Here is a 57,671-nt window from a genome sequence, read left to right as displayed (position 1 = left end):
ACGCCGGGCAGGAAAAGGAAGTGTCCAGCGACCAGTTTCGCACCAGCTCCGGACAGCTTTTGCCGGTTGGATACAAGTGCATTCCTTTAACGCTCAACAACCACCGGACGGGGCTTCTGGTCGTTTTCAGGCGTCAGGACCAGCTGAACAGGTTTGGCCAGCCTGTTATCACCAGCGAAGCTGTTCTGAAGCAAACCTCAGAGGCTGTCGTTATTACAGACCCGGATGCACGCATACTTTCCGTCAATCGTTCATTCTGTTCGCTGACGGGATATAAAGAGGAAGAGGCGCTTGGCCAAAAACCATCCTTCCTCAAATCAGGCATTCACACGTCCGGCTTTTACGAGGAGCTGTGGCAGTGCCTGGGCACCCGCGGCGACTGGGAAGGAGAAATCTGGAACCGACGCAAAACAGGAGAAATATTTCCTTTCCGCGGAAGCATCTCGGCCGTGCATGATGACAACGGTAACGTGTGCAACTATGTCGGAGTCTTTGCTGACAAATCGAAAGCCAAGCAGGCCGAAGAAAACCTCCGGCTCGCCCGAAACTATGATGCGCTGACCGGACTGCCGAACAGACAATACTGCCTTGAAAAGATCCAACAGGGGATTGTATCCGCAAATCGTGACAGCGGTGAACTGGCGGTTGCCCTGCTGGATATTGATAGTTTTAAGCTGCTTAATGATACTCAGGGTCATGAGGTTGGCGACTACTTTCTAAAAACCATGGCCAACCGACTGGCCGAGATAAAACCAAAAAACAGCCTGCTTTGCCGCTGGAGTTCCGATGAATTTTTGCTGCTCTACGCCGTCAAAAACAAGGAACTGATTGCGGAAGTGATGCAGGCTCTTTTTACCCGGCTCTCAAGGCCTTTTATGTTGCCGGACCACGAGGTCATTCCATCGGCCTGTGCGGGTATCAGCTTCTATCCAGAAGATGCCACCAACACCAAGGGGCTTATCCAGGCCGCCGAAACCGCCCTGCTGCGAGCCAAGGAGTGTGGACCCGCCAGTGTTCACTTTTTCACTCCCATTTTTGCTGATCGTATTCATCGAAAATTTGAGATCGCGAGCGAGCTCCGCAGAGCCATTCGTAAAAATGAACTCCTGCTCTATTATCAGCCGCAGGTCGATAGCCTCACTCAAGAGCTGATTGGCGTTGAAGCACTTGTGCGCTGGGATCATCCGCGAAAGGGGCTTATTCCACCCAATGATTTCATTCCCCTGGCCGAGGAGTTGAATCAGATCGAGCTGGTGGGTGACTGGGTTCTCAGCAAAGCGCTGGAGCAGATGTCACACTGGCTGAGTTGTGATCTGCAGGTTCCCCGAGTCGCCGTGAATATAGCACCACAACAATTGGTGCCCGGCCTGGTTGACCGTGTGAGTGAACTGCTCGAAAGATACCACATACCTGCCTGCGCCCTGGAGCTGGAGATCACAGAGGGCGCACTGGAGCGCTGCGATGAGATTATTGACCTGCTAAACCAATTAAGGGCTATGGGTGTTCAACTCTCAATTGATGATTTCGGCACCGGATATTCCTCGCTGGCCCACCTGAAACACCTGCCGGTCAACTGCTTCAAGATAGACAAGGCGTTTGTCGACGGTCTGCCAGAGGGTACCTTCGATGCTGCCATCCTGAAAGCTGTTCTGACACTCGGTCATAGTCTGGAGATAAAGGTCCTGGCGGAAGGTGTGGAAACGCACGCGCAATTCGAGTTTCTGAGAAATCAAGGGGTAGACGCCATCCAGGGTTATTTCTTTGGCAAACCCATGAGTGCAGAGATTTTATCGGACTGGATCAGCAGACGCTGATCAGCACAGCCAAGAATGAGGTGGATGATCATGTCATGTCCGGTGTTACAATAACTGCCAGTTAGTTACTGGTGTGATCCATGAAAACAGAAAGACTCAGCGCTCAAAACCCCGACCACCTGCAACGTGCCGGCGAACTGCTGCTGGCTGGCGAGCTGGTCGCCGTGCCGACGGAAACGGTATACGGGCTGGCTGCCGATGCCTCAAACCCTGAGGCGGTAGCAAAGATTTTTGCTGCCAAACGGCGCCCGACCAACCATCCGCTAATTACACACATTGCCTCACCCGATCAGTTGCCGCGCTGGGTCAAAACCGTGCCTGACTGGGTCGCTCCCCTTGTGGCAGCTTTCTGGCCTGGCCCACTGACACTGATTTTTGATCGCCACCCCGATGTCTCGGATGTCATTACCGGTGGCCTGCCGACAATCGGTGTGCGCATGCCCGACCACTCCGTGCTGCTGTCGCTTCTGCAACGCTTCGATATTGCGGTCGCGGCACCGTCGGCCAACCCGTACCAGAAACTCAGCCCCACCAGTGCCGAGCACGTACTGGCCAGCATGGATGGCATGATTGCCGCCGTGCTTGACGGCGGTCCCTGTGGTGTCGGCACGGAATCGACCATTTTGCGTGTGGGTGAACACAGTGCAGAAATTCTTCGCAGTGGCCCCATCTCGGCTGACATGCTCCAGCCCTATCTGCAGGTACCGGTGCGCACCCCTCGCAGCCATGAGCACGCCGTCTCCGGCAACAAGAAAATTCACTATCAGCCCAATGCTCGCGTCACCCTTTGTACGCCAGACGAGATAAAGGCCCTGGCCGCATCGGCAGCGCCTCACTCAGGCGCACTGGTGTACTCACCCGCCCTGAGGTCCCTGCCTTGCCATCATCTGAAAGTGATGCCGGCCAATCACCAAGGCTATCGGCAGGCACTGTATGCCGCTCTGTACGAAGCCGATTGTGACGGTGTAAGCCAGCTGTGGGTTGAAGCACCACCCCATGATCCCGCCTGGGCGGATATATGGGACCGCCTGAGTCGCGCCGCGGCGGATTGATACCGATAACCGGGCTACAGCGTTATCCTGCAAAGCGCCGAGAGCTCGGCACCACATCAGCCAGCTTATAGCGGTTCTTGCCGCTCAGTTTCGCGTCATACATCATTTGATCGGCCTGACGCAGCAGCTGCTCGGAATCGACATCTTCATCCTGAGGATAAAAAGTCACACCAATACTGGCCGATACCTGTACCCGATCACCCTTGATATCGATGGGGCTGGATGCCACCGACAAAAGACGCTGAATCACCGGCACACAGCTGCCGGCATCATCCAGATCCGGCAGCAGAACGACAAACTCATCACCACCAATACGCACCAAGGTATCGCTTTCGCGAAGCGTCTGCCTCATTCGCTCCGACATGATGATCAGTAACTGGTCACCTGCATCGTGGCCAAACTGATCGTTAACCGCTTTAAATCCATCCAAGTCGAGAAACGCAACCGCTAAAACTTCGCTGCGCCGGCGTGCCTGAGCCATTTCCTTATGAAGCCTGTCGGCAAGCACCAGTCGATTTGGCAGGCCGGTCAGCGCATCAAAGTGGGCAAGCTGCTCCAGCTGCCGCTCATGTTCCTTGAAGTGAGAAATATCTGACAAAAGGGCTACAAAGCTCCTCACCTGCCCATCAGAATCGCGAATTGCATTAACTTTCAGGTGCGCAGGAAAAATTTCATCATTCTTGCGCTTGTTCCAAATTTCACCACTCCAATAGCCTTTACCGAGAATGGCCCGCCACATTGCTTGATAAAAACTCTCGTCGTGGTGACCTGACCTGAGCACGCGGGCATTTTCCCCAATAACCTCTTCCGCCTGATAGCCCGTTAGTCGGCAAAAAGCATGGTTGACATCACGGATTATGCCCTGAGTATCGGTAATCATGATGCCGTCACTGACATGCTCATACACACTGGCTGCCAAGTGCAGCCTGAGCTCATTTTCCTTCTGCTCTGTGATATCCTGATGGGTACCGTACATCATCAATGGCTCCCCGTCCTCTGTACTCTTGCTCACTTTGCCGCGATCCAATACCCAGACCCAATGACCCGCCTTGTGTTTCATGCGAGCTTCGCATTGATAGTAGGGAGATTCACCTGTGAAATGGCGTTGCAGCTGCTTTTCAGACTCTTTCAGATCATCAGGATGTACGAAGCTCGCCCAGGTGTCGATGGAAGTAGGGCTGAGCTCTTCAAGCGTATAACCGATAATCTCTGCCCAGCGATCATTGAACTCCGTTGCACCGGTCTGAATGTTCCACTCCCACGTACCTACGTGGGTGCCTTCTATTACATCGTGCAGCCTTGATCGCTCCCGTTTGATCTCCGCCCTGGAGCCACGGATCATGTCCAGCATGGAATTCACAGTATCGGTCAATATCGACAACTCTCGATACTTGAAATTGGGAAGCGCATTGACCGGGATGCCATCAGCATCACGCTGTTGAAGCGCTTCGGAAAAGCGGCCAAGAGGATCAAGAATTCGACGCTTGGAGAAGACGATTAGCAGCGCCATCAGAATGAGCGCCAGCAGCAGGCTGTTACTGAGACTGTCGTAAAAAACCTCTTTCTGCTTTTCTCGGACTACCGTATCGGTCATGAAGATCGACAATTTACCGATCGTCATCCCCCCGGACTGAAGCAATTCGCTGTGCTTATGGATACGATCAGTGGATAATCGCTGGTGATGGCCAGGGTGCGAAGCATCGTACGGAAGGATATGTCCATCTGAGCTGCGAATCATTCCAGTGATGTATTCGGGCCGGCCCAGCACTTCAGCCATATTTGAGTCTTCGATCAGGATGGCAGCATAGCCCCGCTGCACCATTTCGGTTTGAACAAGGTTTTGATAATCATTGACCGCATAAGCCTGCATGTACGGCACAACGTTTTCGGACAGTCGGATCAGGCTGGATCGCGCCTGCTCGTTCATGTCGGCAATGATCTGCTCTTTCTGGATAAAAAAGGTGTACACCCCATGGGCAGGCACAACCAGCATAACGCTGACAACTGCCAACAGACCAAGTGAAACCAGAAGCGAAGGCTGGTCACGACCCTGTCTAGTCATTGAACTGCTCAATACTCAGCCCCAACACGTTTTTGTGAATGAGCGGCAAAAGCTCGTCTACATTGTCAGGTGATACTGCCAACACAGGTAACATCTGACGCGAAGGAACAGGATCCCCCTTTATATGAGCATCCAATGAGCTGACCGCCTTTTCTCCGATAAGACGTGGCTGCTGCATACCGGCGGCTACCAGCTCTTTCTGACGAATCATTTCTATGAACTCTGGCTCTGCATCAAAGCAGATCAACAGAACATCGCCTTCACGGCCTTCATCATGAATCGCATCCAGTGCAGCCTGATAACGATTAGAGCCCTGCAGCCAGATTGCACGCAGATCCGAATTATCCTTAATCAGCTCGCGGCTGAAACGATAGGTTTCTTCATAGGAGAAATCCACCTGCTGACGAATGCCGGCCATCCTGAAGCTGGATGTTTTTAGCGCATTGACAAACCCTCGTGTGCGAGCCTGACCGTTTTTACGACTCTGGGGTATCGACACTATTCCCACACCGCCCTGTGACCATCCCCTGGCCTCAAGCGCCTTCACCAGTAACAGACCCAGCTCGTATGCCCCCTGCTCATTATCGGACTGTATATAGCTGACATACTTGCCTGCTTTTGTTCCTATATCGGCAATCACAACCGGCACACCGGCCTCGGCTGCAAGCTCCAGAATGGTCACTGCCGCTGAGGAATTGGTAGGTGAAACGACCAAGCCCGCTATATCGCTTTCAAGGGCCTGAACAGTATTGAGCAGCTCCTGACGAGCATTGTTGTCGGCACTGTACACATCCAATGTAAAGCCCAACTCGGCCGCGCGCTGTTTGGCTCCGCCAGCCATAATGCTCCAGAACGGTATGCGCACATCAGAAACAAGGTAGGCCAGCCGGGGAGTCTCCGTTGCGCTGACCAAGGGGGACAGAAGCAACAGCACAATCACTGCACTGCGCACCTGAATATTGACGAAATATGACTTGAGCACTGCTGAATCTCTGTCAATTTGGCTTCATCAAGCAGTAAGCAATGCTCTCGGTACCAAGTCAAGAATATTCAACAGCAGCTCTGCGCCAGCGCAAGTGTTCTGCAGAGGCCTGCGCGAAAAACCGGGCACAGGCGTATTATATCTGTCCTTTGAACGACTCCATGCCAGCCGGCCCCCTGTAGTTGCCCTCTCTAACTGAACTCTACCGCCGGTGGTCAATAAAAGTACCTGGCCTTCGCAAACTCCACGCTGGCATGACCTGTTATTGGGTCAAACTCGACCTTTCTATACCCGTCCTCGCCCACATCCGCTTCCAGGATTCTGACTCCCGCCTCTGCCAGCATGGCAAATGCATGCGCTGCGTTGGCTTCCCCTACGGGACTGCAGTCAACATTCAAGCATCCACTCACAGGCATGACTCGCACCCCTGCCAGCATGTTTCCACCACCGTAAATACGGGCTTCATATTCATTCAGATTCGTGCCATTGCGCCTGGCTGCAAGTCGAAATAGCTCAAGGCAATCGTCACCGTATCGTGCATCTGGTGTACCGGCGGCTCCAGCAGGCCTGCGCGGCAGTACATAATGACACATGCCACTTAATCCCAACCGAGGGTGTCTGAGTGTAATGGCGACACAGGAACCCAGCAGCGTACGCAATTGCTTGCGTCCTCGCCCGAAAACCAGTTCACCGGCATGGATGACAAGGTGGTGCGCGTGGCGATCGCGTTGCATTTTATTCATCGGGGATTCAGTCATCGGGCAGCCTGAAGTATCGCGGCAGCCATACCATCGAGTGGTAGTTGCTGAGCAACGGCACCACGCAGATAGGCCTCCCTTGGCATGCCGTAAACAACACTGGTCGCTTCATCCTGCCCGAGGGTCCAGGCTCCCGCCTCCCGCATTTCCTTCAGGCCATTCGCGCCATCATCACCCATACCCGTAAGAATTGCGCCGATCGCGTTTTGACCCGCATAACGCGCGGCTGAGCGGAACAGGACATCCACAGATGGTCGATGGCGTGAGACAAGTGGGCCATCTCGTAATTCAACGTAATAACGCGCCCCGCTGCGTCGAATCAGCATATGCCGATTACCCGGGGCGATGAGGGCATGCCCACGCAAAAGCGCATCTCCATCTTCTGCCTCTTTGACTCGAATATCACAAATCTGGTCAAGTCGATTCGCAAACGAACGTGTAAAGCCCTCTGGCATGTGCTGCACAATCGCAATCGCGGGACAATCACCGGGCATCGCACCCAGCAGCTTACGCAAGGCATCTGTACCGCCTGTCGATGAACCAACAGCGATCACTTTTTCTGTCGTCTTCTGCAGAGCCAAATGTCCCGCTGCCAGAATCACATCGGCATTCAGTTTCGGTTTCACTCCCTCATTGAACAGGCTGAGCTTGGATACGCGTGCATGTGCAGCCCCTTTAATGGCATCGATAATACGGTTGCGCGAATCATGCAAAAACTGCTGTGTACCCAGCACTGGCTTGGCGATGATATCAACCGCACCATATTCAAGTGCCCTGACCTGAGTCTCGCCCGCTTCCACCAGTGATGAGCAGATCACGACGGGTATGGGGTGTTGTGACATCAATTTACGCAGAAAGGTTAGACCATCCATGCGCGGCATCTCGACATCCAGTGTCATCACATCCGGTTTCATATGACGCAACTGTTCAACTGCCCGGTAAGGATCAGCGGCTACACCGATGACCTCAATTCCGGGGTCGCTGCCGAGAATTTCGCTGAGTGCGTGACGCACAACGGCAGAATCATCCACGATCAGAACTTTGATCACGCTGGTCTCTTCCCTTATGAGATACGCCGATAGACGGTGGGATAAAGTGTCTCAAAACCGTTGCGCTGATGCCCAATGCTCTCGGAGTGACCAATAAACAGGAGTCCACCCACCCGCAGCGAGGTACGCAATCGCTCAATGATGTTCTGTCGATCATCATTGCTGAAATAGATCATCACATTGCGACAGAAAATCACGTCGTACTCGGGTGTGCGGGGGTAATCACCATCCACCAGGTTGAAACGTGAAAAGCTCACCCGCTCCCGCAGTTCGGGCACAATCCTGACCTGTTGGCGTGCAGGGTCACGACTTTTCAGCAGATACCGATGACGCAATGGTTCATCCACGGGGGCAATCCGTGCCACTGGATAGATCGCTTGCCGCGCCACCGACAGAACGGATGGCGCAATATCAGTGGCATGAATCTGAAAGTTGAACTCGGGCTTATCCCTTTTTAATTCACTCAACACCATCGCCAGCGTGTAGGGTTCTTCACCGGTTGAACAGGCCGAACTCCAGACACTCAAGGGCCTGCTGACACCGGCTTCGTGGCCACTAGAGAGAGCCTGCTGAAGATACTGACTCAGAAACCTGAAGTGTTCAGGCTCACGAAAGAACTCCGTTTTATTGGTCGTGATCGCATCCAGCAACCACTCGCGCTCGGCTTCGTTGTCGGCATCCGAGAGTGCCAGATCAAGGTAAGCCGTAAAGCTGGACTGCCCGGTTGCACGCAGTCGCTTGCGCAAGCGTGCCTCGATCAGGTTTCGCTTGTGTTCCGGCAACTGTATGCCGGCTGTACTTTGGACATATTGAGCCACCCGGAGGTGGTCTTCAGCGGTCAATGTCGTTGCAGCTGTCACACCGACACCTCCTCAGCGTCAGCGGAGGCACGACGTTCATCCACAGCCGATTCATGTAATACCGTTTCCAGCTCGTCACGACTGAATATCAGGGCAAGACGCAGCAGAATGATAAAATCATCCTCGTGCCGCGCCAGCCCGTCGATAAAGCTGCTCTTGATCCGTGCTCCCAGCCGAGGTGGCGGACTGATCAAGGCTGGATCGAGCTCGACCACTTCATTGACACGATCCGCCAGCACACCCAGAGGGGTGCGCTTGCCATCCAGCTCGACATCAATAATGACGATGCAGGTTTCCACACTGACCGGGGCGATCTGCATGCCAAAAAGTCGTCGCAGGTCGACCACCGGAATCACCCTTCCACGCAGGTTAAGCACCCCCAGCATATAATCCGGTGTACGCGGTACACGCGTCACATCGCGGTATTCAAGCACCTCTTGAATACCACTGATCTCAACACCGAAAGAGTCGCCATCCAGCATAAATGACAGAATCTGCCGCGGGGTCGTATCAACCGTTTCCGAATCCCTGTTGCGCTCCATGCCGGTCTCCTTAATAGCGGACGAAATCGTCATCAAGATCAATCTGAATGCCGTCGGCACCTGCCAGTACACCACCCCCTGTTGCAGCCTGGGGCCGCTTGATACTGTGCTTGCCAGCTACAGGTTTTGAGTGATGTGTCTGTGACGAAGCGTTGCCGCTGCTTTTCCCTGCTTGGCTGACATTGGCGGATACTTTGAAAAAGGCGGTTGTGCCATCTAGTTGCTCTGCCTGTGCAGACAACTCTTCAGTGGTTGCAGCCATCTCTTCGGCAGAGGCAGCGGACTGTTGTACCACTTGATCAAGCTGCTGCAGCGCTTTCGAAATCTCGGCGGCACCCTTGTTCTGTTCAACCGATGCCGCACTGATCTCCTGTACCAATCCAGAGGTGCGTTGAATGCTCGGCACCAGTTCAAGCAACATTTCACCGGCACGCTCTGAAAGCTCAAGACTGTTGCGAGAGCGCTCGACTATTTCTCCCGCTGCCCGCTGGCTGCGTTCCGCCAGCTTGCGCACCTCCGCGGCTACAACCGTGAAGCCCTTACCATGCTCACCGGCACGCGCCGCTTCGATCGCCGCATTGAGCGCCAGCAGATTGGTCTGACGGGCTATTTCCTCAATGATGCCGATCTTTTCGGCAATGTCCTGCATCGCTGAAACCGCCTCACGTACCGCATCGCCAGTACTCTGCGCACTGGTGGCAGCCTGCTGTGCAATCTGTTCGGTTTGACGGGCATTGTCTGCCGTTTGGGAGATGTTCGCCGTCATCTCTTCCATGGATGAAGAAACCTCTTCAAGTGACGCCGCCTGCTCGGTCGCCCCCTGTGCCACCTGTTGGCCAGTGCTGCTGATCTCAATGCTGCCTGCCGCCACATTTGAAGATGCTTCCTTGATCTCGGCCACGATATCGCGAAGCTTCTCATTCATGTTGCGCAGCACCCCGTAAATATCGCCATCGCTGACACGCGGGTCGAACAACTGGTCGAGATCACCTCTGCCGATACGGCTGGCGATGCGACTGACTTCGTTTATGCGCAGGATGATCAAAGTGGCAGCCAAAATACCGATCACCAGTGAAACCAGTGTCACACCAATGAGCTGGCCTCGCGCCTGACTGTAGGCCTGTTCCGCTTCACTGACAGCGGCCTGCATTTCAGTGTCACTGATCTGTACGATCTGACGTACCTGATCGACCGCCTCCTGCAGCACCGCGTCTCCACTACCGACCAGCAGCCGGTAGGCTTCTCGCTCTTTACCATCCGCTGATCCATTTTGCTCAAGGGGATCGGCAGCCTGTCTCACCAGATCACGCACTTGTACCACCATGTCGCCGTAACGCTGGAACGAAGCCTGGAAAGACTCCAGTGCCTCACGCCCATTAACCGAAACAATCAGTGGTGCCATCAGTACCAGGTCATCCTTAATTCGCTGCCGTGCTTCTGCACTGGCGGCTGAAAAGCGATCTCGGTTCTGCTGGCTCTGTGCCAGCATGAAGTTTTTGGTTTGGGAATCCATCTCCAGCAGGTTGCCGCGCATGCGTCCAGCCAGTTTGACCTTTTCGGCAGGGCCTGAAACAGTCGACTGCAAACGTGTCTGCGCCTGTTCCAGTGCCTGCAGACTCCATACACTGTTCAGTGCCAGCAGGCCCACGAGAAGCGCGAAGCCAACATAGAGCAGCGCCTTAAGTGTGATTCGTTTCATCACATTATCCTTCGTTAATAAATCGCTAGTGTTTGTTTCAGGCTCGCAGTTCCGCCACGAGCTCCGGCAGATCAAGGATCATGGCGATCCGGCCGTTGCCCATGATGGTTGCACCCATCATTCCGGGTACGCTCTGATAGAGGCGTCCCAGGTTCTTGATTACTGTCTGGTGATGACCGATGACTTCATCGACCGTGACGCCATACCGTGCGTCATCAACACGCACGATGACGGTCTGCTGAATGTCTGGATGCTCTCCGGCAATATCAAAACAATCTCTGAGACTAAGAGAAGGCACCAGCTCGTCGCGATGTCTCAGCAGACGAACACCCTGATCATCGCAAGGCTCTGTTCCGGTTGATTCGATGCACTCTTCAACAGCACTCAGCGGGATGACATAATGGTCATCCGCAACGGCCACCATCAGCCCTTCTATGATTGCCAGTGTCATCGGCAGGCGGATCCGCACACAGGTGCCCTTGCCACGGGTCGACTCGATCGTGACACGTCCCTGCAGTGCCTCCACGGAACGTTTGACCACATCCATGCCCACACCCCGCCCGGAAAGATCCGATACCGCTTCGGCGGTTGAGAAACCCGGCTCGAACACCAGCTGGTGAATTGCCTGCTCGTCCAGAGACTCATGCGCCTCTATTAACCCACGCTCAACCGCACGCGCCTGAATTCGGTCTGTATCGAGGCCTGCGCCATCATCGCTGACACAGATCAGCACCTGTCCCTGATGTTGGCTGGCGCTGAGCGTCAAACGTGCGCACCGCTCCTTACCGGCTTGGATACGCTGTTCAGGTTGCTCAATACCGTGATCAAGGCTGTTGCGCAGCAGGTGTATGAGTGGGTCGGCCAAACGATCCAGCATGACCTTGTCCAGCTCCGTCTCGGCGCCATCGGTTTCAAGTACCACCTCCTTGCCCAGCTCGGGAGCAATATCACGCACCATGCGCCTGAAGCGGCCAAAGATGGAGCCAATCGGCAGCATTCGAATTTCAAATGCGTTATCGCGCAGACCCGATGCCAGGCGCTCGAACTCTTCTGCCAAAACAGCTGTACGCTCATCACCTGTATCAATTGCCAGCTGGTTAAGACGCGCCTGCAGGATGACCAACTCACCGACTTGATTCATTAATTGATCCAGCTTTTGCTGGGTGACCCGGATACTGGCTTCGGGAACGGCTTCAGCCGTTTTCTGGTCTTCATGAACAATGGGGGCAGACCCATTGCGGACGTGCGCCATGTCGCTGCCAACTGCATCAGACAGATCGCTGACTGGCTGGATATCAACGTCCCACTCGTCCAGAACAAAAAAGAACGCCTCTTCGATCTGGTCCATGTTTGCATGGGTTTCAAGCATGACCCGAACCGAGAGATGGCAGCTTTCAGGATCAAATGTCGCCGACAACGCTTGCTCTTCAAACTCGGTTGTTACGCTGGCGGTACCGAGTGCGTCCAGCTCCCGCAATACCGGCAGCAGATCGAATCCTTCCCGAAAAGCATCCGCTGAAGGTCTGATCACGATGTTGAACTGCCTGCACTTTTGCGCCGGTGTACTCTGCTCCACTGGCTCATGCGCAACTTCGGCTGCCAATAACCGCTGAACCTGACGGGTCAGACTCTCACTGATGTGCACGAGCGAATCCGACGGTGTTGGCTCGACCAGCAACTGCTCAATGTGATCACGCGCATGCAACAGAAGATCAACGCCATCCTTCGCAAGCACCAGACGATCGGAACGCACGGCATCCAGAAATGTTTCCAGGTGGTGCGTAAAGCGAGAGAGGTGATCAAAGCCGACCATGCCGGATGCTCCCTTGATGGTATGCATTGCTCTGAAAAGAGGCGCGATCAAGGCGTGATCTCCCGGCCGCTCATCCATATCCAGCAGTGCCGTTTCCATTTCAAGCAGATGCTCTGCCGCCTCCTGGCGAAATATCTCCACAGCTTCATTCATGGCTGGCCTCACCTGTTGCCGGCAGCAGAGCCGTCAACCCCATAAGCCTGAGTGCTTCAGACACTGGAGCACTCGCAGAACAGATCACAGGGCAGGTCTGTTGTGGTTTCGCTCGTGCTGCCATAATCAGCAGCCACTGAATACCTGCAGCATCTACCTCTTCAACGGTATTCAACTCCAGTTGTATCCCCTGTACAGAGCCTTTTTCGCGCCACCGATTTTCCAGCCTAGCCACATCAAAAATGGTCAGAGAAGCACCCACATCCAAACCTGGCAGGTTCAACTGATCGGCTGTTACAGTTGCCATCTCAGGCCAACCTTGCCACGGCTGCCAACAGGACATCAGGCTTAAAAGGCTTGACCAGCCAGGCCTTGGCACCGGCGGCCTTGCCTTCAGCCTTTTTTGCCTCCTCCGACTCAGTGGTCAGCATCAGTACCGGCGTAAACCGGTATGCCGGTTTTTGTTTCAATTCACGCACCAGCGTGATGCCATCCATCCTGGGCATATTCACATCGCTGACAATCAGGTGGAAACGCCGCCCATCCAGCTTGCCGAGGGCATCATGGCCATCGTTTGCGGTCACGACATCATGCCCCGCACCGCGCAGCGCCATACTGACGACTTGGCGGACGGATGCGGAATCATCGACGACAAGAATGCTCTTGCTCATGGGGGTACTCCTCAGAAAAAAGTAATCTCGTTATGTGGGGTCGGGTGGTGGGCACTCGTGTTGCCGACAAAAACGCGTCGCTCGGCATCCGTTGACGCGCGCTTGCGCATATCATCAAGCAAGGTACTGGCGCCATTGATAAAAGGCTCCAGCTGCTCGTCATTACGTAACGCTGCCAGTTGGTTGAAGTCATCGAGGGCTTCGATAATGTGGCCTGTGATCTGGCTCAGCTGGTCCTGGAATTGCAGGTTCACAATCACATCACTCACCTTGCCCTCAACTTCCTGCTTAAGTTGCAACAGCTCTTTGGCATCTACTGTGATGGCATCAACCCGCTGGCGCATCGTCCCCAGAGTTTCATCAATGGTGTGCCGGTTACTGGCAATGGCAGTGCGTGAGCAATCAAGATTGTGTTGTGCCTGCTGTACCACCTGCTCCATCTGACGATTAACTTGCTGCACCACATCAGTAATCTGCTCGCCGGTTTCTGAGGAACGCGCTGCCAACATACGTACCTCGCTGGCCACGACCGCAAAACCACGTCCCATATGGCCCGCCCTTGCCGCTTCAATCGCTGCGTTCAATGCCAGCAAATTGATACGCTCGGCGATATGCCGCACCTGTGCCGCGTGTTCGACCAGTACTGCGTTCTGCTTTGCCAGCTGATCGATCAACTGATTGGTTTGCTCCTCACGATGACAACCGGACTCCAATGCATGCCACAGCTTATCGAACGCATCATGAGCCGATGCACTGACCCCGGCCAGTGCCTGCTGTTTGCGCGCGAAAGCTGCTTCGTCACCGGCATCGACCGCACGGTTGAACTGATCGTTGATCTCTTCAAATCGCTCGGCGATGTGCGTCACGGCGCCTTCCATCAAACCACGCCCACTGAGCAGGGTGTCTTTCCAGGCGGGTACAACTTCATCCAGCGCATGTATCAAGGCGTCGCAGGCAGCGTAATAATGCTGCTGCTTTTCGTGCTCATGCTGTTCGCGGGCACTTTCAATAACCAGACCCTGCCTGTATTGAGCGATGCCTTTCAAAACGAGAATTACCACTGCAACGGCACCGAGCACGAGCGGGGCCGAAAGCCAGCCCTCCGTCATCAAGGTCACCACCATGAGTCCTGACAACAGCAACGCCAGCCAAACCAGCTGGCGCTGAAGTGATTCCAGCACCGGTTTCTGGTTTTTCTGATTTTCACCGCTAAAGATCGGATAAATCATACGATTTCCCTTTATATTCAATTACCTGAAGTAGCCTGAGTAATACAAGTCAGCTGAATTTGGAGTGCAAAGTGCCCTGGGTAGCTGTCAGGCCATCCTGTCAGTGCGTCAAATTCGGAATTATTGTGTTGTCGGGGGCCCTGCTGCTTTAACTGATTGCCAGTGGCACAGCAGATGCTTGAGCGCGTTGAAATCAATAGGCTTTGGCAGATAGTCATCCATACCTGCCGCCAGGTAGCGCTCGCTGTCACCTTTCATCGCATTCGCGGTCAATCCTATTATTGGAATGGATGCAACGGGTGGCTGAAGCTGGCGGATATGCCGTGTCGCCTCGAGTCCATCCATAACCGGCATCTGTATATCCATCAAAACCAGATCATAACTGGACTGCTCCAGCAACCTCAGCGCCTGTTCGCCATCTGCAGCCACATCCGCCTGGTGGCCCAAGTGTGCGAGCATCTTGCCAGCGACCAGCTGGTTGGTCGGGTTATCCTCGACCAGCAGAATGTTCAGTCCTGTGTTTGGGGGTGCATCTGAAGCATCGCTGCTCTCGACTGCCGATTCCCTCTTTTCAGTGTCTGGCTCAGACACGGGTTCAGCACACATCAGCGGCACATGAAACCAGAAAGTTGAACCTTTGCCTGGGGTGCTGAAGAAATCGATCTTGCCCCTCATCGCCTCTACAATGCGCTTGCAAATCGCAAGCCCAAGGCCTGTGCCTCCAAAGTGACGTTCGGTAGACGAGTCGGCCTGACTGAACGCCTTGAAGAGACGAGAACGAACCTCAGGGCTGATGCCTATTCCGGTGTCGACCACTTCACATAGAAGGTGCGAGCGTCCGTGTTCATCAAGGTAACTCCGCACCACCAGCTTGACCTCACCACTGGGCGTGAACTTGATTGCATTCCCTACCAGATTGAGGAGTACCTGGCGCAACCGTGTTGCATCTGCCCTGAAATGCCCTGTCAGATGAGGCCCGATATCGCTGCTCAGAGTAACCCCGTTTTCAGCTGCGCTGTGCTGGAACAGCTCAATGGTTTCTCTGATGAGGGTATGTACTTCAAACGATTCATCGATCAACTCAAAGGCACCGGACTCCATTTTGGAAATATCGAGGATGTCGTTCAGAATGGTCATCAGCGCATTGGATGACTGGCCAACCGTCTCAACGTAGCGGCGCTGCTCATCATCCAAATCGGTCTCTGCCAACAGACGTGTCAGACCGATTATGCCGTTCATGGGCGTTCTCAGCTCATGGCTCATGGTCGCCAGGAACTCCGACTTGGCCTGATCAGCGGCACGGGCTTCTTGTGCTGTCACCTCCAGTGTCTGCGCCAGACTCAAGGCGTTGTCGCGCGCCTTGCGGGTGGCACTGGTCTGTCGCCACAGCATGTAAATCATGATGGCAGTTGATAGCGTAATGAGGGCCATCAACAGTGCCAGATAGTTGAAAAGCCCCTTCACATCCTTACGGGTCAGTACCTTGAGCCGGGTGGTATGATCAAGCGCACTCAACAGAACCTGGTTGGATGCTTCATATATACGTTCGGAGTGCTGTCGGAGCTGAGTGATATCCTCTGCACTTGGCTGACCAAACACGGTTTCATCCATCTGCTCAAGCAGTTGCTCAATGCGTTCGATCGCCGTTCGGGTGTCCGGGTATTCTGCAAAAACATCCCCAAGTTGGCCGCCAGAGACAATGGACAGTCGACTGATGAGAATATCGAAGCGAAGGCGCAACTCATCCAAAAGAGCGGGATCATCCACGCGCTGCTCCAGCAGGGTCAGCACGGTTTTCAGCTGCAGGCTCTCTCTGTCCATCTGGTGTGCGGCCCACAGTGCATTTTCCTGCACGGCACTGACCACAGACTGCTCTTTTTTACTGATCAGAACAAAGGTATAGGCCATAGCCAGCAAACATAAGACTGTAATGATTAACAGCGCCCTGAGCTTTACATTCCATACAGCCATGCTTGCGGCCCTCATCCCAGGACTTGCTGAAGCGACCAAGCCTTGCCTTTGCTCAGCGCACCAGAATCGATTTCACCTGCCACACAGCACGGCTGTATGTCAGTTCATTATTCAACTGCGGGTTACTGTCAAAAGGGTAAACGATAAACAGTGGCCCCTTGTCGCGCACCCGCATGTAGGATCCGTTTTCCTTGATTGCCAGAATCACATCATCGGTGTAGTAGTCGCTGATCGGTACAGGTGCACTGTAGTCATTCAGTGCCGTAACCACGACCTCCTGCCCTTTCGCTCCAACCGCTGCAAGCAGGTCCCGCATCAAAGGCCCTTCGTAGCGCTGCACCCCATCATTCCATGGGGTCACTGTCTCAAGCACATGCATGCCAAGCTGCTCCAGCATCGCGCGATCAAACAGCATTTGGTTATCTCCACTGTTTGTATGTGAGATAGCACCCTCGACACTGAGAATCACATTCCCTTCAGGCTTGGACAGCGTAACGTCTTCGGACAGTGCCGGATGAAAAGCCAGCATCAATACCACAGCTGCAAGGATACGCTTCATGCTTTTTGCCTCATCTTCACCGTTGTTACGCTTCAGGAAACAAACGAGCACCTGCTCATTTGAGTCCAACACATTGGGCCAGTCGCTTGACGGAGACAAAAGTACTAAAAACTAAAATAATAGTAAAGTTGATAATTCTGAAAATTTTGATAATCTTGCTTTCAGTTTCACAGGGATACTGCAAAACAATACACACAAGCGCTGCGGAACAGCGCGAGGGTTACCGATAACAGAGGGTATAATTTGCTGACCGCAAACGGCTCTCGATCCGAGACCATTAAAAGTTGCCGTACGGATGCACTGGAGTCGCTAACACCATGACCGATAAGACAGTATTGAGTAGTGCAGAAGCCGCCAAACAGCTCAACGTGTCATTAAGAACGATCCAGCTATGGGTTGAACAAGATATTTTGCCTGCCTGGCGCACACCGGGTGGACACAGACGTATTCCAGCAGAAGCGGTAGCCCAACTGATTGCCCAGCAACAGGCTCAGGTAGCGCAACACACTCCAAAAAAGCCGGACCGTCCCCTCAAGATTTTGCTTGTCGAAGATGAAGTTTACCTGCGTAAGTTGTATTCAAAATATCTTGTCCGCTTGCACGTTCAGGTTGAATTGGAAGTCGCCGAAAACGGATTTCAGGGATTGATCAAACTTGGCGAGATTAAGCCGGACCTGCTCATTACGGACCTAATGATGCCGGCAATGGATGGTTGCGAAATGATACGTAGCATCCGAAAGGGGCAGTATCTTCCTGACAATCGAATTGTGGTCGTTACTGCAATGGACCCCAGTTCAGCGGAAGTGGCCGACTTGCGCCAAAGCGGTCTACAGGTACTGCACAAGCCCCTGCTTCTGGAAGACCTGAAGCAACTATTGGAGCAGTACCTCGGTGAGATCCGTACAACTGCACCAGTAGCGGCTTCTGCGGAAGTTTAATAGAAAAGATTAACTCGAAATAAGCCATGAATGATAAAACACCCTCTGACATGACAGACAGCCCCACTGATACAGCCGATGCGTGTATGGCCCTGGCCAATCGCTTTTCCTATACGGCCCATGACCTGCGCACGCCATTGAATGCCATTCTCGGCTTCGCCCAGGTACTGCAGTTTGAAGCCTCTCTCAGCGCTGATCAGCGAGACAGCCTGCAAGAAATTGATACCGCTGCGCGCTGCCTCAATGAGCGGCTCAATGCTGCCGTGGATATGGTGGCAGAGGAGCTGGAAAGAATCGCAAACCAGGCCAGCCCTGGTTCTACCGATAACCTTGACCATTGACCTGATCGCATGGCCATTTTATTCCGTCTTCCCGGCCGATTGAGACGTGACAGACTGCCACTGGCCGTTCTGTTGCTTGGCCTCGCGGTCACGACAGGGCTTGGACTCTATGAGCAGCAAGCAACTGATACAAAACAGGATGAGCAACTGCTCAATGAGCTTAGTCGGGTCAGCGCACAGATAGAGCAGGCTTTTCATCAGCGGCTTTCGGTTATCACCGGGTTGGAGGCATTCGTCCATAGTCAGCAGGACCTGGACTTGCGCCTGCCGGACCAGGAGAAACTGTTTTTCTACCGTTTTAATCGTTTCACCAGTGCAATGGAAAAGCAGGTGCCTGGCATTCTCAGCATGCAGCTGGCACCTGGTGCTGTATTGCAATACATGAGCAACCAGGCTGAGCACGCCGGGGCACTGGGACATGACTTGCTGGTGGATGATAATCGCCGAACTCAGGTGCTGCAGACGATCACGGCGCGATCTTTGATTGTCGCAGGTCCCCTGACACTGATTCAGGGTGGGGAAGCAATCGTGGCACGCAAGGCCATCTACACTCGCCCGCGCACTTTCCAGCCCAAGGACTTTATCGAAGCCGGACGCGCCAGCCACGATACCGAATGGTTGCAGCAGATCCCCACCGATTTCTGGGGGCTCGCGACGGTGTTGATCGATATTGATGAACTCTATTCTGCAGCCGGCCTTAACGCCTTACCAGACCAGGTAAGCTACGCGTTGCGTGGCCGGCACGGGCTGGGTCATGAAGGCGACATTTTTTGGGGCGACAAAACCGTTTTCGATCAAAACAGTGTCGAAATAACTGTTGCACTGCCTGCAGGTGAATGGGTTTTGGCGGCCAGAGACACTCGTCCTGTTCTGGGCTGGAGCACCCTCCTTGTGCTGATAATAGGTGCGCTGGTTAGCGTCTTTATCGCCTACTCCATTCGCCAATCACTTGAGAAGCGCCATTTTTTGGCGGTCAGTCGTGCCAAAACCGATTTCCTGGCCACCATGAGCCATGAGTTGAGAACCCCGCTCAACGCCATTCTGGGATTTTCACAACTGTTGCAACATGATGCTGAACTCAATGAAGACCAACGCGACAGTGTGGAGGAGATCAGCCGGGCGGGGCATCATCTCCTTGCATTGGTTAACGATGTTCTTGACCTTGTCAAAATAGAGTCGGGGCACCTGGACCTTTTAATCCAGGACGTTCAGGTCGCCCCAATCATTGCCGACTGTTGCTCCTTGCTGGCCCCAGCGGCACAGAGCAACCAGATTCAGCTGAATAACGACTGTCAGGGCCCCTGGTCCGTCCAGGCCGACTCAACTCGATTCAAGCAGGCATTTCTCAACCTGCTGTCAAACGCCATTAAATATAACAATCGTGGCGGCCGCGTTGACATTCACTGCCACACCACCAGTGAAGGCTTTCTGCGCATCAGCCTTTCGGATACTGGAAGTGGCATCTCAACCGAGAGGATGCAGCAACTGTTTCAGCCCTTCAATCGACTGGATATGAAGAACAGCCATATCGAGGGTACAGGTATTGGGCTGGCGATAGTCAAAAGCCTGATCACCAATATGAATGGTCGCGTGGGTGCAACCAGCACCCCAAATGTCGGCAGCTGCTTCTGGCTGGAACTGCCGTTGGTCAGTGTTTCATCCGAAACGAACACTGATGACGCCTCTCAGGCACCTGCACCCAAATTCTGATCCATCCCTAGACTTGAGCATCACACCATGACTAACTCCTGGCAGTTAAGCCCTCATCAAGCGTCTATCCTGATCATTGATGATGAGTCCGCAAACCTTAAGCTGCTGCAGAAGATGTTGCGCAGTCTTGGCTATGATCAGTTACATCTGATTCAGGACCCCCGAGAGGCCCTTTCCGCTTTTAACCTGTTTCAGCCACATCTCGTGTTGCTGGATCTGAATATGCCGCATCTGAATGGATTCGATGTGCTGAAGCAGTTTGCCGAAAGTGAAACCACGCTCAAGCCGCCTGTTATAGTACTCACCGCACACAGCGACCGCGACACACGCTTGAAGGCCCTGAACGAAGGGGCACGCGACTTTATCGGCAAGCCTTTTGATCTGGCTGAACTGCAGGTTCGCGTACGCAACCTGCTGGACGCTCATATGGCCCATCGTCTGGTACATGACCAGAAAACGGTACTCGACCAGCTCGTTGATCAACGTACAGAAGAGTTGCGTAGAACCCGGCTTGAAGCGATCAACCGCCTCGGGCTGGCAGCCGGCTACCGTGACAATGAAACCGGTGAGCACATCACCCGTGTAAGCCTGTATTGCCGCCTGATTGCACGCCAACTGGGTTGGAACAGCCATGATTGTGAACTTATACATGATGCAGCACCGATGCATGACATCGGTAAAATTGGCATTCCTGACGAGGTACTGCTTAAACCTGGCAAGCTGACTGATTCTGAATTTGAAACCATAAAACTGCACCCTCAAATTGGTGCTGACCTGCTGCGTGGTGATGAGTCTGACCTGATGCAGATGGCCCACAGTATTGCACTGACCCATCATGAGAAATGGGACGGAACCGGCTACCCTCAGGGACTAAAGGGTGAAGACATCCCGCTTGAGGGGCGCATTGTAGCTGTTGCCGATGTGTTTGATGCTGTCACCTCAGACCGCCCATACAAACGTGCTTGGAGTTTTGATGAGGCTACCGATTACATTAGAACGAACGCAGGCAGCCATTTCGACCCTCAGGTGGTCAAATGCTTTTTAAGTGTGCTGGGTGAAGTGAAACAGATCTATAAGACCAATCAAGATGCTGCCCAAGAAGCGTGCTCAGCTGCGTAATCCATCCACTACTGTTGCTCAACAGTGCCAAGCCGTCTCGCGCGTTCGGCAGTCTCCTCTAAATAGTGGCCGTCTAAATACCAGTCACCATACAAACAAAACAGGCGCGATTGGACCTGTTTTGTTTGTATATGCCATGCACTGATAGTGATACAGGGATCGAGCGTAGCCCTATTGCATCCAGTAAACCATCTGCAGCGTGAATGCCGGGAACAATACCAGCAGGACCAGCCTGATCAAATCCACACCGATAAAGGGCACCAGTCCCTTGAAAATATCCGTGAACGCAACGTGAGGCAGAGTCGCCTTGAGCACAAAAACGTTCATGCCAATGGGCGGTGTAATCAGGGCAATTTCCGTTACCACCACCACGATGATTCCGAACCAGATCAGATCAAAACCATTAGCCAGAATGATCGGGGTAAACAACGGTACGCAGATCAGGATGATGGCCAATGAGTCCATCACACACCCCAGCAGAAGAAACACCAGCAAAACGACCAGAATCAGCTGGTAGGGGCTGAGCTGAGCTTGCTCGACCATCTCCAGCAAACCTTCCCCCAGACCGGAAAAAGCGACCAGTTTGGCAAACAGCATGGCACCGAACAGAACACTGTAGAGCATCACTGAGGTAAAGGCAGACTCCAGGAAGATATGCTTGAAATCAGCCTTGCTCATGCGCCGCTGCAACAGAGCGATAATGAGGGCAAAACCCGCACCCATACCAGCAGCTTCCGTCGCCGTGAAGATTTTGGCATAAATGCCACCGATGATCAGTGCAAACAGCAGACAGAACGGCCAGACACCTTTGAGTGAACTCAACTTCTCTGCAAGGCTGCTTTTTTCCCCACGAGGCGCATGCTCCGGTTTAATCAGCGCAATTACATAGATAGCCAGCATGTACAACACCAGCCCCAAAATGCCCGGCACTATTCCTGCGATAAACAGGTGACCAATATTGGTCTGAGTCAGGATGCCGTAGATCATGAGTATGATCGATGGCGGTATGAGAATGCCCAGGGATCCACCCGCCGCGATGGTTGCCGAGGCAAGCGAATCGGAGTAGCCATACTTTTTCATACTGGGATAGGCTACCTTGGACATGGTTGCAGCGGTCGCAAGACTTGAGCCACACACAGCGCTGAACCCCGCACAGGTGGCCATGGTCGACAATGCCATACCGCCGCGCACATGGCCAAGATAAGCATTGGCCGCACGGAAAAGGTCAGCCGAGATCCCCGTACGCGAGAGAATATTTCCCATGAGAATGAACAACGGCACCACCGCCAGCTCATAGGAGAATACTGCGTCGGAAATAGTCATCGAGATCATGGTGAGTGAAGCTTCATGACCCAGCTCAACCGCAATACCGATGATGGATACGGTCAATAACGCGAATGCCAGCGGCACGCGCATAAAAGCCAGCAAAAGTACCGAAGCAAGAGCGACCAAACCGGTAATCATAAGGTTTCCTCCGGATGAACATCCTGACTGACCTGTTTGGGCAAAACGCTGGCACAGGCACTGACAAAGCAACTGAAGCTGATCAAGGCATACATGTAACTGCGTGGTATAAGCAGTGCCTGACTGACTTCCTGAATCTCGATGGCATCCATCGCAGCGATGAAAAACTGATAGCTGACCAACAACAGAATCACGCAGATCAGTCCATTCGTCAGATAACGCCACCAGCGCATGGCGCCTGTCATGATGAATCGATCGAACAGGTCGACCGCCAAATGCCCACGGGCAGAAGTCAGTAGAGGCAAACCGCTGAACACGATGACAGCCATCAGATGCTCGGTCAGGTCATGAGCTCCATAAATCGGAATATTGAAAAAAAGACGCCCAATCACATCAGCAAAGGTCAGCAGCACCATCGCCAGCAGTGACAGCATCAGTACCGACTCAATGAATTGGCGAATGCGGTTAGTGAATATGTGCACGTTGATACTCCATCTTCAAAACGGCTATTGCTCAAATAGAGTGACCCGGCCTCCGATAAAGCGGCCGGGCGTGCATTACTGACCGACAAGTACCTGATAGCGCTGCTGATAAAAGCGGGCCATATCCAAGGCATTATCTACACCGAAGCTTGGACCTTCCGCTGCCCACTCCTCCAGCATGGCATTTCGAATTGTTCGGATTCGATCAAGCAGCTCGGCTGATGGCGTGCTAAAACTGTGCCCTTCTTTCAGCAGCACACCTTTCGCCTGATCCAACTGCTTCTGAAACTCGCTGCCCCAAAGGCGGGCAAAGGCCTCACCGGAAACAGCCATGATGGCCTGCTGATCTTCGGCAGATATTGTCTTCCACTTGCGCTCATTCAGCACAAGGAAGAAGGTCGCATCATAGAAACCGTCCTGAATTTCAGTATGGTGGGGCAGCAGTTCTGTCAGACGGAAATTAATCACCGATTCAAGTGTATGCAGTGATGCATCGAGTACACCGCCTTCCAGCAGCTCATACGCCTTGGTTCCGGGGGCAGCAATGGGCACCGCACCCAGCCCTTCCAACAGACGTTTCTGGATGGGGCCGCCCATCCGCACCTTCTGATTAGCGAGGTCTTCAGGAGTGACTATGGCCTTACTGGAATGATTGATAACGCCAGGCCCCAGCGTCCCGACCCCCAGCATTTTCACCCCGGAAAAGGCAGCATTGTCACTCAGATACTTTTCGTAGGTATCCCAAAGCGCAACCGATGTTGCTTCTGTCTTCTCGCCGCTGAACGGCAACTCGGCAAACCACAATGACTTGAAACGCTCCGGCTCATAGGTGAAATTGCCCCAAGTGATATCAGCAACGCCTTTACGCGCCAGCTCCCAATGCTGAGCCGGGCTGCCAACGGGTTTGGGCAACATGCGCACCTTGACACGTCCATCAGTTGCGGTTTCAACCTTGTCAGCCCATACCTGCAGAATATCGGTGGTTACAAAATGGGTTGGTGGCACCCAGTTTGATAGCGTGAGAGTGGTAGCCTGCACCGAAAACGAAGAGATCGACAGCACTGTCGCTGCGCCGACACCTTGCATGATCGTTTTTATTGTTGTTTTTGCGTTCATAATAATTGCCTTCTGCTTATATTGTTTTTATTGGTTCGAGAAATAGTGCGTTGCGAGGGCAACCCAAAGCCGGGCTCCGCCTTCAAGAGATTCATCATTGAAATCGTAGTGGGGGTTATGGACACTGCAGGGGCCTGTTCGGTGGCCGTGTGCGAAACCGTTATCACCATTACCGATCAACACGTAGCAGCCCGGCACCTGCTGCAGCATGTAGGCAAAATCCTCACTGCCTGTCAGCGGTTGACTTGATGCATTTACCTGGTCTGCACCAAATACTTCACGGGCAACCATCTCGATCTGCAGTGATTCGATCTCACTGTTGATCAGAACGGGATAGCCGTATTCATATTCAACCTGTGCAGTACATTCATAGGCCTCGGCCATTTGCTCTGCCAGCGCAACGATCCGCTGTTGCAGTCGTTCACGCACCCGAGGCTGTAAGGCACGCACACTCAATTCAAGCAGCCCCTCTTCCGGAATAATGTTGTAGACCTCACCGGCCTTTAATCGCCCAATGCTGATCACTCCACTATCAAGCGGGTCCAAATTGCGTGCGATCAAGCTTTGCAGCCCAAGCACGCACGCTGCCAAGGGCTGGGTCGGATCGACCGCCAACTGCGGCAGCCCACCATGGCCACCCTTGCCACGGAACCGTATCAACACCTTGTCGGATGAGCACATGAACGGGCCACTGCGAAACTCACACCGGCCAACTGCAATGCCGGGAAAATTATGCAGCGCAAAGATGGCATCACAGGGGAACTGATCAAATAGCCCTTCATCGATCATCCGCTGAGCCCCTCCTTGCCCGCCAACTTCTTCCGCCGGCTGAAAAATCAGGTGCAAGGTTCCATTCAAGGTCGTGTCAGAGGTGTTAATCTGTGCCAGCGCCTTGGCTGCGCCCAGCAAAATAGCGGTATGACCATCATGCCCACAGGCGTGCATTTTACCGGCAATTTGACTCTGCCAAGGCAGCCCGGTTTGCTCCTGCAGGGGCAAGGCATCCATATCGGCACGCAGCCCAAGACGCGGCCCGCTGCCATCACCAAATACCAGCCGACCCACTACTCCTGTTTGGGCCAACCCACGGTGGACTTCATACCCCCACTGCTGCAGACACTCGGCCACCAGTTGACTGGTCGCCTGCTCTTCAAACCCCAGTTCGGGATGCTGGTGAATGCGATGACGCCACTCCTTCATCGCTGGTAAATCGAGATCAAACGACACCATGTAAAGCCCCTCACAAACGCGTCAGCGTGTTTACGCAACAGTTATACGCCTTTCAGTGATCATAAAAAGACATTAATATTGTCTTGGTGAACACTTTTTGAGATCGCCTATACATGAAGCATCAACAGATTCGGGCGCTGGTTCAGATTGCAGACAGCGGTTCCATACGCGCCGCCGCGCGACAGCTGCACATCAGCCAAAGTGCTCTGACGCGCGCCATGCGTGAGCTGGAAGAAGATGTGGGCGCCGAACTGATTACCCGCAGCTATCGCGGGGTAACGTTTACCCCTGCGGGGAACGCCCTGTTGCAACGTGCGCGCCTGATTCTTGAAACCATTGATCGAGCTCGGAACGAGGTTAAACAGATCACGGGGGGAAGCGGTGCCAGAGTCACGATCGGTGTCACGCCAGTCGTCGCCGCCACCATGCTGCCGGGCATATACCGGCAGTTCATCCACCAGATGCCGGAAGCGAACCTGAAATTGACTGAAGGGCTTTTGACGGGAATCGTACCCGACCTGATCGAAGGAAGGCTGGACTTCGGCGTGGCGATCGCCACTCAAAACGAACTGCCTCAGGAGCTGGTTTTCAACCCTCTGTGTCAGATCGAGTCATGCGTGGCGGGGCGCGTTGATCACCCTTTGGTCAACGAAACCGACTGGCCTGCTTTGTTGCAACAGCGTTGGGTTCTGAACCTGACACACGGTAGCAGTGCCAACCACCTACTGGACTGGCTGGATCAGCAGGGCCTGCCAAGGCCTCAGCACATTGTCAGTTGCACATCACCACTACTGATGCTGGAAATGATGCGCAGAACGGATTTGATCGGTTACGGGCCTGCCCGATTTCTTCAGGATGACCTGGCAGCCAGGGGAGTCGCCAGCTTCAACATTCAACCTCAGCCACCTGCAAACAGCTTGGGCATCGTGCGTGTGCGCGGCGTACCCATAACCCCCGCCGCTCAGCTGCTCGAATCGCTGTTTATCCGCAGTGCAAATTACAGTTTCAGCCCATAAACAGTTTGCAGGATGACGCTCACAGCCCGAAAAACAGCCAGCTGCCATGGCATACCATCACAACCAGGCTTAGGCAGCGCCGCAGTTGGCGGTACTCCTTGATCTTTAACTGACTGTAATCATATGCCCACCACAGTGCATATGCTGCCAATAACAGCATCAACGCTGCCTGCTGCGGCAGCAGCAGCGCCAGCCATCCCAGCAGGCTCGGCAGCATGCACAGACAGAGCCGCCAGCTGTTACTCCACTGTTCGTCCCTCAGCGCCACTCCCCAATGAATCCCGCCCAAAAACGACAGGATTACCGCGCTGTACGACAGAAAAAATGTGATTGCCCAAGGCTGATACATCAATGCCGTTAGTCCAACAAAGGGAATCAAACCGGATAGGCCAAGTAAATAGGCTGTTTTGTTCATGAGCTGTGCCCTGATCACCGTGATAAAGTACCTATGAATACGATACCGCTCTGTTTTGGTTCACCCCTTTAGGTCACAGCTTGCTTACCGGCACTTGTTTGACAGATAGCCGAACCAGTAGCGTCACAATTTACTTGCTCATCTCTTCTAGCATGCTAACATGCTAGTATGTCAATCAAGGTTGACTGATTGATACATGTGACCTGACTAACTATAAAATCAAAGGTGACTCAATGAAGAAGACTGCTCTCAGCCTGGGACTCGCCATGGCGTTCACCGGCCTTGCCTCTACCTCCCAAGCCGCGACCGAACTGAACTTTGCAACCTGGATGCCACCTGGCCATCCGATAAATGCGACCATTCTGCCTCAATGGGCCAAGCAAATTGAGGCCGAGACTGAAGGGCGCGTCAGTGTGAAATTCGAATACAACCTGGGTGAACCCGGCTCCATGTTTTCCATCGCTGAGGATGGTGTGGCTGATGGTGCTTGGGGGTTCCATGGATATGTTCCCGGTCGCTTCCCTCTGACCGAAGCCGTTGAAATGCCGATGCTGGGTGCCAATGCCGAAGCGGCATCCGTCAGTTTCTGGAATGTGTACAACGAATACTTTGCAAAGGCAGGCGAGTTTGATGGCCTTGAATTGATGGCTTTGTGCACACATGGCCAAGGGCAGCTGCATACCAAATTCCCCATCAACGCCTTAAGCGACCTCAAGGGCAAAAAAATACGCGTTGGCGGCGGTGTACAAAGTGAAATTGCCAAACGCATGCAAGTGACACCTGTCGCAGCACCCGGGCCCAAAATTTATGAACTACTTCAGCAGGGGGTCATTGATGGAATCACAATGCCCCAGAGTGAACAGCGCGGCTTGAGACTCAATGAAGTGACGTCGCACCTGACGGTATATCCCAGCGGCCTCTATCTCGGCAGCCTGTCCATCTTTCTGAACCCGGAGTTCATGGCCAGCCTGAGTGAGGAAGACCAGGCGGCCATTCGTCGCGTCTCCGGTGAAAACCTTTCACGCACGTGCGGTCAGGCATTTGACGCCGCCGACGAGGACGGTATCAAGACCGCTCGGGAAAGTGGTGTCAACGTCAACGAGCTGCATCCCGGTGATGCGTTAACACAAGAACTCACCACCGTCCTTGAGGGCATCGACCAGGCCTGGCTGGAAAAAACCTCAGCATCTGGCGTTGATAACAAAGCTGCTCTGCAGGCCCTTCGTCAGCGTGCTCGTGATTATCAACCGGAGTCCTGATACACGCCAGAGCGCTTTCAGGTTCTGATTAACCCGAATGCACTCTATAATCATCCTCTGTTTCCTTAAAAAACACCGGGTGCGGGTTTCTTGACAATGCGAATTATCAACAAGAAGGATCTTATATATCAGGATGTACTGGGGCGACTGTTAAGTCGGCAGTACAAGTTTGGTGAGAAGGTCTCGGTCAAGGATATCAGCAACGAAACTGGCGTCAGTCGTCAACCTATCATGACCGCACTGAATAACCTTCAGGAGCGGGGGTTCGTACATATCACCGCTCAGGTGGGCTGCGAAGTGGTCGATCCGGCCGTGTCCGAGGTAGCAGATTTCTATCGGATGTTTTCTGCTACCGAAGGCCTGATTGCCAGCCTGGCCGCTGAGCGCCATACACCGGATGAACTGCTCAGGCTGAAGGAAATTAACGAGCAAATTATCGCACTCGGTCACAACTCGGCCCAACTGTCGGAGCGTTACCGTCAACTGAATGCCGACTTTCACCGGCATTTGCAGCGAATGGCCCGCTCGGAAATTCTGAGCACACGCCAAATGTCGAACTTTGAGCTGTCTGATTTTTTTATCGTGCAAACCTGTGGCTTTCACATCCATCTGGATGCCGCCACTGATGAGCACACGATGATTATTGAAGCAATACGGAATCGGGATATACAGGCCGCCTATAAAGCTGCAGAAGAACACATTGCCAGCGTATCCCGCGACGTAGTGACGTTCATGCAGCACTCGTCCTGAGATAAACCGGAGCCGTACTCAGCGGCACTTTGTCCAGAGAACTAACATGCTAGTATGCAAGAATAAACATAAGAGGCCGAATATGCAGACTGACCACTTTGATACCGATGTCTTGATTATTGGTACCGGACCAACAGGGGCAACCGCTGCCTTGGCACTGGCCACCTATGGCATCAATGCCCACATGGTGTCTCGCACCAACTGGCTTGCCGATACGCCCCGTGCCCACATTACCAATCAGCGCACCATGGAAGTGTTCCGCGCGCTGGATATTGAGGAAGAGCTGTATCGCCACGCGACCCCCTGGGATCAGATGGGCGACAGCCTGTTCACCACCAGCCTTGCAGGAGAGGAGTTGGCGCGCCTGCGTTGCTGGGGTACCGGCGATGAGCGCAAGGGGGATTACCTCAGTGGCAGCCCCTGCGAACTGCTCGATATCCCACAGCCGGTTGTAGAGCCGGTGATTTTCAAGAACGCACTTGAACGCGGCGCAAGCGCAGCATTCAATATCGAATATGTCAGCCACACACAGGATGACGAAGGAGTTTCCGTTACACTGCGAGATCTGATTCAGAACAGAGAATACGTCCTGCGTGCACGCTACCTTATCGGTGCCGATGGAGCCCGCTCACGGGTCGCACAGGATATCGACCTGCCCATTGAAGGACATCATGGCAGGGCCGGTACCGTATATGTGAATTTCAGGGCTGACTTGTCGGAATATGTCGAGCATCGTCCCAGCATTTTGCACTGGATCGTGTCACCTCATGCCAGCTTTGGTGAAATCGGCATGGGACTTCTGCGCGCGGTCAAGCCCTGGAACGAATGGATTGCAGGTTGGGGCTTTGATATTTCGAAAGGCGATCCTGAACTGATTGACTCCGAGCTGACCGAACGTGTCCGCCTGCTGACAGGTGTGCCTGACCTTGAAATCGAGATCATCACCAAGTCCATCTGGTATGTAAATCAGGCATACGCAACGGAATACTCTCGAGGCCGTGTGTTCTGTGGCGGTGATGCCGTACACCGTCACCCGCCTTCAAGCGGGCTGGGACTGAACACCTGCGTACAGGATGCCTTTAACCTGGCCTGGAAAATTGCCGCGGTTATCAAGGGGGATGCCAAAGCTGATCTGCTCGAGACCTACACTCAGGAACGCGCACCGGTCGGCAAACAGATCGTGCTGCGTGCCAACCAGTCACGTATTGATTACGGTGCGCTGCACAAGGCGTTCCGCGTCGAAGGGGCCGAAAACCCGGTTGTCGCCGGCATTGAGCGCCTGAAGTCGCCAACCCCTGAAGGTGAAGCCGCACGAGAAGCCCTTAATCAAGCGCTCGAGCTGAAGAATACCGAGTTCAACGCGCAGGGTGTCGAGATGAACCAGCGCTATCACTCCTTGGCAATCGATGAGTCGGAAGAGGCCGAAGAAGTCTGGGACAAAGACCGACAGCTGTACCTGAAGGCCACCACGCGACCGGGGGCAAAACTGCCGCACGCCTGGTTGATAGACGCCAAGGGCATGAAGGTATCAACCCTGGATCTGGTCAAGGGTTATGGTTTCACGCTGATGACCGGCCTGTCGGGAAATGCCTGGGACACGGCACTGAAGTCGATCGACAAGCCGTGCCTGAGGTTACTTCAGGTAGGCGATGTCATAAAAGATCCCTATTGTGAATGGCAGCGCAGACGCGAAATACCCGAGTCCGGTGCCCTGCTGGTAAGGCCGGACGGCTATGTCGCCTGGCGTTGCATGGAGGCCGTGCAGGATGCAACGGAGGCAACACAACGCCTTGAGCAGGCGCTGGATTCAATCCTGCTGCAATAAACAGCCCGCTATTCAGGTAAAGTAACGCCCTTTGGCGCTGCACCCGGTATCCATCTACCGGACGCAGCGCCGGTTTCGTTGTGCATCTGAATGCCCCCCAAACAGCCGCATGGATCTGCCTCCAGTATGAAAAGCATCAATCACCGCCCCGCCCTGTTCACGCTGTTTCTGGGCTTTATTGCTTCATTGGGTCCGCTTTCAATTGACATGGGATTGCCGGGGCTCTCGGGGATTGAGGCGTATTACCGGCTCGCAAGTGGCAAGGGTGCACTTACTTTCAGCTTCTTCGTGGCGGGCCTGGCCGTTTCGCCGCTGCTGGGCGGTATAGTGTCAGACCGGTTTGGGCGCAAGCCGGTGATTCTGTTTTCCCTGCTCCTGTATGTGGCTGCAGCCCTGTTGTGCAGTATGGCGCCCAGCTTTGATCTGCTGCTGGGCGCAAGGCTGCTGCAGGGGCTGGCCGCCGGGCTGTGCATTGCCATTCCGATCGCGATCATCCGCGACACACTGGAGGGCGAAGCCGCGCGGCTGCGGATCTCCTACATGATCATGCTGGTCGGGATTGCACCCTTGGTGGCACCACTGCTGGGCAGCCTGGTGATGCAGTTTGGCCCCTGGCAGCGCATTCACGACTTTCAGGCGGTAATGGGTGCAGTTTCACTGTTGATTATTGCACTCACCTTCACCGAGACCTTGCCTACCGAGAAGCGACAGACCCTCAAGGTCAGCGATATTGTGACCGAGTTGCGCAGCATTATGACTCAACGTGTGTTTCTGCTTGCAACCCTGATCTACACGCTGGGCTTCTGTACGCTGTTTACCTATGTCTCGGCCTCGTCCAGCCTGTTTGTAGACCGCTATGGTTTCTCCATCGACCAACTGGCGCTGATCATGGCCTTTACATCGGGACTTGCCGGAGTCGGCTCCTGGCTTAACGCACAACTGGCCAAGAGAGGTGTTACCACCAGCCGGGTGATCCTGATCGGCTTGCTGTGCATGCTGGTACCCTCTTTCATCCTGTTGTTCATGCCAGATGTGCAGGCACTGGTGCTGGGCAGCTTGATGGCGTTCATTCTGCTCGGTTTCGGCCTGTTGTCACCGGCTGCCAACCATGTGGCGATGGAGGTGATCGATCAGGGCAAGGGCAAGGCATCCGGCGTAATGCGGTTGTTCCAGATGAGCTCAGCTGCACTGATTTCGGCACTGTATACACTCCTGATCGGGATGATCGGCAGCGTAACCGCCACCGCCCTGTTGGTGCTGGTCAGCGCGCTGCTGGGACTCAAGTGCTGGCTGTCGCTGGTCCGTTGTCAGCAACACGCCTGAGCGCCACACCCAGCAGATCGAAATAGTCTCGAAAGGCCTGGTGAACGCTTTGCCGCTGTTCACCTTGAGGAAACAGCCCAAGTTTTGCCTCTTTTGAAGAACGAGTGCCCTTGACCAGAAAGTGGTTGCAGATCGGCTGGTCCTGCACAAATGCTTCGAAGGCGCGGGCACACATCTCTTCCGGCAGGCTGTAGTAAAGACTGTTCAACTGCTTGTCCATCGCCATGGAGGCACGGCACAGCTCGCTAGGCCCGTCGCCGGAGGGATCCAGCATGATCGCCTTGAAGCAGGCAAACAGACGGTCATTCAGCAGATGAGGCACCGGGGTCGCGTCATGCAGCCAGGCCTTGGAGGCAAACACACCCTTTGGTGCATCGCTGAAACACTTGTCGGCCAGATAGTGGTCCAACGCGTGAAACCACTCATGAGCAATACTGCCGGGGCCCGCATTCTTGGCCAGAGAGAAACAGCGTGTGGCCGGTGTGTAATGTGCCACCACGCCAGGCCGGCCACCAATACCGTATTGAAACGCCAGCGTACCACGCAGAGAGATCAGCTTTTCCGGCCCGTTCAGGATCGCCATCAGATCACCAAGGGCATCATAAAAATGTGCTGCAGCTTGCTCGTTTTCAGCTCGCGTTACCCAGCGACCGATCTCGATGGAGCGAAAATCATAACGTTTGCGCACTTCGGCAAAACTGATGATTTCGCCGAAGCGGTGCTCGGGGCCACGACGAAAGAAAGTGCGACGGGAATCACGAGGTGCTGCCATTAGATTACTTGCAAGAGACTGTTTGCATTAAGCTGTATCATACCCTTTAGCGCTGGATCGGTGGACACTTGATCAAGTCCATGGATAAAATCGTCACTAATTAAATACACTATAACGAAACCACTTGGCACAAGCATGGAACGCGAGAAGCTCAAACGTACATTGACCGGCCTTGAATTGCGAGTTGGCACACGCCTGCCCTGGTCTGTATACAGTCCGCAGGGCACCCTGCTGCTGACCGAAGGCTCTCTGATCCGCAGTGAAAAGCAGATTGAAAGGCTGCTCGGCATCAATGCACACTACTTTGTTTCACCCAACCCCGCTATCTATGCCACTTCGGTTAAGCAAAAGCCTGCCAGCCAGGACAGGGTCAGCAGCTTTGTCATTATTCACACTTTACTTGAACGACTGGAGGCAGCATTCGATCTACGCCGTGAACAGGACACCGGCAGTGCGTTCATTCGCAAGATCATGCAGCTGGTTTTCGATATTCAGGGTACCTGCGAAGAAGCCGCTGACGCCATGCTGGGCACCGTTCAGCTGATCGTGGACGCACCACACGGGCTTGTGCATCCACTGCATATGGCACTGATGTGTGAGGTCGCCAGCTGCCGCATGGGCAAGGGACCACTGGAGCACTTTCCGCTGGTCGCTGCCGCGCTGACCCATGACCTTGGCATGTACGAAGTACAGCAGCAGCTGTTCGAGCAGAATACACCTTTGACCGAACAGCAACGCCTGATCATTGATCAGCATCCGCAGCGATCATATGACCTGCTGCAGGAGCGTGGTGTGACTGAAACACGCTGGCTGCTACCGGTACTGCAACACCACGAGCGACTGGATGGCAGTGATTACCCCAATGGGCTGAAGGCTGACCAGATCAACAATGATGCTCGACTGCTGGCCATTACTGACTGCTACTCGGCCATGATTCAGCCCCGTGCCTATCGCGAACAGGTACTGCCACGCGATGCCCTGCGTGAGATTTTTCAACAGCGCGGCAAAACCATAGATGAGCCGCTGGCACGTCTGTTCATTGAAGTCATGGGACTGTTTGCCCCCGGCACACTGGTACAGTTGAAAAGTGGCGAAATTGCACTGGTAACCGGCCGGGGCCGAGGTCTGAACCAGCCAATGTTGGCAGTCATCACCAACTCACAGCAGGCACCCCTGGATCACCCTCAGACCGTAACACTGCAGGACAGCAAAGAAATCACCTCTATTGAACGCATTCAGGATCATGCTCACCTGATCGCGGGGCTTGGCCGGCTTTGGCCTACACCTGATTCCGTGACTTAAAACTCAGCTTCGCATCTCCACACACCTGTAACCACGCGGCCTGCGGCGGTAATATGGACGCCATTCTCGATTCACCCAGACAGTGATATCTGACTATGCGTACCTTCAAGCTGGAACAGTCCAAAACCGAGATTATCACACCCCACGGCGGTCTGGCGCTGGTTGGCCACAGTGTCAACAGAATGACCTCCCTGGCCAAAACCTCGCGCGCCATCGTCAAGCGCCATGGCATCGCTAACATCGATCTTATTCGCACCTACCTGGGGTTGATTTGCCTTGGCAAGAGCGACTTCGAAGCGGTCGAGCACGCACGCCATGACCCCTTCTTTAAAGCGGCCATGGGCATCAAGCAATCACCTTCATCCGCTCGGCTGCGTCAGCGTTTTGATGAAGATGCCTGCGCACTGATCCCGTTGTTGGATGAAGCCAGTGTCGAGTTTCTGTGTAATGCGTCGGTGCCTGTCGGCACGCTTGCCACCGGTCACGCGCCGCTGGATATAGACGTATTCCCCATGGACAACAGCAACACTAAAAAAGAGGGCGTGGCCTACACCTACAAGGGGCATGACGGCTACGCCCCCATCGCGGCCTACCTGGGCACGGAGGGCTGGTGTCTGGGCTGTGAGCTGCGACCGGGTAACCAACACGCCAACAAGGAGTTTATCCACACCCTCGACCGGGTGCTGCCTCGGGTCCGTCAGCTGACCGATGCACCGCTACTGGTACGGCTTGACAGTGCCCATGATGCCGCCGAGAACCGCGCGTACTTCCGTACGCACGGGGTGGACTATCTGATCAAGTGGAACCCTCGCTCACAAGACGGTTTGGCCTGGGTGGACAAGGCTCATGCTGCCGGCGCACTCTGGTGCCATACCCGGCCGGGCAAAATGGAAACGCTGGTGAGCGAATCGCTGGATGGCACTGACGACCGCCTGATCGTCAAGGTGACGGTGCGCCACAGTGACAGTACAGGGCAGCTGTTCCTGGAGCCCGAGGTGAGCCTGGAAGGCTGGATGACTTCGCTCAAGCCGGACGCGGCGGATCATGCCAAGGTGATTGCGCTCTACCAGGATCACGCCACCAGCGAACAGTTCCACAGTGAGTTCAAGACTGATCTGGATCTCGAACGTTTGCCGTCAGGGAAGTTCGATACCAACGACCTGGTCATGGCGTTTGCCGTACTGGGCTACAACATATTGCGCTGGATGGGACAGCACGCACTGCTGGGACCGGATGCGCCGGTGCGTCATCCGGCCAAACGTCGGCGGCTAAAAACCGTCATGCAGGAGCTGATGTATATGGCCTGCCGCCTGGTCAGCAGCGGCCGCCGTCTTTACCTGCGTTTTGGCCAACATTGCCCCGGGTTCAGGGCGTTCGGTTGCATCTACGAGTCGGTCTGATCCACTCGGCTTAACTCACCTCGTTCAACCGCCAAGCCACAAAGCGCCATGCATGGCAGGATGTTTTGTGGTTCCCGATAGCATTCAGAGCAAAAAAACGTCGGAGAAGACGGTGAATGATGCTGCAGTAGCGCAGATGCGGCGGCAGAATCCGGATAAGATCGAGCGGTGTTAAAGAATGTGGTTATATTCAATGCGGTGGCACGGCAATAGCAGATGAATTCACTGATTCAGGCTACAATGACACCCGTGCCTTCTGCCTGAACCCTTCCAGGGTTCAGCGGTCATTGTCTGCTACATTGAAACAATCCCCATATCAATAAAGGACAACATCATGAACAGGACGCTTGCCGCTCTGGCTGTGGCCGCTCTTGTCGGTGGCTGTACAACACAGCCGCAAGAGCCGAACGAACAGATCCAGCACTACAGCTGTGGTCCCTGGCAGGTAAGCCTTGGCCCGACAACGGCCGCCGCCATGAAAGACGAATCCGGGCGCAGCGTTCAGCTTCAGCAGACACCGTCCGGTTCGGGTGCGCTTTACAAGGCTGACGACTCAACCTGGGTGCATGAAAAAGCCGGCGCTATCAGCGTGAGCTATCAAGGTGCCCAGCTACCCCAGTGCGAGCCATTGCTGACCAGCAAAGAGTGGATCGTCGAGGACATTGATGGCCAGGGCATCATCGACAGTTCACGCGCCAGCCTCAATTTCGATGCTGATGGGCGGGTCAGTGGTTCATCCAGCTGCAACCGCTACTTTGCCGGTTACAGCCTGAATGGCCATCGGCTTGAGATCAATCAGGCGGCCACCACCATGATGGCCTGCCCGGAAGCATTGATGCAGCAGGAGCGCCGCTTCCTGAATGCGCTGGAAGCTGCCGAGCGCCTTACAATCGACCCTAGCGGCGCACTGATTTTGCAAGGCAATGGCCATCGTATGCTGGCCCGCTGATCTGCCAAAGCACCTCATGCCCTGCCAAGGCAGGGCACACCCCTCTTTTTCTCCCGCCAATCGTTCCCCTGACACCAGCAAACATTGATATGAGTCAAAACAAAAACATGTTTTAGGCCATTAAGTATCCAATCATAACCCCAAAAACACCCGTAACAATCGATAATACTTCTCATTAATCATAAAAATACATTAATTTTCAATGTCTTAAATATTAATAAACTCTGAAATAGGTACTTTCCAATATGATACATAACACATTTTTTAATATTTGATTTATGTATCACGAATGCTAAATTGCGAGGGTATTCAAACAACAAGAACCCCGATACAGAGGTAAGCTCCATGCATGATAAACTCGCTAACACCATGGAATTTCCGCCGGAAACACCGCAGCCGAACATCTACCCGCTGCGCTGGGAAACCAAGTCTTCCAAAGTAGAAGAGATCTGGGATGCATCTCTGCGTGAAGCCTGGAACCCGAAAGACCTGCCCTGGGACACCTTTGACGCTTCCAGCTACTCATGGGAAGAGCGTGAAGCAATCGCCTACTGGTGGACCCTGCTCTCTGTATTTGATGCCTCTGCACCGCCGGTTTTCGCAGAAGCATTCATCAAAACCTACGAAGATCACGAAGAAGATGCCATCCGTCGCTGCTTCTTCTCCGTCACCCGTGACGAGCAGAACCACGAACAGATGTGTGGTCTGGTGATCACCAAAATGCTCGAGTCCGCCAGCCCACTGGAATATGAACCCAAGACTGAACTGGGTCGTCGTCTGCAGAAAAATGCACGCTGGCTGTACTACAACGGTGGTCGTTACTGGAATGGCTACAAGAAAGCCGTTCCCAAATACAGCCTGGCCGTACTGTTCAGCTCATTCCTGATGGGTGAAATCGCGGCAGCCACCATCTTCAAACAGATGTCTCAGAGCTGCGAAGAGCTGGTATTCACTGAAGCGTTCAAGAACATCGGTCGTGACGAAGGCCGCCACATGGCGATCTGCCTGTCGCTGATGGAGCGCGACTATCCGAAGCTCTCCCAGGAAGAGAAGTCGATCATCACCAAGCAGATCCGCGCAGGCTACCTGTTCCTGTCTGCCGTACTGTTCGAGCCGCCGGCCGAGTTCTGGGATCTGCCTGAAGACTTCATCGCTACCCAGCGTGAAGCGGAAGCCATTGCACGTGAAGCCGGTTTCGGTATCCCGACTTACGAAGACAAGCGCGAAAACTGGCGCAACGCCATGCTCAACCTGAAAGCGGTTCTGGACAAGTATGACACCCCGTTCCCGGCGATCCCCGAAGTGGACATCACCGGTGAGGAAGTGACCCAGGCGGACCTGGATTCTGCGGATATCATTCCGATTTTCTGATAACGCCTGTCCGATGCTTGCTTTTACAGCCGCCCCGACCCAATCGGGTCGGCTGTTTTCCGTTACCAATTTCTGCTGTTACAGGGCTGACTGAGCCATTCAGAGCCCGGAGGTGCGTATGACTACAATCCGTTTGTCCCCGTCCGGCAAAGAGGTTGAGGCCAAAACCGGGGAGACCGTGCTGGAAACCCTGGAAAATGCCGGCTATGCCCTGCCCAACAATTGCCGCGCCGGAGCCTGTGGCGAGTGCAAGGTCAAAGTGCTCAGCGGTGAATTCGACCAGGGCATGGTGCTGGATATGGCACTGTCTCAGGACGAGCGTGCCGAGGGCTATGGCCTGATGTGCATGTGCAAGCCACTCAGCGATACCCTTGAGATCGACTGGGGCACGGATGATGCCAAACCCAAACTGTTTCCGCCGCGCGAAAATATTCGCTGCGTGGTCGTGGACCGCATCGAGCGGACGCCGCGTATCGCCGAAATTCGCCTGCGCCCCATTGGTGAGCCGATCCGCTTCTGGCCGGGTCAGTATGTGAGCCTGACCGATACCCAGAAAACGGTCACCCCACGTTCCTATTCCATCGCCAACGCCCCGCGCCCTGATGGCGAGATCGTGCTGCAGATCACACGCGTGCCGGATGGCAAGACCAGCAACTGGGTTCACGATGAAGTAAAGCCCGGCAGCATGGTCAACGTGTCAGGCCCCTATGGCACCTTCATTGGCGACCCCAGCACCGATGGTCCCGTACTGTGTCTGGCCGCCGGTACCGGTCTGGCTCCGATTCTGAGCCTGGCAGATGCCGCCCTGCGACGCGGCTTCAAGCAGCCTGTGCACCTGATGTTTTCGGCTCGCACCGAAGATGAGATCTATTGCCGTGGCCTGATGGAACTGTGGAATGCACGTCATCGTCGCTTCAAGTTCATCCCGACTTTGACCCGGGAACAGAAAGAAGGAATGCAGCAGGGTCGTATTCCCGACATCATCAAGGATCTTTATGCGGACCTGTCGAAGCATGCAATCTACATCGCCGGCAGCCCGGAGTTTGTCGATGCCTGCATTGATGCGGTCAAGGCACAGGGTGCTCAGGCCGAAATGATTCACACCGAAGGCTTCTTCGATCAGGCACCACCGGTCGCACCTTCCAAGTCTCAGTTGGTGTGACACAAAGCGCTGCCGGAAATCAATCCGGCAGCCTCTGCTGCTTGTATTCATCGCCCTTTGTGCCTAACGTTGAATGGGTATCCCCGACAGCGGCGACAGCATGGAACCGGCAGACTTTCTCCCCCGTCATCGACTTCAATCCCTGTTGGATCACCTGTTACAGCAGGGTTTTGAAATCCTTGCGCCACAGCTGCGCGATGGCGCTATTCTGTTCAGACCAACACAGCACGTTGATCAACTGCCGAGAGGGGTTACCCAGCAGCAGGCACCCGGGCATTATCGACTGCAGCAGGGTGATTCCCCACGCTGCTTCAGCTGGGCCAACGGCCCGCAGGCAATAAAACCTCTGACGTTTACCCCGCAAGAAACACTCTGGCGCTCGGAGTTGCAGGCCGATGGCAGCCTGCGCTTTCATGAAGCCCCCGTCGTGACCCGTGCTACTGCGGTGATCGGGGTACGTGGCTGTGATTTGGCCGCGCTGGCACTGCAGGACCGCCACTTTCTTGAGCGAATTGAAGACCCTCTCTATCGTCAACGCCGCGACAGCCTGCTGCTGATTGCGGTGGACTGCTCGCACCCGGCTGACACCTGCTTTTGTGCCAGCACTGGCGACGGACCCGAAGCGCAAACCGGATTTGATCTGGCCCTGACCGAGCTGGCCGAAGGTTACCGTGTCAGAGCCGGGAGTGTGCGCGGGGAAGGTATCATGCGGGCCCTGCCACTGGTTGCGTCCGATGCCGCCCTGCGACAGGAAGCCATCGAGCAGGCGCGCCGGGCACGACAGCAGCAGCGCGCCCTGCCTGACTTTGATCCTGCCGCATTAATCCAGCAGGGTGAACATCCAGCCTGGGACAAGGTCGCCGATGCCTGCCTCAGCTGTGGCAACTGTACCTCCGTCTGCCCCAGTTGTTTCTGTCACAGCGAGGCTGAAGCCCCGACGCTGGATGGCCAGCAATCGGAGCACCAGCGTCAGTGGGACTCCTGTTTCAGCGAAGGCCACAGCTACATTCACGGCCTGCATGTCCGACCGGATACCCGCAGCCGCTATAAACAGTGGTTGACGCACAAGTTCGGCAGCTGGGTGGAGCAGTATGGACGCAGCGGCTGTACCGGCTGCGGTCGCTGCATCAGCTGGTGCCCGGTGGGGATCGACCCGTTGCAGGTGCTCCGCGAGCTGGGCGAAGAGGTGAAATAATGCGTCATCAGCAGCTCCCCGCCAGTGCCGAAGTCGTCCGCCGAGTGCAGGAAACCGCCGATATTTTTACCCTGCAGCTGCGACTGGACGATCCGTCAGACCCCTCGCTGCTGACTATTCAGCCCGGCCAATTCAACATGCTGGGCGTGTTCGGTGTCGGTGAAGTCCCGATTTCGTTCAAGGCCCTGACAAACGACCATGATGGCACGCCCCTGCTTGAACACACCATTCGCGCGGTGGGCCGTGTCACACGGGCACTGTCGGCACTCAAGCCCGGCGACCGAATCGGCGTTCGCGGCCCCTTCGGTCACGGCTGGCCTCTGGCCGAGGCTCAGGCAAAGGATGTGTGTGTGATCACCGGCGGACTGGGCTGCGCCCCGGCGGTTTCGGTGGTTGAGCACCTGTTTGTAAACCGCTCGGCATTCGGCCGGATTCATATCATTCAGGGGGTACGCCACTCGGACGATCTCATCTGGCGTACCCAGTACGAGGCCTGGGCGCGCAAGCCCGATACCGAGGTACAGCTGGCTGCAGACAGCGCCGCACCCGACTGGCCCTGGTTCAGCGGCAGAGTCACCGAACTGATCAAGCGTCTGTCACTGCAACCGGAACGAACCCGAGTTTACTGCTGCGGCCCCGAGCCAATGATGCGCGCCAGTGCCGAGCAGCTTATCACTCAGGGCGTGAACGAGGATGCGATCTGGCTCAGCCTTGAGCGCAACATGCAGTGTGCCACCGGCCACTGCGGCCACTGCCAGTTCGGCGCCGACTTCATCTGCCGCGATGGCCCGGTGTTCAACTATCCACACATCCGTGACCGGTTGGGCCTCAAGGGGGTATAGGCATGAGCAGACCCAAAGTTGCCGTGCACAAGTTCAGCTCCTGCGATGGCTGCCAGCTCGCGTTTCTGAATCTGGGCGAGTCGCTGCTGCAGCTGAGTGAACAGCTGGAAATTCTGCACTTTCTGGAAGCAGGCATGAGCGAAGCCGATGCTCAAGTGGATATCGCCTTCGTTGAGGGCAGCCTGTCTACGCCGGATGAGCTGGAGCGCATCAAGCAGGTACGCGCCAACAGCCGCTTTCTGGTCAGCATCGGCGCCTGTGCCACCAGCGGCGGCCTTCAGGCACTGCGCAATCTGGACGGTCAGCATGATGCATGGCGAGATGCGATCTATGCCCGCCCCGAGTTCATACAGACCCTGAAGGATGTGAAGCCTATCGCCTCCGTGGTGGACGTGGATCTGGAGTTGTGGGGTTGCCCGGTCAGCAGCCCCCAGATAGTGGCAGCCGTGCGCTCGCTGCTGTTCGGCGTCGCACCAGTGGATGATCGTGACCGGGTCTGCCTGGAGTGCAAACGCCAGCAGGCCGTGTGCGTGATGGTCACCGAGGGCAAGCCCTGTATGGGCCCGGTCACACGCACCGGCTGCGGAGCGCTCTGCCCACGCTTTGGCCGCGACTGTTATGGCTGTTATGGTCCTGCCGAAACGGCCCAAAGCGACACCCTGGCACGCCGTTTCGCAGGTTTGGGCCTAATGCCGGACGCCATTGCCCGACGCTTTCTGCTGATCAACTCTCAGGCCCCCTCGTTTTTACAAACCGGCCGGGTATTCTGGCACTCGGGACAGGAGGCTGAAGATGACTGAGCGCCGTATCCGCATCGATGTACCCGCCCTGACGCGGGTAGAGGGTGAAGGCTCGCTGCGACTGGAGGTCGTTAATGGCCAACTGGTTGATCTGGGCCTGTCGATCTTTGAACCACCACGCTATTTCGAGAAGTTTCTGGAAGGACGCGATGCCCATGAAGTCGTGGACATTGTGGCCCGCATCTGTGGCATCTGCCCCATCGCCTATCAGGTCAGCGCCCTTAATGCCCTCGAGTCACTGGCCAAAGACCCCTTGCCACACTGGGTACAAAAACTGCGCCGGCTGTTCTACTGTGGCGAATGGCTGCAAAGTCACGCCCTGCATATCCATCTGCTCGCCCTGCCCGATTTTCTGGGTTTCGACTCCGCCATCGCCATGGCCGAGCAACACCCGGAGACTGTCCGGCGTGGCATGCAATTCCAGGCGCTGGGCAATGAACTGATCCGGTTGCTGGGGGGACGCTCGGTACACCCCGTTGGCGCCCGCATTGGTGGCTTCCACCGCGCCCCGGAGCCGGAGCAGATCGAGCCTCTGCTGGACAAGCTGCGCGAGGCTCAGCCACTGGCCCGTGATCTGACCGCTTTTTGCGCAGGGCTGGACCTGCCGGATGACCCGCAGGACTTTATCAGCATCGCCCTGACTCATCCGGATCGCTATGCCATCGAGTCCGGTCGGCTGATTACCAGCACCGGGCTGAAACTGGGGGCTGAAGAGTTTGAGCAGCACTTCCATGAACACCACAAGCCGGACTCCACCGCCCTCTGGTCCGACCTGAACGGCGAACCCTATCTCACCGGCCCGCTGGCTCGGCTCAATATCAATCACCAGCAATTGCCCCCCGTCATCCAGCAAAGCCTGAAGGCAACCGGGCTGCAACTGCCCAGCAACAACATGTTCCACAGCCTGATTGCCCGTGCACTGGAGATCGAGCTGGTGATTCACGAGGCGATCGACATACTGCAGGGTTATGAATACCCAGCCGTTCCCTGCCCGCAACCCGAACTGAGCGCAGGGGTCTGCTTTGGCATGAGTGAAGCGCCTCGCGGTCTGCTTTGGCACCGCTATGAGGTAGGGCCGGATCAGCGCATCAAGGCAGCACGCATCGTGCCGCCCACCAGCCAGAATCAGGCGCGCATTGAAGCGGACCTGTATCGCTCGTTGATCGCATTCGGGCTGAACCGGGATGAAGAGGCTTTGAGGCTGAAGGCCGAGCAGGTCATTCGCAACTATGACCCCTGTATCTCCTGCGCCACACATTTTCTCAGGCTGGATATGCGTCGATCATGAGTGGCTGGCGGGTGATCGGCATCGGTTCTCCGTTCGGGGACGACCGTGCAGGCTGGGTGGTCCTGGAACAGCTGGCACAGCACTCACTGCCAGAAAATGTAGAGCTGATAACACTGGATCGGCCAGGTCCTGACCTGCTCAACTGGCTTGAGCAAGATGTCAAAACGGTTTTGATCGATGCTATGCAGACAACTGCATTTCCCACGGGACACTGGATGCCGCTTGATCTCGACCAATTGGACAGTTCTGAAGACCTGTCCAGTCATGGCTTTGGTCTGGCACCCACGTTGAAACTGGCGCAGGCTCTGGGGAGCCTGCCGCATCAGCTCAGGATATTTGGGATCTGCATCGCCCCCCGCTCAAGCCAGCCTGAACACAACACCCTGTCCTCCAGCGTCATGACAGGGGCAGGACAGCTTTCGACTAGGCTGGCAGAACAGATTGCCGCTGATTCAGATGCGCGCTATACCGCAACCGGCAGCGGCGGGGTCGGATCGATCGGGTCGTCATCCCGCTCCGACTGCTCGCGCAGGTAGTGCTCAATCGCCTGCGAAACCTGCTGACTCAGCCCCTGCAGTCCGGTATTGCCGAACAGGCGGTTGAATTCCAGCAGATAGGGGTAGCCATCCACCATCGCCACGTCAAAGCCGGCATGGTCGATCTCCAGTTGCTGGGCCACGCGCAGCACCAGATCCACGGCGGCCTGTGGCAGTGGCGTCTCGATATCCACGGTGCCACCCTGAGACAGGTTGTTATGGAAGCCATCATGACCCTGGCAGCGCCAGAAACCGGCCACCAGCTTGCCGCCCACCACAATGATGCGCAGGTCACGATCGATCGGCAGCTGTTCCTGCACGTAGATCACCGGTGTCTTGCCCAGATAGGCATTCCAGTCGGCCCGGTTCTCGATCAAAAACACCCCCTGCCCCATGCTGCTTTTCGGAATCTTGGCAACAAAAGGCAATGGCATCTGATCCCAGACACGCTCGGCATGTTGCGGATCATTGGGCTCAATCAACGTCCAGGGAATATTGCCTGCAGCCACCATCTGAAAGGCACGGGTCATCTCAACCTTGTCATGGCCAATCAGGTATGAGGAGAGGCTGGGGAAGATCTTCTTGTTGAGACCAAACACCAGTGCATTGACCTGCCAGTATTCGGGAAACAGCACCCAGTCTGCCGCTTCAACCCGTTCGCGTTCACGGAACAGATGCTCGGGTTTGATGTAATGCACATCAGGCAGGTGGAGGGTTCGGAACGCATCAAAGGACACGCATTTCATTTATGTTGAACCGGTGAGTTGAAAGTCGCGGATAATAATCCGCTTCTTCACCGGCGCAAAGCATTTTCTGCTGCATTTTTGAGCAGAAATACGGTGCTGTTTTATCGACCTGGCAGCAGGGTGAATTCACCCGGCAGAGAGTGTAAGCTGTGTTACATTCTGTTCGGTTTCAGGAGTCATGAATATGTCGGCCCAGCGCAATCACCTCGACTTTTTTGCCATCAGCATCATGCTGATGCTGTGTACCATCTGGGGCTTTCAACAGGTGGCGCTCAAGCTGGCGGCAGATGATATCGTACCGACCCTGCAGATCGGCCTGCGCTCCGCATTTGCCGCCAGTGTTCTGTTCCTGCTGATGCTGCGCAGCGAAGGCCGTAACGTCTTCGCCGATGGTACCGTCAAGGCGGGTATCCTGGTGGGTACCATGTTTGCCGTCGAGTTCCTGTTTGTGGGGCTGGGCCTTGAATATACCAGCGCTTCACACATGGTCGTGTTCCTCTACACCTCCCCCATCTTTACTGCGCTGGGGATGCACTTTGTTCACGCCGACGAGCGCCTGAGCCGCATTCAGTGGAGCGGTATCGGCCTTGCCTTTCTGGGGGTCTGCATCGCATTTCTGGGTCCAGCCAATGCCGGCCAGCAAACCACCCTGCTGGGCGATTTCTATGCCCTGCTGGCGGGTGCCGTCTGGGGCTTTACCACCGTTGCCATTCGCCGTTCCAAGCTGTCAGAGGCACCTGCGGTCAAAACATTGTTTTACCAGATGGCCGCAGCCTCGATCCTGCTGATCGGCATGGCGTTTGCGCTGGGTCGCGGCGAGATGAACTGGACCCCCGAAACCAGCATCAACATGGCCTTTCAGGCCGTGGTGATCGCGTTCGCCAGCTATCTGACCTGGTTCTGGCTGCTGCGCCGTTACTTGGCCTCACGCATGGCCACCTTCACCTTCATTACGCCGCTGATCGGCGTGCTGTTCGGCGTGCTGATTCTGGGCGAAACCCTGAGTGTGCAGTTCATCATCGGCGGCCTGCTGGTGCTGACCGGCATCTTCCTGGTCAGCGCAAAGGACCTGCTGAACCGGCGCAGGGCACGGCTGGTAAAAGAGGCACTGGATTCATAGCGGCGTAGGGTTGAATCCGCACCCTACTCATCCACTCTGGGCTCAAGCTCGGTGCTCCAGCCCAGATCATCAAGAATGGTATACAGCGCCGGCAGTACCAGCAGCACCAGCAGGGTCGATACCAACAGGCCGAACACCACCGAGATCACCAGCGGAATCACGGCCATCGCCTGGGTGCTGGTTTCGGCCAGCAGCGGCAACAAGCCTGCAACCGTGGTGCTGGTGGTGATCAAAATGGCCCTAAAGCGATTACGGCTGGCCGCACTGGCCGCCTGTGCCGTGGTCATGCCTTCGGCACGATAGGATTTGATGAACTGCACCAGCAGAATGGCGTTGTTGACCACGATGCCTGCCAGTGAGGCGGCACCAATCAATGACGGCATGGACAGGTTATATCCCATAATCAAATGCCCCCAGACCGCGCCCATAAGCGCCACCGGAATCGACAGCATGACAATGATCGGTTCCAGATAGCTGCGAAACTGGAAAGACAGAATCAGGAAGATCCCCAGCAGGCCGATCAGCAACCCTCGGGCGATCGACTGTCCGGTTTCCTTTGAACGGGCGGTCTGCCCTTCAACCTGCAGACTGATCCCGGGCCACTGCCGGTATAATTGCGGGAAAACCCGCTGCTGCAGATCAGCCACGATATTGCCGGCGTTGGCCACACGGCTGTCGACGTCAGCCGAGACCGTCACCGTGCGCTGGCCGTTAATGCGGGTAACCTGCGCCCAGTGACGCTCCTCGACGATGCTGACCACCTCCCGCAGGGGAATCATCTGAGCGTTATTGCCGAGAATCACCGTATCCTGCAAAAAGGCACGGGTAGCACGCTCGGCACTGCTCTGACGGATCAGCACTTCAATATGCTGATCCCCGATCTGCACCGTATCGACAATATCACCCAGCAAACCGGTACGAATCTGACCGGCCACATCCGCTGCCGTCAGGCCCAGTGCCAATGCGTTTTCCCTCAGCTTGAGGGTGCGCTGGGGTTTGCCGGGGCGCAGATCATCCAGCACATTGAAGGCACCGGTATAGCTGGAGATTTCCTGGCTCAGGTAGTGAGCAGCCGCTTTCAGGTCATCCAGATCCTGGCCCTGCAGACGGACTTCGATCGGGGTGCCTGCTGGACCAAACCCCGGTTCCTGGATATTCAGTGCAATCACACCGGGGATATCACCGATCTCTTCGTACCAGCGCTCGGTCAGCCGGGCCAGATCAACCGTGCGCAGCTCGGCAGTCAACAGGTCCGCCATCACCGTAGCAACATGCGCGCCCTTTTCTGCGGAACTGGCATGCCGATTGAAACGGGTTTGGATATTGCGCACCAGCTTCTGCCCATTGGGCTGCTGTGGACTGTACGTCTCACTCAGCCCAAGCATGGCGTCTGTCACCCTTTGCGTGATCGCCTGTGTTTGATGCAGCGGGGTTCCCTGGGGCAGCAACACACGCGCCTCGAGCACATCACCGTCAATTTCAGGCATTGCCTCCATGCGCACATGTCCACCGGCCATCAGGCCGATCGAGCCCAGCAGAACGATCATCATGGCCGCCAGCACGCCGTAGCGGAAACGGATCGCGCCGTCAGCCAAACGTCCTGTTGCTTCCCGCAGGCGCTCAAAGCGGTGATCAAAACCGCTACGAAAGCGAGAGGGAGGTCGCTCCTGTCCCTTCGCCCTGGCCAGACCGCTTTTCAGATGATGCGGCAGTATCCAGAAAGCCTCGATCAACGATGCCGCCAGCGCCGCGATCAATACCACCGGCAGTACTTCCAGCACGGCTCCCAGTTCACCGGCCAGAAACGCAAGCGGGACAAAGACGGCCGCGGTGGTCAAAAACGAGGAGAAGACCCCAGGCATGATTTCCAGAGTGCCTCTTGCCGCCGCCTGCAGTGGGGTGGCTCCCATGCTTGCATGGCGCGCAATGTTTTCAGTGATCACCACTGAGTCATCCATGACAATACCGATCGCCATCAGCAGCGCCACCAGCGTGATCATATTGAGTGAAAGACCGCTCAGCGCCATCACCAAAAAAGCACCGGCAAAAGCGGTTGGCAAACCAAACAGTGCCCAGAACGCCAGCCGAGGGCGGAAAAACAGCGCCATCACCAGCCCCACCAGCAGCAGGCCGGTGATGCCGTTGCTTACCAGCATCTGCAGGCGGTCCTTGACGATGGAGGTCATGTCCTGAGTAATGTCCAGGTTTACACCCTCGCGGCGGGCCTGTTCCTCCGCGATGAAAGCCTCCAGAGCATCCATCACCCGCAGGGCATCGTCATTACGGTTCTTGTGAACCTCGAGAATAATGGCGCGCTGGCCGTTGAATTCGACCCGCTCCTCATCCCGCTCATGGGTTTCAGACAGGCTGGCAATGTCACCCAGCCTCAGCACCGCTCCGCCGGCATTGGCCACAACCGGCAAACGAGCCAGAGCCTGCAGCGTGCGGCGCTCATCGACAAAACGCAGCTGGATATCCTGATTATCGGTTTCCAGCGCCCCCAGTGGCATATCCAGACTCTGGCGGCTGATGGCGCGGGCAATATCACCGGCATTCAATCCGTACTGACGCAGCTGGTCACGGGAAACTTCCACTTGCCACTGGCGCTGGGACAAACCCACCGTCACCACATCGGCCACACCCTGAAGCGTAAACAGACGGTCTTGCAGCTCATTGGCGTAGCTTTCCAGATGGGCAAAGCTCATCGGCCCGGATACCGCAATGGCCGCAACCAGATCGGTACGGTAAAGCTCACGAATGACCGGCTTTTCGGCCGTTTCCGGCAGGTCGGTCAAGGCATCCATTTCGGTGCGGATATCATCCAGAAACCGGCCCATATCGCCCTTCGGACCCATGCTGGCGATCGTCTGAGCCTGGTTGTCCCGTGCAGTACAGCTGATCTCACGCATGTGATCCACCCGCTGCAGGGCTTCCCCCAGCCGCTGGCAGATAGCCTCCTCAACATCGGCAGCCGTGGCGCCGCGATATTCCATACTGATGCTGACTTCTGGCGGCAAATAGGCGGGAAAGGTTTCACGGGTAAGGCTGGGGGCAACAAACACGCCCATCGCCAGTATCAGGATCAACAACAGGTTACTGGCGGTCGGATGACCGGCAAACCAGCGGATCATGGCTGCTCTCCCCGCGCGTCCTGTTGCAGTCTTTGCCAGGCCTGCTCATCCGGCTGCGGTGCAAGCAAGGCACCCTCAACCGCGGGCACCAGATCATCCAGAATCAGCCGCTCCCCCGCGTCCAGTCCCTCGGCAATAACGGCCAGATCTCCCTGCTGCCAGGCAACGCTGACCGAGCGGCGCTGCAGCCGGTTATTGTCATCCGCCAGATAGACCTCATTCTGATGCAGCGCACTGGCCGGAATCACGATGACCGGTTCAGGTGTAGCTGCAAAGATGTTGGCCTGCACGAACATGTTGCGTACCAACGGTGGCCGTGACGGCGGCTGGGCATTGCGATAGGGTTCATCCACTGTAATCACGGCCTGCAGGGTCCGTGTTGTGGGTTCAAGGCTCCCGGTCACTCGAGTGAGCCGACCGCTCCAGCGAATATCCGGCACATTGCTGGGGCTTACCCATACGTCGAGCCGTTCCAGTGGCAACTGTTGATGGAAGTTAACGAAATCATGGCTGGAAGCCTCGGCATCGGCCGCGACCGGCGCCAGGGGCAGCTGGGACAAAACCCGTCGCAGCGCTTCAAGCTCCACCTGAACGGTAGCCTCGGCCTGGGCAATATCATCGACTGTAAACAGGGTCTGGCCGGCGCTGACATACTGGCCTGTTTCCACCTCGGCCTGATGTACGCGCATCGCCCAGGGTGCCTTGAAACGGGTATCGTCAAGATCCTTGATGGCGTTTGCCCGACTGACTTCGGCGCGGGCCTTGCGTGCGGTCAGAGCATCACGTCTGACAGGAATCAGACTGAGTTGGTTAGTCAGACTCTGTACCGCCTGCTCTTGCTGCAGGGTGGCTCGCTGCTGCTCATCCAGGCGGGTGGCAGACAATGCACCGCGCTGTACGAGCGTTTGTGAACGCTCCAGCTCACGCTGCACCAAAGCCAAACGACGCTGTTCCAGCGCCAGCAGAGCCTGGGTATTTTCTTCTTCCTGCACCAACTGACGCAGCTCGGCTTCCAGCCCGGCCAGATCCGCTTCGGCGGCCGCTTGCGCCAGGTCATAACGACTGGGGTCGATCTGCAGCAGACGGGTACCTGGCGCAATCAAATTGCCACTGTCCAGCTCCGGGTGCTTCCAGACGACCCGACCGGCCACATTCGCCACCGCCTTCCAGCTGCGTGCCGGCAACACCTGACCATAGCCACGCGCCTGTGTGATCAGTACCTGAGGCACAATATCCAGCACCCGTACCGGGGTGGCCACCGCCTGAGCATCAATACGCTGTGGCGGCTGCTTCAGCTTGACCATCACTGCCACGAAGAGCACTCCGGCAACCAAGGCCAAAGCAAGGGTGAACTTATTTCTCCTTGTCATGAGTCGTCTCCAGGAGGCTGTCGCTGAAAAGCCGATAGATACGTGTGGCCATATGCTCAATAGCATGCAGCTCACCACTGACCATCCCCTGAACCACCAGTCCCTGTATGGCACCCAGATAAAGCACTGCCGCTGCTTCAGTATCAATATCACGGCCCAGACAGCCTTGTTCGGCACCCCGCTTGAGCAGTGTAACGACTCTGTGCCGGTAGTTGGCCAGCGTGTTGCGGACAATCTGCTTGGCAGGTCCTTTACCGGGCTTTTGCAGCTCACCCAGCATCAGTCGGGGCACGCCAGGGTTTTGGACAATAAAGCTCACATGAGCCATAAACATGGCCTCCAGCGCCTTGTCAGCCTGCTCATACTGTTCAGTCACACTGAAAACACGCTGACTGAGCTGATCGGAAACCCAGCGAGCCACTGACTCCCACAAACGACCTTTGGTGGGAAAATGCTTGAACAGAGCCCCCTGAGACAGCCCTACTCTTTCGGCAATACTGGCTGTCGTTAACGTGGAGGGATCCTGGTCGGCAGAGAGCTGTACAACGGCCTCTATGGTGGCGGATTGTCGCTGTTCAGTACTCTGATAGACCCTTTTGGGACACTCGGCAGTTTCAGGCATGGCAAAACCTAAAGAAAGTAATTAATTACTTTATATTGGGAGAGTAATCCCTTTTATGCAAGCTGCGATTGCGCGGTTTCTGTCAGGTGCATTGACGTCATATACTGTCACATATATCAAAAACGAGTATCCCACATGCCCCCTGTCACTCTTCATACGGACCGCCATCAGAAAATCCGAGCGCTGTTTGATGAGTACATTAAGCTCTATGCTTCACGTGATGATCGACTGACGACGTTGTTCAGTGAAGATTTCAGTGGCTATACGGGCGGCGGAACGGTGCTGGTAACAGATCGTGACGAGTGGATCAAAATCACTCGGCAGGATTTTTCTGAAATCCCGGGACGCATACAGATCGAAATGCGTGATCTCTCGCTGCAGGATTTAAGCGAGCAGGTCGTGGCGGTAACCGCTTTCTTCAATATCCACCTGCCGCAGCCGGAACATATTCTTTCGCGTGAGATTGCGCGACTGGTGTTGATCTTTCGCCTTGAAGATGCGGCCTGGAAAATTGTCCACAGCGGCATATCAATCCCCTATCACTTGGTTCAGGATGGAGAGGTCTACCCTGTCAATCAGCTGCAGGCACGCAACCAGGTCCTTGAGGCTCTGGTAGAGGAACGCACCCGAGAGCTGAACGAAAGAGAGGCCTTCTATCGATTGCTGACGGAGGATACTTTGGATGTGCTCTGGCGCGCCGACAGCAATCTTTTTATCACCTATATCAGCCCATCGGATGAGCGCCTTCGTGGCTTCAAGGCCAATGAGGTGGTTGGTCGTCATGTGCTGGAGCTATTCAATGAAGAAGGCGCTGCTATCGTCACCGAAGCATGGCAAAAACGACAGCAAGCGGAGCAGGAAGGCAAGGATCTCGGCTTTATCAGCTTTGAAGTTCCCCACATATGCAAAGACGGCAGCATCATCTGGGGAGAGGTATTTTCTAAAGCAGTACGAGATGAACATGGAAAACTTATCGGCTTTCACGGTATCACTCGCGAGATCACCAAACGCAAGCAGATGCAGGACCAGATTCGACAACTGGCGTTCTATGACACACTGACGGGGCTTCCCAACCGCCGCTTGCTCAGCGATCGCTTGCACCAGGCATTGGCCGCCAGCACACGCAGTGGGCACCATGGCGCCCTGATGTTTGTCGACCTGGATAATTTCAAACCACTTAATGATCAACATGGGCATTTTGTCGGTGACCTGCTGCTGATGGAAGCGGCCAATCGCTTGAAGAGCTGCGTCCGCGAGATGGATACTGTCGCGCGCTTTGGTGGTGATGAGTTTGTGGTGATGCTCGGCGAACTGGCGACAGACCATGCGGAATCGATCACTCACGCCAGAGCTGTTGCTGAAAAGATCCGTATGAAGATTTCCGATGTTTACCAGCTGAATATCACTGAAGCTGGCGATGCTGATCACGTTGTTGAACACCACTGTTCAGCAAGTATTGGCGTGTTTGTATTTCTGGGCCATGCAGTCAGCCCGGACGACATTCTGAAATGCGCTGACGTTGCCATGTACCAAGCCAAAGCGGCGGGACGAAATACGATCAGGTTTTATGAACCATGCGATCCAACTTGATACTTTAAGAAGTGCAGCAGGTGTAAACAGTGCGAAAATCCGCCCAAGGCGGGCAACACACCACCGGTGTGATCACCTCCCGGAACAGCCATTCCGGAAGGCGATCAGGTCTGCCGGTTTTGCCTTATGCAATCATGAACTCATCAAAGAATGCACTCAGCTCTGCATGCGCATCAAGCGGCAGGATAGTGGCAATATGCTGGTCCGGCCGAACCACAACCATGCAGCCGCTGTCGCGATCGATACCACGCTGCTCGAAAATATCGTGGCTGGCATCGGTCTGAAACACCTTCTCATAGTCCCTCAGCCCATATTTGCCCTTGGCAGGCCAAAGATAGTTCGGCAGCGTTTCTATAGCCAGATCCTGCTGCTGGAACACGGCGTAGACATCGATCACCGAGTCAATATCTGCACCGGCAGGCGTATATTTCTTGACCGGCGATGATTCCGCGTTTTCGAGAAACTGTACCAGTTGGCCGGTCTCTGAAGCGGTATCTCGCGGATCCTGCCTGTTGCCGAACACGAATACGCGCCAACGACCGTCCGCCTTGTTCAGATGGCCAAGGTGGACAGGACAGCCATCGGCCACGCGAACCGCTTCGGCTGAGTGGAAGCGCTGGCCAATCGGCAAGCCCGTTGCCAGCCCCTGATGTTCATGACCGGTACACAGGTAGGATTCGTCGTAACCAATGGATGTACCCGCGATAAAGCCGTTCTGTCTGGCGATGAACTTCTCGATATCCGCCGTGCTGGTCTTCCTGGCCTGTCCCTTTGCCTTGTCTGCACTTGGACGCGTGGCCACCAGGGCGGACATTTCACGATCGGCATTGATCAGCATCTGCGCCACCTTGCGGCGCTCCGTAACATAGGTCTGCAACAGCTTGGGATCAGACTTGCCCTGCAGCACTGCGGCCAGTTTCCAGCCCAGATTGAACGTATCAGGCAGCGAGGTATTCAGGCCCCAGCCACCCTTGGGGCTATGGGTATGACAGGCATCACCGGCCACAAAGGCGCGCGGAATGAGACCGTCAGGATTGCCCACCGGGTTGTTGTCGAATCGTTCGGCAACACGCTGCCCCACTTCGTAGATTGACCACCAGCCTACTTCCTTCACATCAAACGAATATGGCTGCAGAATCAACTGAGCCCTGGCGATGAGGTCATCAGCCGTCAACTCGAGCTGAGATGCCCTTTGATTATTCTCCAACAGCCCCAGCTCCACATACAGTCGGACCAGATAGCCACCCTCTCGGGGAACGATCATCACGGCACCGTTTTCCCTGGACTGGATAAAGGTTTTGACGCGGATATCGGGAAAGTCGGTGACCGGCAGAACGTCCATGACGCCCCATGCCTTGTTGGCAGAGTCACCCTGCAGCTCAATGCCCAGACTCTTGCGCACTGCACTGCGCGCACCGTCAGTACCGACCACATAACGCGCCTTGACCGTTTCAACTTTGGCCGACTGCTCGGCATCAACACGCTCAAAGGTCGCCGTGATTGGGTGTGCATTCAGGTCCTGGGTAAGACTTTCATCCACCTCCAGTTCAAGAAGGCGGCGGCTGTAGTGTGGCACCAGATGTGTAACCGACTGCTGCATCCCCTCCAGCAACAGTTCATGCAACCGTGCCTGATTCACAACGCCGTGCACGAACTCAGACAGACCGAGGCGCGCATCCGGTACCTTGTGGGTGCGCTTGATGTTTTCGGGATGATCTGTGTCTGGCTCCCAAAACGCATTCTGGCGCAGCTGATAGCACTCCTTGACCAGCATTTCACTGCTGTTGAAGGCTTCCATGATTTCCATGGTGCGGCAGGAGATGCCATCGGCCTGGCCAAACAGCATGGGGCCGGACTTCTGCTCAACGATGCAGGTTTTGATATCGGCAAACTCGGACAACTGACGCGCCAGTGCCAGCCCTGCGGGGCCACAACCGACAATCAGGACATCCACTTCCTTCGGCAGGTCCACAATGGGCGGCGGGGCAACCGGCTCACGCGCAGCATCAGGAATTTGGTAGTTGCCGGGTTTGAAACCGTTTAGATGATATTGCATTACGCGATCCTCTTATCCTTATTCGCAGGGCCAGTATGACTTTAGCCCGTCTTTGCGTTTGTTGGTTGTAAGAAGACTAGAGGATTGGTGCCGCGAGCCTGTCATCTGAAAATGGGGACAAGACGCTCGCTCATCAAGAATGTGCAGTGTCTCCTCGGATAAAAGAACCGCTTTTTTTGATGATAAATATCACCTATCCTTCGATCCGATTGATAATGGTCACCATTAAAAATCCCACTGCACAGGAGTGATGCCTTGCCTACCCCAGCAAAGTTTTATTTAGAAGATTTGAGCGTTGGACAGATATTCACCAGCAGTACGGCACAACTTGATGAAAAGGCCATTGTGGAATTTGCCCGCAGCTACGATCCGCAACCTTTTCATCTAGACGCGTCAGCGGCAAAAGACACCCTGTTCGAAGGGCTTGCCGCCAGCGGCTGGCATACCGCATCGACAACCATGCGTCTGCTGGTGGAGGGCGGAATGCCGGTTGCAGGCGGCCTGATCGGTGCCGGCGTCGAAGTCAGCTGGCCAAAACCTACACGCCCTGGTGACACCTTACAGGTGACAAGTGAGATAACCCAGGTTACACCCTCCCGATCACGGCCAGACCGGGGCATTGTCACTGTCCGTTCGGAAACATCCAATCAGGATGGGAATATTGTCCAGATCATGACGTCCAAACTGGTCGTTTTCAGCCGAAGTACCGGCCAGGACGACATGATCCGTGGGTGACGCCTTGAGTCACGCGTCAGACCTATCGCGCACAGTTCACGTCAACTACCGGTATCCAGCTCCAGTTTGGCCTTGTCGACCAGGTCTGCAGGCAGCTCTTTCTGCACCGAAACGCCGAGTTCCTTGAACTCGGCCGCCTGCTTGATCAAATTGCCTCGACCCGAGTACAGCTGTGCAAACGCACGCTCATAGCTGATGCGAGCGCCATCCAGCTTCTTGCCCACATCCTGCATGCTGGTGAGAAAACTGTTCAGCTTGTTGTAGAACCGTTCGGCCCGGTCAGCCAGCTCAGCGGTATGCTTGCTCTGATCCTCAAAGCGCCACAGCTGCCGCACGATGTTGAGACTGGTCAGCAGCGTGGTTGGTGTCGCCACCAGTACATTCTGCTCCAGTGCCCGCTGATACAGGGTTTCATCAGCCTTCAGCGCCTCTACATAGGCCGACTCCACCGGGATGAACATGATCACGATTTCAGGTGAATTCAATCCCGGCAGACGATCATAACGGCGCTCGGCCAACTCCTTGATGCGATCGGCAACCGCACGGGCATGCTCGCGCAAAGCCTGCTGACGTTCACTGTCCTGTTCAGCATTGACATAACGGGTGTAGGCCGCCAGCGAGGTCTTTGCATCAATGATCAGGTGCTTGTCACCGGGCAGATAGACGATCGCATCGGGACGCTGGCGTCCATCTTCACCGTTGAAGCTCACCTCACGCCGGTAATCGACGCCGGCCCTGAGGCCCGCGTTATCCAGTACGTTCTCAAGCATCAACTCGCCCCAATTGCCCTGAACCTTTTTCTGTCCCTGCAAAGCAGTGGTGAGTTTTTCGGCCTGTTCGGTAATTGCTCGGTTGAGCTGTTGCAGATTCTGCAATTCGGTACGCAACTGGACACGCTGCTCCGTTTCCCGCAGGTGAATATGCTCTACCTTTTCCCGAAACCCCTTCATCTCGCTTTGGATTGGATTCAGCAAATGGTTAAGGCTCTGCTGACTCATTTCGGTAAACGCCTTGCCCTTGCGCTCCAGAATTTCGCTGGCCAGCTGCTCAAATTCCTTTTTCAGCTGCTCACGACTGGCTTCGAGCTGTTCCATCTGCTGCTGGAAATGGCGTTCCTGCTCTTCACGCCGTGTCTTAAGGGCACTGTGTTCAGATTGCAGCTGCTGCAACTCTTGCTGCAGTGACTGGAGGCGTGATTTCTCTTCCTGCCACCAGCTTGCATATTGCCGTTCGGCCTGCTGACGTTCGTCATGCTGCACCTGCAGCCGGCTCAGCTCGACCTTCAGCCTGAGTTGCTCCTGCTGCTGTTGCTGAGTCTGGTCACGCAGCATGTCACTTTCATCCTGCAGCTGCTCAAGCTGGAGTTGAAGCTGGGCAGCAACCTGTCGCTCGCGTTCAAGCTTCAACCCGCTGCGCCAGCTGACCAGCGCCCAAACCAGCAGCGCGATGATCAGCGAAGAAACAATAGCAGGAAGCAGATTTTCAACAGGCATAACGGTCTCATCCGTACGGGTTTTCAACATGTTAGCAAAGCCGAGACGGATTCTCTTCACTCCATCTCGCAACGCTTTGCGGTACACTGCAGCTTTTCGTCAACCCGAGACCCAAGATGCAGCCCGTTATTCTGGCCGGTGGCAGTGGCAGCCGCCTCTGGCCCCTGTCCCGCCAGCATCATCCCAAGCAGTTTTTAAGCCTGGCCGGCCAGCAAAGCCTTCTGCAGCAGTGCCTGCAGCGCGCCGCTCAGATCAGTCAAGTCCCCGCACTGCTGATAGGACGCGAAGAGCATCGCTTTCTGTTGGCCCAACAGCTGCAGGAAACGGGGTTGCAAGGCCGCATTGTGTTGGAACCCGAAGGCCGTAACACGGCGGCAAGTCTTGTACTGGCTGCACTGGATGCCGTTGAGCGGGGCACACCCTGCCAGCTGTTGCTGACCCTGCCGGCTGACCAACTGATCGAACCGATTGACTCTCTGGCGCAGGCGGCTGAAAGTGCCAGACCCGCCGCCGAATCCGGCCAGCTTTGCCTTTTTGGCGTAGTGCCTGATCATCCCGCAACCGGATATGGATATATTCTGCCAGACCCTGCAGACCCGGTGCAGGTTGAAAGCTTTATCGAGAAGCCCGATGCGGTGCAGGCGGCTGATCTCATTGAGCGCGGAGCCTTCTGGAATGCTGGGGTGTTACTCACTCGGGCGGACACATTACTGGCAACTCTGACGCCCCTGCAGCCGGATCTTATTGCAGCCTGCAAGCATGCCTGGCAACAGCGCACGACCGATCTGGACTTCATCCGGGTGGGTGTCGAGCCCTTTCTAACCTGCCCGGAGATCTCTATCGATCATGCGCTGCTGGAGCATGCTTCCAGCTGCCACGTTACCGCACTGCAGGCCCACTGGCAGGATCTGGGCAGCTGGGCAGCCCTCGAACAGCAGCTGCCTGAGACACCCGATGGTTGTCGCGCTCAGGGCAAGGTGACACGTTTA

The 57,671-nt window shown here is 55.4% G+C and carries 50 protein-coding genes (2 of these 50 only partly in view); 25 read left to right on the top strand and 25 right to left on the bottom strand.

Annotated elements, in window-relative coordinates:
• Both CFI10_RS06420 and CFI10_RS06415 read left to right on the top strand, forming a co-directional pair.
• Positions 1-1,814, top strand: partial view of an EAL domain-containing protein gene (locus CFI10_RS06420; protein ID WP_206840674.1) — the final stretch only. Its footprint begins 2,143 nt before the window's first position; 1,814 of the gene's 3,957 nt are visible here — the last part of the coding sequence; its start codon lies off the left edge, out of view; its stop codon occupies positions 1,812-1,814.
• A gap of 80 nt (positions 1,815-1,894) precedes the next feature.
• The gene (locus CFI10_RS06415; protein WP_206840672.1) at positions 1,895-2,866 is read left to right on the top strand and encodes an L-threonylcarbamoyladenylate synthase; all 972 of its coding nucleotides are present in this window, start codon (positions 1,895-1,897) and stop codon (positions 2,864-2,866) included.
• 22 nt (positions 2,867-2,888) lie between these two features.
• Here the strand turns inward: CFI10_RS06415 and CFI10_RS06410 are convergent, their stop codons facing one another.
• The 13 genes from CFI10_RS06410 to CFI10_RS06350 all read right to left on the bottom strand — a co-directional run bounded on the left by CFI10_RS06410 (position 2,889) and on the right by CFI10_RS06350 (position 17,286).
• Positions 2,889-4,928, bottom strand: a complete 2,040-nt coding sequence (locus CFI10_RS06410; RefSeq protein WP_206840670.1) for a sensor domain-containing diguanylate cyclase — start codon at positions 4,926-4,928, stop codon at positions 2,889-2,891.
• The gene (locus CFI10_RS06405; protein ID WP_206840668.1) at positions 4,921-5,910 is read right to left on the bottom strand and encodes a substrate-binding domain-containing protein; all 990 of its coding nucleotides are present in this window, start codon (positions 5,908-5,910) and stop codon (positions 4,921-4,923) included. Before CFI10_RS06405 ends, CFI10_RS06410 begins: the two co-directional genes overlap by 8 nt.
• 215 nt (positions 5,911-6,125) lie before the next feature.
• Complete coding sequence (locus tag CFI10_RS06400; protein WP_206840665.1) at positions 6,126-6,653, bottom strand: chemotaxis protein CheD; 528 nt, start codon at positions 6,651-6,653, stop codon at positions 6,126-6,128.
• A gap of 11 nt (positions 6,654-6,664) precedes the next feature.
• On the bottom strand, positions 6,665-7,717 hold the full coding sequence (locus CFI10_RS06395) for a protein-glutamate methylesterase/protein-glutamine glutaminase (protein ID WP_206840663.1): 1,053 nt from the start codon (positions 7,715-7,717) through the stop codon (positions 6,665-6,667).
• Between the two features lie 14 nt (positions 7,718-7,731).
• Positions 7,732-8,577, bottom strand: a complete 846-nt coding sequence (locus CFI10_RS06390) for a CheR family methyltransferase (protein ID WP_206840661.1) — start codon at positions 8,575-8,577, stop codon at positions 7,732-7,734.
• Positions 8,574-9,119: a chemotaxis protein CheW gene (locus CFI10_RS06385; RefSeq protein ID WP_206840659.1), complete on the bottom strand. Its 546-nt coding sequence runs from the start codon at positions 9,117-9,119 to the stop codon at positions 8,574-8,576. The genes CFI10_RS06390 and CFI10_RS06385 overlap by 4 nt, the downstream gene beginning before the upstream one ends.
• Before the next feature lie 10 nt (positions 9,120-9,129).
• Positions 9,130-10,818 (bottom strand): methyl-accepting chemotaxis protein, encoded by a 1,689-nt coding sequence (locus CFI10_RS06380; protein WP_206840657.1) that lies wholly within the window; start codon positions 10,816-10,818, stop codon positions 9,130-9,132.
• A gap of 37 nt (positions 10,819-10,855) precedes the next feature.
• The gene (locus tag CFI10_RS06375; protein WP_206840655.1) at positions 10,856-12,784 is read right to left on the bottom strand and encodes a chemotaxis protein CheA; all 1,929 of its coding nucleotides are present in this window, start codon (positions 12,782-12,784) and stop codon (positions 10,856-10,858) included.
• A complete protein-coding gene (locus CFI10_RS06370; protein ID WP_206840653.1) occupies positions 12,777-13,091 on the bottom strand; it encodes an STAS domain-containing protein in 315 nt (104 codons plus the stop codon). The genes CFI10_RS06375 and CFI10_RS06370 overlap by 8 nt, the downstream gene beginning before the upstream one ends.
• Before the next feature lies 1 nt (position 13,092).
• Entirely contained in the window at positions 13,093-13,455 is a 363-nt protein-coding gene (locus CFI10_RS06365) for a response regulator (RefSeq protein WP_206840651.1), read from the bottom strand.
• 11 nt (positions 13,456-13,466) lie between these two features.
• The gene (locus CFI10_RS06360; protein WP_242530185.1) at positions 13,467-14,333 is read right to left on the bottom strand and encodes a methyl-accepting chemotaxis protein; all 867 of its coding nucleotides are present in this window, start codon (positions 14,331-14,333) and stop codon (positions 13,467-13,469) included.
• Between the two features lie 471 nt (positions 14,334-14,804).
• The gene (locus CFI10_RS06355; RefSeq protein ID WP_206840648.1) at positions 14,805-16,655 is read right to left on the bottom strand and encodes an ATP-binding protein; all 1,851 of its coding nucleotides are present in this window, start codon (positions 16,653-16,655) and stop codon (positions 14,805-14,807) included.
• A gap of 52 nt (positions 16,656-16,707) precedes the next feature.
• On the bottom strand, positions 16,708-17,286 hold the full coding sequence (locus CFI10_RS06350) for a putative pterin-binding protein (protein ID WP_242530139.1): 579 nt from the start codon (positions 17,284-17,286) through the stop codon (positions 16,708-16,710).
• Between the two features lie 245 nt (positions 17,287-17,531).
• On the opposite strand from CFI10_RS06350, the gene CFI10_RS06345 reads away from it, so the two are divergent.
• The 4 genes from CFI10_RS06345 to CFI10_RS06330 are packed head-to-tail and all read left to right on the top strand — an operon-like array spanning position 17,532 to position 21,322.
• Positions 17,532-18,152: a response regulator gene (locus CFI10_RS06345; RefSeq protein WP_206840646.1), complete on the top strand. Its 621-nt coding sequence runs from the start codon at positions 17,532-17,534 to the stop codon at positions 18,150-18,152.
• A 26-nt stretch (positions 18,153-18,178) separates the two neighbouring features.
• Complete coding sequence (locus tag CFI10_RS06340; protein WP_206840644.1) at positions 18,179-18,493, top strand: histidine kinase dimerization/phospho-acceptor domain-containing protein; 315 nt, start codon at positions 18,179-18,181, stop codon at positions 18,491-18,493.
• A gap of 9 nt (positions 18,494-18,502) precedes the next feature.
• Positions 18,503-20,203 (top strand): ATP-binding protein, encoded by a 1,701-nt coding sequence (locus CFI10_RS06335; protein ID WP_206840642.1) that lies wholly within the window; start codon positions 18,503-18,505, stop codon positions 20,201-20,203.
• Positions 20,204-20,230: 27 nt separating this feature from the next.
• Positions 20,231-21,322, top strand: coding sequence for an HD-GYP domain-containing protein (locus CFI10_RS06330; protein ID WP_206840640.1), 1,092 nt, complete (start codon positions 20,231-20,233; stop codon positions 21,320-21,322).
• 171 nt (positions 21,323-21,493) lie between these two features.
• Here CFI10_RS06330 and CFI10_RS06325 read toward each other — a convergent pair whose 3' ends face one another.
• From CFI10_RS06325 to CFI10_RS06310, 4 genes are all read right to left on the bottom strand, one after another.
• On the bottom strand, positions 21,494-22,786 hold the full coding sequence (locus tag CFI10_RS06325) for a TRAP transporter large permease (protein WP_206840638.1): 1,293 nt from the start codon (positions 22,784-22,786) through the stop codon (positions 21,494-21,496).
• A complete protein-coding gene (locus CFI10_RS06320) occupies positions 22,783-23,268 on the bottom strand; it encodes a TRAP transporter small permease (protein ID WP_206840637.1) in 486 nt (161 codons plus the stop codon). The genes CFI10_RS06325 and CFI10_RS06320 overlap by 4 nt, the downstream gene beginning before the upstream one ends.
• A gap of 75 nt (positions 23,269-23,343) precedes the next feature.
• Entirely contained in the window at positions 23,344-24,384 is a 1,041-nt protein-coding gene (locus CFI10_RS06315) for a TRAP transporter substrate-binding protein (RefSeq protein ID WP_206840635.1), read from the bottom strand.
• Positions 24,385-24,411: 27 nt separating this feature from the next.
• Entirely contained in the window at positions 24,412-25,614 is a 1,203-nt protein-coding gene (locus CFI10_RS06310) for a M20 aminoacylase family protein (protein WP_242530138.1), read from the bottom strand.
• 113 nt (positions 25,615-25,727) lie between these two features.
• On the opposite strand from CFI10_RS06310, the gene CFI10_RS06305 reads away from it, so the two are divergent.
• Positions 25,728-26,630: a LysR substrate-binding domain-containing protein gene (locus CFI10_RS06305; protein WP_206840633.1), complete on the top strand. Its 903-nt coding sequence runs from the start codon at positions 25,728-25,730 to the stop codon at positions 26,628-26,630.
• Positions 26,631-26,649: 19 nt separating this feature from the next.
• Here the strand turns inward: CFI10_RS06305 and CFI10_RS06300 are convergent, their stop codons facing one another.
• On the bottom strand, positions 26,650-27,045 hold the full coding sequence (locus CFI10_RS06300; protein ID WP_206840631.1) for a DUF3429 domain-containing protein: 396 nt from the start codon (positions 27,043-27,045) through the stop codon (positions 26,650-26,652).
• Between the two features lie 233 nt (positions 27,046-27,278).
• Here CFI10_RS06300 and CFI10_RS06295 point away from each other — a divergent pair, with 233 nt between their 5' ends.
• From CFI10_RS06295 to CFI10_RS06280, 4 genes are all read left to right on the top strand, one after another.
• A complete protein-coding gene (locus tag CFI10_RS06295) occupies positions 27,279-28,304 on the top strand; it encodes a TRAP transporter substrate-binding protein (RefSeq protein ID WP_206840629.1) in 1,026 nt (341 codons plus the stop codon).
• Between the two features lie 96 nt (positions 28,305-28,400).
• Positions 28,401-29,054: a GntR family transcriptional regulator gene (locus tag CFI10_RS06290; protein ID WP_206840627.1), complete on the top strand. Its 654-nt coding sequence runs from the start codon at positions 28,401-28,403 to the stop codon at positions 29,052-29,054.
• 82 nt (positions 29,055-29,136) lie between these two features.
• Positions 29,137-30,879, top strand: a complete 1,743-nt coding sequence (locus CFI10_RS06285; protein ID WP_206840626.1) for an FAD-dependent monooxygenase — start codon at positions 29,137-29,139, stop codon at positions 30,877-30,879.
• A 126-nt stretch (positions 30,880-31,005) separates the two neighbouring features.
• Positions 31,006-32,202: an MFS transporter gene (locus CFI10_RS06280; RefSeq protein WP_206840624.1), complete on the top strand. Its 1,197-nt coding sequence runs from the start codon at positions 31,006-31,008 to the stop codon at positions 32,200-32,202.
• Here CFI10_RS06280 and CFI10_RS06275 read toward each other — a convergent pair.
• Entirely contained in the window at positions 32,159-32,974 is an 816-nt protein-coding gene (locus CFI10_RS06275) for a CLCA_X family protein (protein ID WP_206840622.1), read from the bottom strand. The genes CFI10_RS06280 and CFI10_RS06275 overlap by 44 nt on opposite strands.
• A 135-nt stretch (positions 32,975-33,109) precedes the next feature.
• Between CFI10_RS06275 and CFI10_RS06270 the strand changes: the two genes are divergently transcribed.
• From CFI10_RS06270 to CFI10_RS06225, 10 genes are all read left to right on the top strand, one after another.
• Positions 33,110-34,276: an HD-GYP domain-containing protein gene (locus CFI10_RS06270; protein ID WP_206840620.1), complete on the top strand. Its 1,167-nt coding sequence runs from the start codon at positions 33,110-33,112 to the stop codon at positions 34,274-34,276.
• Positions 34,277-34,371: 95 nt separating this feature from the next.
• Complete coding sequence (locus tag CFI10_RS06265; protein ID WP_206837229.1) at positions 34,372-35,676, top strand: IS1380 family transposase; 1,305 nt, start codon at positions 34,372-34,374, stop codon at positions 35,674-35,676.
• Positions 35,677-36,010: 334 nt separating this feature from the next.
• On the top strand, positions 36,011-36,625 hold the full coding sequence (locus tag CFI10_RS06260; RefSeq protein WP_206840618.1) for an META domain-containing protein: 615 nt from the start codon (positions 36,011-36,013) through the stop codon (positions 36,623-36,625).
• A 345-nt stretch (positions 36,626-36,970) separates the two neighbouring features.
• Positions 36,971-37,996, top strand: coding sequence for a diiron oxygenase (locus tag CFI10_RS06255; RefSeq protein ID WP_206840616.1), 1,026 nt, complete (start codon positions 36,971-36,973; stop codon positions 37,994-37,996).
• Between the two features lie 118 nt (positions 37,997-38,114).
• Entirely contained in the window at positions 38,115-39,158 is a 1,044-nt protein-coding gene (locus CFI10_RS06250; RefSeq protein ID WP_206840614.1) for a 2Fe-2S iron-sulfur cluster-binding protein, read from the top strand.
• Between the two features lie 73 nt (positions 39,159-39,231).
• The gene (locus CFI10_RS06245; protein WP_242530137.1) at positions 39,232-40,353 is read left to right on the top strand and encodes a 4Fe-4S dicluster domain-containing protein; all 1,122 of its coding nucleotides are present in this window, start codon (positions 39,232-39,234) and stop codon (positions 40,351-40,353) included.
• Positions 40,353-41,195: an FAD/NAD(P)-binding protein gene (locus CFI10_RS06240; RefSeq protein WP_206840612.1), complete on the top strand. Its 843-nt coding sequence runs from the start codon at positions 40,353-40,355 to the stop codon at positions 41,193-41,195. The genes CFI10_RS06245 and CFI10_RS06240 overlap by 1 nt, the downstream gene beginning before the upstream one ends.
• Before the next feature lie 2 nt (positions 41,196-41,197).
• Positions 41,198-41,995 carry an NADH-quinone oxidoreductase subunit B family protein gene (locus tag CFI10_RS06235; RefSeq protein WP_206840610.1) on the top strand — a complete coding sequence of 266 codons (798 nt, stop codon included), beginning with the start codon at positions 41,198-41,200 and terminating at the stop codon, positions 41,993-41,995.
• Positions 41,988-43,283 carry a Ni/Fe hydrogenase subunit alpha gene (locus CFI10_RS06230; RefSeq protein WP_206840609.1) on the top strand — a complete coding sequence of 432 codons (1,296 nt, stop codon included), beginning with the start codon at positions 41,988-41,990 and terminating at the stop codon, positions 43,281-43,283. Before CFI10_RS06235 ends, CFI10_RS06230 begins: the two co-directional genes overlap by 8 nt.
• A complete protein-coding gene (locus tag CFI10_RS06225; protein WP_206840607.1) occupies positions 43,280-43,819 on the top strand; it encodes a hydrogenase maturation protease in 540 nt (179 codons plus the stop codon). Before CFI10_RS06230 ends, CFI10_RS06225 begins: the two co-directional genes overlap by 4 nt.
• Here CFI10_RS06225 and CFI10_RS06220 read toward each other — a convergent pair.
• Complete coding sequence (locus CFI10_RS06220; RefSeq protein ID WP_206840605.1) at positions 43,747-44,565, bottom strand: ATP-grasp domain-containing protein; 819 nt, start codon at positions 44,563-44,565, stop codon at positions 43,747-43,749. The genes CFI10_RS06225 and CFI10_RS06220 overlap by 73 nt on opposite strands.
• Positions 44,566-44,749: 184 nt before the next feature.
• Between CFI10_RS06220 and CFI10_RS06215 the strand changes: the two genes are divergently transcribed.
• A complete protein-coding gene (locus tag CFI10_RS06215; RefSeq protein ID WP_206840603.1) occupies positions 44,750-45,685 on the top strand; it encodes a DMT family transporter in 936 nt (311 codons plus the stop codon).
• 23 nt (positions 45,686-45,708) lie between these two features.
• On the opposite strand, the gene CFI10_RS06210 is transcribed toward CFI10_RS06215, so the two are convergent.
• The 3 genes from CFI10_RS06210 to CFI10_RS06200 are packed head-to-tail and all read right to left on the bottom strand — an operon-like array spanning position 45,709 to position 50,808.
• The gene (locus tag CFI10_RS06210) at positions 45,709-48,816 is read right to left on the bottom strand and encodes an efflux RND transporter permease subunit (protein WP_206840601.1); all 3,108 of its coding nucleotides are present in this window, start codon (positions 48,814-48,816) and stop codon (positions 45,709-45,711) included.
• Positions 48,813-50,186 (bottom strand): efflux RND transporter periplasmic adaptor subunit, encoded by a 1,374-nt coding sequence (locus CFI10_RS06205; protein ID WP_206840599.1) that lies wholly within the window; start codon positions 50,184-50,186, stop codon positions 48,813-48,815. Before CFI10_RS06205 ends, CFI10_RS06210 begins: the two co-directional genes overlap by 4 nt.
• The gene (locus CFI10_RS06200) at positions 50,170-50,808 is read right to left on the bottom strand and encodes a TetR/AcrR family transcriptional regulator (protein WP_206840597.1); all 639 of its coding nucleotides are present in this window, start codon (positions 50,806-50,808) and stop codon (positions 50,170-50,172) included. Before CFI10_RS06200 ends, CFI10_RS06205 begins: the two co-directional genes overlap by 17 nt.
• Before the next feature lie 135 nt (positions 50,809-50,943).
• Between CFI10_RS06200 and CFI10_RS06195 the strand changes: the two genes are divergently transcribed.
• A complete protein-coding gene (locus tag CFI10_RS06195; RefSeq protein WP_206840595.1) occupies positions 50,944-52,398 on the top strand; it encodes a diguanylate cyclase domain-containing protein in 1,455 nt (484 codons plus the stop codon).
• Between the two features lie 124 nt (positions 52,399-52,522).
• Here CFI10_RS06195 and CFI10_RS06190 read toward each other — a convergent pair whose 3' ends face one another.
• Positions 52,523-54,454: an FAD-dependent monooxygenase gene (locus tag CFI10_RS06190; RefSeq protein WP_206840593.1), complete on the bottom strand. Its 1,932-nt coding sequence runs from the start codon at positions 54,452-54,454 to the stop codon at positions 52,523-52,525.
• A 255-nt stretch (positions 54,455-54,709) separates the two neighbouring features.
• Between CFI10_RS06190 and CFI10_RS06185 the strand changes: the two genes are divergently transcribed.
• The gene (locus CFI10_RS06185; protein WP_206840591.1) at positions 54,710-55,189 is read left to right on the top strand and encodes a MaoC family dehydratase; all 480 of its coding nucleotides are present in this window, start codon (positions 54,710-54,712) and stop codon (positions 55,187-55,189) included.
• 41 nt (positions 55,190-55,230) lie between these two features.
• Here the strand turns inward: CFI10_RS06185 and CFI10_RS06180 are convergent, their stop codons facing one another.
• Positions 55,231-56,682, bottom strand: a complete 1,452-nt coding sequence (locus tag CFI10_RS06180; RefSeq protein ID WP_206840589.1) for a DNA recombination protein RmuC — start codon at positions 56,680-56,682, stop codon at positions 55,231-55,233.
• Positions 56,683-56,798: 116 nt separating this feature from the next.
• On the opposite strand from CFI10_RS06180, the gene CFI10_RS06175 reads away from it, so the two are divergent.
• Positions 56,799-57,671 carry the 5' portion of a mannose-1-phosphate guanylyltransferase/mannose-6-phosphate isomerase gene (locus CFI10_RS06175; RefSeq protein WP_206840587.1) on the top strand. The gene runs 354 nt beyond the window's last position, so only the first 873 of its 1,227 coding nucleotides appear in the window; the start codon lies at positions 56,799-56,801; its stop codon lies off the right edge, out of view.

Origin of the sequence: Marinobacterium iners, from assembly GCF_017310015.1 — a bacterium.
Classification (GTDB): Bacteria; Pseudomonadota; Gammaproteobacteria; order Pseudomonadales; family Balneatricaceae; genus Marinobacterium; species Marinobacterium iners.
This window is presented reverse-complemented; position numbering and strand designations above follow the sequence as displayed.

Bases quoted from the DNA above. Each gene is read 5' to 3' on its own strand.
- CFI10_RS06260 (WP_206840618.1), top strand. From the start codon at position 36,011: ATGAACAGGACGCTTGCCGCTCTGGCTGTGGCCGCTCTTGTCGGTGGC.
- CFI10_RS06315 (WP_206840635.1), bottom strand. From the start codon at position 24,384: ATGAACGCAAAAACAACAATAAAAACGATCATGCAAGGTGTCGGCGCA.
- CFI10_RS06375 (WP_206840655.1), bottom strand. From the start codon at position 12,784: ATGAATGAAGCTGTGGAGATATTTCGCCAGGAGGCGGCAGAGCATCTG.
- CFI10_RS06345 (WP_206840646.1), top strand. From the start codon at position 17,532: ATGACCGATAAGACAGTATTGAGTAGTGCAGAAGCCGCCAAACAGCTC.
- CFI10_RS06270 (WP_206840620.1), top strand. From the start codon at position 33,110: ATGGAACGCGAGAAGCTCAAACGTACATTGACCGGCCTTGAATTGCGA.
- CFI10_RS06240 (WP_206840612.1), top strand. From the start codon at position 40,353: ATGCGTCATCAGCAGCTCCCCGCCAGTGCCGAAGTCGTCCGCCGAGTG.
- CFI10_RS06310 (WP_242530138.1), bottom strand. From the start codon at position 25,614: ATGGTGTCGTTTGATCTCGATTTACCAGCGATGAAGGAGTGGCGTCAT.
- CFI10_RS06370 (WP_206840653.1), bottom strand. From the start codon at position 13,091: ATGGCAACTGTAACAGCCGATCAGTTGAACCTGCCAGGTTTGGATGTG.
- CFI10_RS06245 (WP_242530137.1), top strand. From the start codon at position 39,232: ATGGGTATCCCCGACAGCGGCGACAGCATGGAACCGGCAGACTTTCTC.
- CFI10_RS06200 (WP_206840597.1), bottom strand. From the start codon at position 50,808: ATGCCTGAAACTGCCGAGTGTCCCAAAAGGGTCTATCAGAGTACTGAA.
- CFI10_RS06365 (WP_206840651.1), bottom strand. From the start codon at position 13,455: ATGAGCAAGAGCATTCTTGTCGTCGATGATTCCGCATCCGTCCGCCAA.
- CFI10_RS06215 (WP_206840603.1), top strand. From the start codon at position 44,750: ATGTCGGCCCAGCGCAATCACCTCGACTTTTTTGCCATCAGCATCATG.
- CFI10_RS06325 (WP_206840638.1), bottom strand. From the start codon at position 22,786: ATGATTACCGGTTTGGTCGCTCTTGCTTCGGTACTTTTGCTGGCTTTT.
- CFI10_RS06340 (WP_206840644.1), top strand. From the start codon at position 18,179: ATGAATGATAAAACACCCTCTGACATGACAGACAGCCCCACTGATACA.
- CFI10_RS06400 (WP_206840665.1), bottom strand. From the start codon at position 6,653: ATGAATAAAATGCAACGCGATCGCCACGCGCACCACCTTGTCATCCAT.
- CFI10_RS06295 (WP_206840629.1), top strand. From the start codon at position 27,279: ATGAAGAAGACTGCTCTCAGCCTGGGACTCGCCATGGCGTTCACCGGC.
- CFI10_RS06415 (WP_206840672.1), top strand. From the start codon at position 1,895: ATGAAAACAGAAAGACTCAGCGCTCAAAACCCCGACCACCTGCAACGT.
- CFI10_RS06355 (WP_206840648.1), bottom strand. From the start codon at position 16,655: ATGGCTGTATGGAATGTAAAGCTCAGGGCGCTGTTAATCATTACAGTC.
- CFI10_RS06330 (WP_206840640.1), top strand. From the start codon at position 20,231: ATGACTAACTCCTGGCAGTTAAGCCCTCATCAAGCGTCTATCCTGATC.
- CFI10_RS06360 (WP_242530185.1), bottom strand. From the start codon at position 14,333: ATGGAAGGCGCCGTGACGCACATCGCCGAGCGATTTGAAGAGATCAAC.
- CFI10_RS06190 (WP_206840593.1), bottom strand. From the start codon at position 54,454: ATGCAATATCATCTAAACGGTTTCAAACCCGGCAACTACCAAATTCCT.
- CFI10_RS06380 (WP_206840657.1), bottom strand. From the start codon at position 10,818: ATGAAACGAATCACACTTAAGGCGCTGCTCTATGTTGGCTTCGCGCTT.
- CFI10_RS06250 (WP_206840614.1), top strand. From the start codon at position 38,115: ATGACTACAATCCGTTTGTCCCCGTCCGGCAAAGAGGTTGAGGCCAAA.
- CFI10_RS06230 (WP_206840609.1), top strand. From the start codon at position 41,988: ATGACTGAGCGCCGTATCCGCATCGATGTACCCGCCCTGACGCGGGTA.
- CFI10_RS06205 (WP_206840599.1), bottom strand. From the start codon at position 50,186: ATGACAAGGAGAAATAAGTTCACCCTTGCTTTGGCCTTGGTTGCCGGA.
- CFI10_RS06195 (WP_206840595.1), top strand. From the start codon at position 50,944: ATGCCCCCTGTCACTCTTCATACGGACCGCCATCAGAAAATCCGAGCG.
- CFI10_RS06265 (WP_206837229.1), top strand. From the start codon at position 34,372: ATGCGTACCTTCAAGCTGGAACAGTCCAAAACCGAGATTATCACACCC.
- CFI10_RS06335 (WP_206840642.1), top strand. From the start codon at position 18,503: ATGGCCATTTTATTCCGTCTTCCCGGCCGATTGAGACGTGACAGACTG.
- CFI10_RS06410 (WP_206840670.1), bottom strand. From the start codon at position 4,928: ATGACTAGACAGGGTCGTGACCAGCCTTCGCTTCTGGTTTCACTTGGT.
- CFI10_RS06255 (WP_206840616.1), top strand. From the start codon at position 36,971: ATGCATGATAAACTCGCTAACACCATGGAATTTCCGCCGGAAACACCG.
- CFI10_RS06275 (WP_206840622.1), bottom strand. From the start codon at position 32,974: ATGGCAGCACCTCGTGATTCCCGTCGCACTTTCTTTCGTCGTGGCCCC.
- CFI10_RS06290 (WP_206840627.1), top strand. From the start codon at position 28,401: ATGCGAATTATCAACAAGAAGGATCTTATATATCAGGATGTACTGGGG.
- CFI10_RS06235 (WP_206840610.1), top strand. From the start codon at position 41,198: ATGAGCAGACCCAAAGTTGCCGTGCACAAGTTCAGCTCCTGCGATGGC.
- CFI10_RS06180 (WP_206840589.1), bottom strand. From the start codon at position 56,682: ATGCCTGTTGAAAATCTGCTTCCTGCTATTGTTTCTTCGCTGATCATC.
- CFI10_RS06280 (WP_206840624.1), top strand. From the start codon at position 31,006: ATGAAAAGCATCAATCACCGCCCCGCCCTGTTCACGCTGTTTCTGGGC.
- CFI10_RS06385 (WP_206840659.1), bottom strand. From the start codon at position 9,119: ATGGAGCGCAACAGGGATTCGGAAACGGTTGATACGACCCCGCGGCAG.
- CFI10_RS06225 (WP_206840607.1), top strand. From the start codon at position 43,280: ATGAGTGGCTGGCGGGTGATCGGCATCGGTTCTCCGTTCGGGGACGAC.
- CFI10_RS06305 (WP_206840633.1), top strand. From the start codon at position 25,728: ATGAAGCATCAACAGATTCGGGCGCTGGTTCAGATTGCAGACAGCGGT.
- CFI10_RS06220 (WP_206840605.1), bottom strand. From the start codon at position 44,565: ATGAAATGCGTGTCCTTTGATGCGTTCCGAACCCTCCACCTGCCTGAT.
- CFI10_RS06285 (WP_206840626.1), top strand. From the start codon at position 29,137: ATGCAGACTGACCACTTTGATACCGATGTCTTGATTATTGGTACCGGA.
- CFI10_RS06210 (WP_206840601.1), bottom strand. From the start codon at position 48,816: ATGATCCGCTGGTTTGCCGGTCATCCGACCGCCAGTAACCTGTTGTTG.
- CFI10_RS06300 (WP_206840631.1), bottom strand. From the start codon at position 27,045: ATGAACAAAACAGCCTATTTACTTGGCCTATCCGGTTTGATTCCCTTT.